The 57671-nt window shown below is 65.8% G+C and carries 41 protein-coding genes (1 of these 41 cut by a window edge); 23 read left to right on the top strand and 18 right to left on the bottom strand.

The genetic code is table 11. The features are described from left to right. Window positions 1-132 precede the first annotated feature (132 nt). The 5 genes from ACXZ1M_RS14145 (at window position 133) to prmC (ending at window position 4718) form a co-directional block, all read left to right on the top strand. Window positions 133-822, top strand: a complete 690-nt coding sequence (locus tag ACXZ1M_RS14145; protein ID WP_373989891.1) for a response regulator transcription factor — start codon at window positions 133-135, stop codon at window positions 820-822. Window positions 823-916: 94 nt separating this feature from the next. After that, entirely contained in the window at window positions 917-2191 is a 1275-nt protein-coding gene (hemA, locus tag ACXZ1M_RS14140; RefSeq protein WP_459053764.1) for a glutamyl-tRNA reductase, read from the top strand. Window positions 2192-2261: 70 nt separating this feature from the next. Then, entirely contained in the window at window positions 2262-3338 is a 1077-nt protein-coding gene (gene prfA / locus ACXZ1M_RS14135; protein ID WP_459053763.1) for a peptide chain release factor 1, read from the top strand. Between the two features lie 67 nt (window positions 3339-3405). Continuing rightward, the gene (locus ACXZ1M_RS14130) at window positions 3406-3879 is read left to right on the top strand and encodes a disulfide bond formation protein B (RefSeq protein WP_459053762.1); all 474 of its coding nucleotides are present in this window, start codon (window positions 3406-3408) and stop codon (window positions 3877-3879) included. Beyond that, entirely contained in the window at window positions 3876-4718 is an 843-nt protein-coding gene (prmC, locus tag ACXZ1M_RS14125) for a peptide chain release factor N(5)-glutamine methyltransferase (protein ID WP_459053761.1), read from the top strand. The genes ACXZ1M_RS14130 and prmC overlap by 4 nt, the downstream gene beginning before the upstream one ends. 1 nt (window position 4719) lies before the next feature. Here the strand turns inward: prmC and ACXZ1M_RS14120 are convergent, their stop codons facing one another. The 3 genes from ACXZ1M_RS14120 to ACXZ1M_RS14110 form a co-directional block, all read right to left on the bottom strand. Next, entirely contained in the window at window positions 4720-5640 is a 921-nt protein-coding gene (locus ACXZ1M_RS14120; RefSeq protein ID WP_459053760.1) for a histidine kinase, read from the bottom strand. After that, complete coding sequence (locus ACXZ1M_RS14115) at window positions 5637-6473, bottom strand: response regulator transcription factor (RefSeq protein WP_459053759.1); 837 nt, start codon at window positions 6471-6473, stop codon at window positions 5637-5639. The genes ACXZ1M_RS14120 and ACXZ1M_RS14115 overlap by 4 nt, the downstream gene beginning before the upstream one ends. Window positions 6474-6564: 91 nt before the next feature. After that, the gene (locus ACXZ1M_RS14110) at window positions 6565-19644 is read right to left on the bottom strand and encodes an Ig-like domain-containing protein (RefSeq protein WP_459053758.1); all 13080 of its coding nucleotides are present in this window, start codon (window positions 19642-19644) and stop codon (window positions 6565-6567) included. 239 nt (window positions 19645-19883) lie between these two features. Here ACXZ1M_RS14110 and gshA point away from each other — a divergent pair, with 239 nt between their 5' ends. Together gshA and ACXZ1M_RS14100 are read left to right on the top strand one after the other, a co-directional pair. After that, window positions 19884-21485 (top strand): glutamate--cysteine ligase, encoded by a 1602-nt coding sequence (gshA, locus tag ACXZ1M_RS14105; protein ID WP_459053757.1) that lies wholly within the window; start codon window positions 19884-19886, stop codon window positions 21483-21485. Window positions 21486-21490: 5 nt separating this feature from the next. Then, a complete protein-coding gene (locus ACXZ1M_RS14100; RefSeq protein ID WP_459053756.1) occupies window positions 21491-22534 on the top strand; it encodes a histone deacetylase family protein in 1044 nt (347 codons plus the stop codon). On the opposite strand, the gene ACXZ1M_RS14095 is transcribed toward ACXZ1M_RS14100, so the two are convergent. Further along, window positions 22531-24906: a PepSY domain-containing protein gene (locus ACXZ1M_RS14095; protein ID WP_459053755.1), complete on the bottom strand. Its 2376-nt coding sequence runs from the start codon at window positions 24904-24906 to the stop codon at window positions 22531-22533. The genes ACXZ1M_RS14100 and ACXZ1M_RS14095 overlap by 4 nt on opposite strands. 245 nt (window positions 24907-25151) lie before the next feature. Here ACXZ1M_RS14095 and ACXZ1M_RS14090 point away from each other — a divergent pair, with 245 nt between their 5' ends. The 3 genes from ACXZ1M_RS14090 to ACXZ1M_RS14080 all read left to right on the top strand — a co-directional run bounded on the left by ACXZ1M_RS14090 (window position 25152) and on the right by ACXZ1M_RS14080 (window position 29134). Continuing rightward, complete coding sequence (locus tag ACXZ1M_RS14090; protein WP_459053754.1) at window positions 25152-28001, top strand: TonB-dependent receptor domain-containing protein; 2850 nt, start codon at window positions 25152-25154, stop codon at window positions 27999-28001. A gap of 213 nt (window positions 28002-28214) precedes the next feature. Continuing rightward, on the top strand, window positions 28215-28640 hold the full coding sequence (locus tag ACXZ1M_RS14085; protein WP_459053753.1) for an organic hydroperoxide resistance protein: 426 nt from the start codon (window positions 28215-28217) through the stop codon (window positions 28638-28640). Between the two features lie 41 nt (window positions 28641-28681). Then, window positions 28682-29134: a GNAT family N-acetyltransferase gene (locus ACXZ1M_RS14080; RefSeq protein WP_459053752.1), complete on the top strand. Its 453-nt coding sequence runs from the start codon at window positions 28682-28684 to the stop codon at window positions 29132-29134. A gap of 9 nt (window positions 29135-29143) precedes the next feature. Here ACXZ1M_RS14080 and ACXZ1M_RS14075 read toward each other — a convergent pair whose 3' ends face one another. Together ACXZ1M_RS14075 and ACXZ1M_RS14070 are read right to left on the bottom strand one after the other, a co-directional pair. Then, window positions 29144-30349, bottom strand: a complete 1206-nt coding sequence (locus tag ACXZ1M_RS14075; RefSeq protein WP_459053751.1) for a sensor histidine kinase — start codon at window positions 30347-30349, stop codon at window positions 29144-29146. Beyond that, window positions 30339-31799, bottom strand: a complete 1461-nt coding sequence (locus ACXZ1M_RS14070; RefSeq protein ID WP_459053750.1) for a sigma-54-dependent transcriptional regulator — start codon at window positions 31797-31799, stop codon at window positions 30339-30341. The genes ACXZ1M_RS14075 and ACXZ1M_RS14070 overlap by 11 nt, the downstream gene beginning before the upstream one ends. Window positions 31800-31962: 163 nt before the next feature. Between ACXZ1M_RS14070 and ACXZ1M_RS14065 the strand changes: the two genes are divergently transcribed. The 3 genes from ACXZ1M_RS14065 to ACXZ1M_RS14055 are packed head-to-tail and all read left to right on the top strand — an operon-like array spanning window position 31963 to window position 36354. Next, complete coding sequence (locus ACXZ1M_RS14065) at window positions 31963-33252, top strand: efflux RND transporter periplasmic adaptor subunit (RefSeq protein ID WP_459053749.1); 1290 nt, start codon at window positions 31963-31965, stop codon at window positions 33250-33252. Between the two features lie 31 nt (window positions 33253-33283). Continuing rightward, entirely contained in the window at window positions 33284-33964 is a 681-nt protein-coding gene (locus ACXZ1M_RS14060) for an ABC transporter ATP-binding protein (RefSeq protein ID WP_459053748.1), read from the top strand. Continuing rightward, entirely contained in the window at window positions 33964-36354 is a 2391-nt protein-coding gene (locus tag ACXZ1M_RS14055) for an ABC transporter permease (RefSeq protein ID WP_459053747.1), read from the top strand. The genes ACXZ1M_RS14060 and ACXZ1M_RS14055 overlap by 1 nt, the downstream gene beginning before the upstream one ends. 42 nt (window positions 36355-36396) lie before the next feature. Here ACXZ1M_RS14055 and ACXZ1M_RS14050 read toward each other — a convergent pair whose 3' ends face one another. Both ACXZ1M_RS14050 and ACXZ1M_RS14045 read right to left on the bottom strand, forming a co-directional pair. Continuing rightward, complete coding sequence (locus tag ACXZ1M_RS14050; protein WP_459053746.1) at window positions 36397-37248, bottom strand: FKBP-type peptidyl-prolyl cis-trans isomerase; 852 nt, start codon at window positions 37246-37248, stop codon at window positions 36397-36399. Window positions 37249-37362: 114 nt separating this feature from the next. Continuing rightward, a complete protein-coding gene (locus tag ACXZ1M_RS14045; protein WP_459053745.1) occupies window positions 37363-39243 on the bottom strand; it encodes a potassium transporter Kup in 1881 nt (626 codons plus the stop codon). 195 nt (window positions 39244-39438) lie between these two features. Here ACXZ1M_RS14045 and rarD point away from each other — a divergent pair, with 195 nt between their 5' ends. Then, entirely contained in the window at window positions 39439-40314 is an 876-nt protein-coding gene (gene rarD, locus ACXZ1M_RS14040) for an EamA family transporter RarD (RefSeq protein WP_459053744.1), read from the top strand. 68 nt (window positions 40315-40382) lie between these two features. Next, window positions 40383-42050, top strand: coding sequence for an energy-dependent translational throttle protein EttA (gene ettA, locus ACXZ1M_RS14035; RefSeq protein WP_459053743.1), 1668 nt, complete (start codon window positions 40383-40385; stop codon window positions 42048-42050). A gap of 58 nt (window positions 42051-42108) precedes the next feature. Here ettA and ACXZ1M_RS14030 read toward each other — a convergent pair whose 3' ends face one another. The 3 genes from ACXZ1M_RS14030 to ACXZ1M_RS14020 form a co-directional block, all read right to left on the bottom strand. Next, window positions 42109-42711 carry an outer membrane beta-barrel protein gene (locus tag ACXZ1M_RS14030; RefSeq protein WP_459053742.1) on the bottom strand — a complete coding sequence of 201 codons (603 nt, stop codon included), beginning with the start codon at window positions 42709-42711 and terminating at the stop codon, window positions 42109-42111. Between the two features lie 186 nt (window positions 42712-42897). Further along, window positions 42898-44583, bottom strand: a complete 1686-nt coding sequence (locus ACXZ1M_RS14025) for a methyl-accepting chemotaxis protein (protein ID WP_459053741.1) — start codon at window positions 44581-44583, stop codon at window positions 42898-42900. Between the two features lie 92 nt (window positions 44584-44675). Continuing rightward, window positions 44676-45272, bottom strand: a complete 597-nt coding sequence (locus tag ACXZ1M_RS14020; protein ID WP_459053740.1) for an alpha-ketoglutarate-dependent dioxygenase AlkB family protein — start codon at window positions 45270-45272, stop codon at window positions 44676-44678. 42 nt (window positions 45273-45314) lie between these two features. Between ACXZ1M_RS14020 and ACXZ1M_RS14015 the strand changes: the two genes are divergently transcribed. Continuing rightward, complete coding sequence (locus tag ACXZ1M_RS14015; RefSeq protein ID WP_459053739.1) at window positions 45315-45899, top strand: putative pterin-binding protein; 585 nt, start codon at window positions 45315-45317, stop codon at window positions 45897-45899. A gap of 9 nt (window positions 45900-45908) precedes the next feature. On the opposite strand, the gene ACXZ1M_RS14010 is transcribed toward ACXZ1M_RS14015, so the two are convergent. From ACXZ1M_RS14010 to ACXZ1M_RS13985, 6 genes are all read right to left on the bottom strand, one after another. Then, entirely contained in the window at window positions 45909-46271 is a 363-nt protein-coding gene (locus tag ACXZ1M_RS14010; RefSeq protein ID WP_373989849.1) for a hypothetical protein, read from the bottom strand. 231 nt (window positions 46272-46502) lie between these two features. Then, the gene (locus ACXZ1M_RS14005; protein ID WP_459053738.1) at window positions 46503-47330 is read right to left on the bottom strand and encodes a Rossmann-like and DUF2520 domain-containing protein; all 828 of its coding nucleotides are present in this window, start codon (window positions 47328-47330) and stop codon (window positions 46503-46505) included. Continuing rightward, a complete protein-coding gene (locus ACXZ1M_RS14000) occupies window positions 47330-47944 on the bottom strand; it encodes a DUF924 family protein (protein WP_459053737.1) in 615 nt (204 codons plus the stop codon). Before ACXZ1M_RS14000 ends, ACXZ1M_RS14005 begins: the two co-directional genes overlap by 1 nt. A gap of 1 nt (window position 47945) precedes the next feature. Further along, window positions 47946-48692, bottom strand: coding sequence for an MgtC/SapB family protein (locus tag ACXZ1M_RS13995; protein WP_459053736.1), 747 nt, complete (start codon window positions 48690-48692; stop codon window positions 47946-47948). Between the two features lie 14 nt (window positions 48693-48706). Continuing rightward, window positions 48707-48958 (bottom strand): hypothetical protein, encoded by a 252-nt coding sequence (locus tag ACXZ1M_RS13990; RefSeq protein ID WP_459053735.1) that lies wholly within the window; start codon window positions 48956-48958, stop codon window positions 48707-48709. Further along, the gene (locus ACXZ1M_RS13985; protein ID WP_459053734.1) at window positions 48955-50769 is read right to left on the bottom strand and encodes an aminopeptidase P family protein; all 1815 of its coding nucleotides are present in this window, start codon (window positions 50767-50769) and stop codon (window positions 48955-48957) included. The genes ACXZ1M_RS13990 and ACXZ1M_RS13985 overlap by 4 nt, the downstream gene beginning before the upstream one ends. Before the next feature lie 26 nt (window positions 50770-50795). Here ACXZ1M_RS13985 and ACXZ1M_RS13980 point away from each other — a divergent pair, with 26 nt between their 5' ends. After that, window positions 50796-51173, top strand: a complete 378-nt coding sequence (locus ACXZ1M_RS13980; RefSeq protein WP_459053733.1) for a type II toxin-antitoxin system RelE/ParE family toxin — start codon at window positions 50796-50798, stop codon at window positions 51171-51173. Then, entirely contained in the window at window positions 51173-51433 is a 261-nt protein-coding gene (locus ACXZ1M_RS13975; protein WP_459053732.1) for a HigA family addiction module antitoxin, read from the top strand. Before ACXZ1M_RS13980 ends, ACXZ1M_RS13975 begins: the two co-directional genes overlap by 1 nt. A gap of 61 nt (window positions 51434-51494) precedes the next feature. Here the strand turns inward: ACXZ1M_RS13975 and ACXZ1M_RS13970 are convergent, their stop codons facing one another. After that, the gene (locus ACXZ1M_RS13970; RefSeq protein ID WP_459053731.1) at window positions 51495-52184 is read right to left on the bottom strand and encodes a Crp/Fnr family transcriptional regulator; all 690 of its coding nucleotides are present in this window, start codon (window positions 52182-52184) and stop codon (window positions 51495-51497) included. 111 nt (window positions 52185-52295) lie between these two features. On the opposite strand from ACXZ1M_RS13970, the gene ACXZ1M_RS13965 reads away from it, so the two are divergent. The 5 genes in view from ACXZ1M_RS13965 to ACXZ1M_RS13945 are tightly spaced (at most 19 nt apart) and all read left to right on the top strand, a layout consistent with a single transcriptional unit that may run on beyond the window. Continuing rightward, the gene (locus tag ACXZ1M_RS13965) at window positions 52296-54239 is read left to right on the top strand and encodes an AMP-binding protein (RefSeq protein ID WP_459053730.1); all 1944 of its coding nucleotides are present in this window, start codon (window positions 52296-52298) and stop codon (window positions 54237-54239) included. A gap of 14 nt (window positions 54240-54253) precedes the next feature. Next, window positions 54254-55087: an ABC transporter ATP-binding protein gene (locus tag ACXZ1M_RS13960; protein ID WP_459054015.1), complete on the top strand. Its 834-nt coding sequence runs from the start codon at window positions 54254-54256 to the stop codon at window positions 55085-55087. Further along, entirely contained in the window at window positions 55084-55986 is a 903-nt protein-coding gene (locus ACXZ1M_RS13955) for a branched-chain amino acid ABC transporter permease (protein WP_459053729.1), read from the top strand. The genes ACXZ1M_RS13960 and ACXZ1M_RS13955 overlap by 4 nt, the downstream gene beginning before the upstream one ends. Window positions 55987-55989: 3 nt before the next feature. Continuing rightward, window positions 55990-57048 (top strand): branched-chain amino acid ABC transporter permease, encoded by a 1059-nt coding sequence (locus ACXZ1M_RS13950; protein WP_459053728.1) that lies wholly within the window; start codon window positions 55990-55992, stop codon window positions 57046-57048. Between the two features lie 19 nt (window positions 57049-57067). After that, window positions 57068-57671, top strand: the 5' end (the start) of a protein-coding gene (locus ACXZ1M_RS13945; protein ID WP_459053727.1) for an ABC transporter substrate-binding protein. The gene runs 701 nt beyond the window's last position; only the first 604 of its 1305 coding nucleotides appear in the window; its start codon is at window positions 57068-57070; the stop codon falls past the right edge of the window.

Raw genomic sequence — 57671 nt, 5'->3', positions numbered from 1 at the left:
GAATTAAAAGCTTGCTACACCTATAACTATAGTGTCCATATAAAAAATAAATTAGCTGTTTTGCTAATGATTTTGTGAATCTCTGTTATATTTGGAGTGACTTCTCCTTAACATTTTCCAGCAGGCAGCAGTATGAGAATCGCCGTACTCGACAACGACCGCAGCCAGGCGGAATTGATCTGCCAGGTCCTGACCTCGGCCGGCCACATCTGTCATAGTTTTCAGACGTCACGGGACGTGCTGGCACAGTTGCGCAAGGACAGCTACGACATGCTGATCCTGGACTGGCAGGTGGTAGACATGAGCGGCACCGAAGTGCTGCGCCGCGCCAAGGAAAAGCTGCCCGACAATGCGCCGGTGCTGTTCCTCACCACCAGCTCCGGCGAGGACGACATCGTCGCCGGCCTGGCCGCCGGCGCCGACGACTACATGATCAAGCCGCTGCGACGCAGCGAGATGGTGGCCCGCGTGCAAGCCCTGCTGCGCCGCGCGTACCCGGCCCAGAACGGCGCCGAACAATTGCAATTCGGACAATACATCTTCGAAACACGCCCAGGCCGCCTGCTGATGGACGGCATTGTCCTGGACGTGACGCACAAAGAGTTCTACCTGGCCCTGTTATTTTTCCGCAACATCGGTCGGCCGCTGTCGCGCGCCTATATTCATGAAGCGGTCTGGATCCGCGAAACCGCCATCCCCTCGCGCACCATGGACACCCACGTCTCCCGCGTGCGCAACAAACTGCAACTCAAACCGGAAAACGGCTTCCGCCTAGTGCCGGTCTACAGCTACGGCTACCGCCTGGAAAAGCTGGGCGCCTGATTACGACGACAACTGCTATAGCTTTAGGCAGTCCGCCGGGCAACACCAGGGTAGTCACGGTATAATGACCGCATAATTATCGTCTGGACCCGAAATGCAGCTGCTCGCCGTCGGCCTCAATCACACCACCGCACCGGTCTCGCTACGCGAGCAGCTGGCGTTCGCCCCTGAGCAGTTGGGTCAGGCGGTGGTGGCGGCGCGCTCGTGGTTCGAGCGGATCGACCATCGCGGCTCCGACGAAGCGGCCATCCTCTCGACCTGCAACCGCACCGAGTTGTACGCCGCCAGCCATGTGCCCGACCCGCTCGACGCCGGCGCCCATTTCCTGGCCGATTTCCACAAGCTCAACTACGCCGAGCTGCGCCCGCACCTGTACATGCTGCCGCAGCACGACGCCGTGCGCCACACCTTCCGCGTCGCCTCCGGGCTCGACTCCATGGTGCTGGGCGAAACCCAGATCCTCGGCCAGATCAAGGACGCGATCCGCACCGCCGATGAAGCGGGCGGCCTCGGCACCTATCTGCACCAGCTGTTCCAGCGCTCGTTCTCGGTGGCCAAGGAAGTGCGCAGCTCGACCGAAATCGGCGCCCACAGCGTGTCCATGGCGGCCGCCGCCGTGCGCCTGTCGCAGCGCATCTTCGACAAGATCGCCGAGCAGAACGTGCTGTTCATCGGTGCCGGCGAAATGATCGAATTGTGCGCCACCCACTTCGCGGCGCAGAATCCCAAGTCCATCACCATCGCCAACCGCACGCTCGATCGCGGCGAGGAATTGGCCCACCGCTTTGGCGGCCGCGCCATCCGCCTGGCCGAGCTGCAAGACCGGCTGCACCAGTACGACATCGTGATTTCCTGCACCGCCTCCTCGCTGCCGCTGATCGGCCTCGGGATGGTGGAGCGCGCCATCAAGGCCCGCCGCCACAAGCCGATGTTCATCGTCGACCTGGCCGTGCCGCGCGATATCGAACCGGAGGTGGCGCGCCTGAACGACATCTTCCTGTACACCGTGGACGACCTCGGCAAGGTGGTGCAGGCCGGCATGGAAAACCGCCAGGCCGCCGTGGCCCAGGCCGAAGCCATCATTGAAACCCGCGTGCAATCCTTCATGCACTGGGTCGACGACCGTGCCGTGGTGCCGGTGATTCAAAGCCTGCAGGAAAACGGCGAAGCGCTGCGCCAGCTGGAGCTCGAACGCGCGCGCAAGATGCTGGCCCGGGGCGATGACATCGACGCCGTGCTGGAAGCCCTGTCCAAGGGCCTGACCGCGAAATTCATGCACGGGCCGCAGCAGGCGCTGCACCGTGCGCAGGGCGAAGAACGCGCCCAACTGGCCGAACTGCTGCCGCAGATGTTCCGCGGCCGCCGTTAGCTCCCCGCCTCCGCTCTACCTTCTTCCGCCGCCACCCGCGCGGCTCCGTTTCACTTTCCAAGAATACGCTATGAAACCATCCATGCTGGCCAAGCTCGATCAACTGGCGAACCGCCTGGTCGAACTCGATGAATTGCTGATGTCCGAGGGCGCCACCGACAACATGGACAGCTACCGCAAGATGACCCGCGAGCACGCCGAGATCGGCCCGCTGGTGGCGGTCTACAAGTCCTACCAGGAAGCGCTGGGCGACATCGCCGCCGCCGAAGAGATGCTGTCCGATCCCGACATGAAGGACTTCGCGCAGGAAGAAATCGAAGCGGCCAAGGGCCGCACCGCGCAACTGGACCTGGAGCTGCAGAAGATGCTGCTGCCGAAGGACGCCAACGACGAGCGCAACATCTTCCTCGAAATCCGCGCCGGCACCGGCGGCGACGAGTCGGCCCTGTTCGCCGGCGACCTGCTGCGCATGTACACCCGCTTCGCCGAACGCAACCGCTGGCAGGTGGAGATGGTGTCGGAATCGTCATCCGACCTGGGCGGCTACCGCGAGGTGATCGTGCGCCTGGTCGGCAACGGCGTCTACTCCAAATTGAAGTTCGAATCGGGCGGCCACCGCGTGCAGCGCGTGCCGGCCACCGAAACCCAGGGCCGCATCCACACCTCGGCATGCACGGTGGCGGTGATGCCGGAGGCGGACGAAGTCGAGGACGTCAACATCAACCCGTCCGAGCTGCGCATCGACACCTACCGCGCCTCGGGCGCCGGCGGCCAGCACATCAACAAGACCGATTCGGCCGTGCGCATCACCCACCTGCCGACCGGCATCGTGGTCGAGTGCCAGGACGACCGCTCGCAGCACAAGAACAAGGCGCAGGCCATGAAGGTACTGGCCACCCGCATCAAGGACGTGCAGCTGCGCGAGGCGCAGGCCAAGGAAGCGGCCACCCGCAAGAGCCTGATCGGCTCGGGCGACCGCAGCGAACGCATCCGCACCTACAACTACCCGCAGGGCCGCATGACCGACCACCGCATCAACCTGACCTTATACAAGCTGGACTTCATCATGGACGGCGACCTGACCGAGATGACCAACGCGCTGATCGCCGAGCACCAGGCCGAACTGCTGGCCGCCCTCGGCGATTAAGAAGGGCCTAAGGCCTGACTGACAACATTGTGCGAGAATTGGCGCTCTCACTCCAACGGATCACCTCATGATACATACCCGCTCCCTGCTGCTGTCCATCGCCCTCGCCGCCTTCGGCCTGATCGGCGTCGCCCTGTACCTGCAGCATGGCCTCGACATGCTGCCCTGCCCGTATTGCGTGATCCAGCGCTACCTGTTCATCGCCATCGGCATCTGCGCGCTGATCGGCGCCTACACCAGCAAGCCCAAGGCGCTGGCCAGCGTCGGCCTGCTGGCGGCGCTGGGCGGCCTGGGCACGGCCGGCAAGCACCTGTGGATCCTCGCGCATCCGGGCCTGTCCTGCGGCATCGACCCGGTCGAGACCTTCCTCAACAAAGTGCCCACCGCCACCTACCTGCCCTTCCTGTTCAAAGCCGACGGCCTGTGCGAAGACGCCACCGCGCCGTGGTTCGGCCTGTCGATTCCGCAGTGGTCGTTCCTGTGGTTCGGCCTGTTCACCTTGTCGCTGGGCTGGCTGCTGATCCGCCGCGCGCGCGCATGATCGCCGACACCAGCGCCATCGTCGCGGGCGTGACCATCGCCGTGCTGCAACGGCAGTCGCTGCTCGACGCGCTGGACTACCGCGTGCTGCTGTGCCACGCGCTGGCCCTGAACCGCATCGCCCTGATCACCCAATCGGAGCGCGTGCTGACGGCAGAAGAAGCGCAGCGCTTCGCCGCGCTGGTGCAGCGCCGCCTCGATGGCGAACCGGTCGCCTACATCGTCGGCCAGCGCGAATTCTTCGGCCTGCCGTTTGAAGTCAGCGGCGCCGTGCTGATCCCGCGTCCCGACACTGAACTGCTGGTCGAGCTGACGCTGGAACGCCTGCCGCCGCAAGGCCGCGTGCTGGACATGGGCACCGGCAGCGGCGCCATCGCCGTCGCGCTGGCGCACACCCGCCAGGACGCCGACGTCACCGCGCTCGACGTCAGCGCCGACGCCCTGGCCGTGGCGCAGCGCAACGCCGCCGCCAACAACGCGCGCGTGCGCTTCCTGCAAAGCGACTGGTACGCCGCGCTGCAAGGCGCTGCGCCGTTCGACGTCATCGCCTCCAATCCGCCCTACATCGCCAGCGGCGACCGCCACCTGTCCGAAGGCGACCTGCGCTACGAACCGGTGGGCGCTTTGACCGACCACGCCGACGGCCTGTCGGCGCTGCGCACCATCATCGCCGGCGCGCCGGCGCACCTCAAGCCGCGGGGCTGGCTGCTGATGGAGCACGGCTACGACCAGTCGGCGCAAGTGCGCGCGCTGCTGTCCGGCGCCGGCTACACCGAGGTGCAAAGCTGGCGCGACCTGGCCGGCATCGAACGCGTCAGCGGCGGCAGAGTCTCAGCCTAAGTCACAGCCTGATCTGCAGCCGCCGCCGCAAGGCCGACAGCAACTGCGCGGCCGGGGCCGGCTTGTACAGCACCTCGACAAAATACTCGGGCCGCAGCGGCGGCGTCAGCGCATGCAGCAGCACCGGCGGCGCCGCGCCGCGCGGCCACATCTCCCACACGCTTTCATCGGCGCACAGGATCAGCGCAGGATCGCGGTCGCCCGGCTCGTAATGAACGTCGAATTCCGCGCTCTCCAGCACCTCGCTCAGGTAGTCCTGCATCGGCTGGTGCGGCTCCAGCAGCAAAATCGCATGGCCGCTGCCGAACGGCTCCGGCCAGTCGAAATGCGGCGTCGGCGGCATGGCGTCCTGCTCCTCGGCCAACGGCGCACGCAGGGTAAAGCGCAGGGCGTCGCCGCTCTGCTCCAACACGCCGCCCATGGCGCGCACCAGATGCGCCGCCAGCATCACGCCCGGCAGGATGTGCGGGTCTGCCAGCGACGCCGTGACCTCGCTCCACCGCCCATCGGGCACGCCGGCCTGGAACGCCAGCTCCACCTCGCCGGGCAGGCGCCGCGAGCGCAGCGCCAGTTGGCCGTCGCTGCGCTCGCGCACCCGCGCCAGCACCTGGATCAGGCGGCGCGCATCGAGCATGGCCAGCGCCGGCAGCTCGGCGGCGTCGTGCGTGACATGCCGCATCATCGCGTGCAGGTAGGCCGGCGCCACGGCCAACTCCGGCGCCTGCAGCGCGCAACGCGCGCATTCCTGCAAATCGGACAGCCATTCCAGCTGACGCCGCGCCTCGGACTCCATCGCCGCCAGGTCGGCCCAGCCGGAAGCGGCGCTGGTGGCGATACGCGCCAGCGGCGCGCGCAGATCGTGGTTGAGCGCCGCCAGCAGGCTGGCGCGGATGCGCTGTGCTTCCCGCTCGTCGCGTTTCACGGCTGCGGCTCTGCGGACCCGCCATGCAAACGCATGGCCTGGCGGTAGGCGGTGGGGGTGGCCTCGACATGCTCGCGGAAGGCGGTGGCGAAGTTGGCGGCGCTGCGAAAGCCGGTCTGCTCGGCGATCTGCTGCACGCTCATGTCGGTGTCGGCCAGCAGCTGCCGCCCGCGCCGCATGCGCGCCTCGCCCAGGTAGGCGAACACCGTCATCCCCGCATGGCGGCGGAAGGCCTGCGACAAACGCTTTTCATAGGTGCCGAGCGCGCGCGCGATGCCGGCCAGGGTCAGCGTCGCCGCCAGGTTGTCGTCGATCAGGCGCACGGCGGCGGCGGCCACCACTTCATCCAGGTCGTGGTGCGCGGCGACCTCGGGCGGGAGGGCCGGCGCCATCAGCACCGGCACGACGGCACTGCGCAGCCCCGCCAGCTCCAGGTGGATGCGCACCCGCATGAACACTTCGGGCGGATGGTAGGGTTTGGCGATGAAGTCGACGCCGCCCATGGCCAGGCCGGCCACGCGCTCCTCCGGATCGTCGAGCGCGCTGAGGAAAATCACCGGGATCGCTTGCGTGGCCGGATTGGCCTTGAGCAGGCGGCAGGCGGCAAAGCCATCCACGCCCGGCATGCGCACGTCCAGCAGTATCAGGTCCGGCGGCGTCGCCAGCGCCGCCTGGTAGCCGGCCATGCCGTCGCTGGCGCCCGCCACGTGGCACAGCTGGCGCCGCAGCAGATCGGTGAGCAAGCGCAACTCCTCCCGGTCGTCATCGACGATCAGGATGTCGGGCCTGGCTTGCTCGCTTGTGGTCAGGGCAAATATGACGCACTCCCGCAAAGAAACTACGCCCGATTATGCATGTGCTTGCTTGCGTTCTGTTGATTTTCTCCTCGTCCAAAACCCGGTTCACACGCATCAGAATTGCATGCTACAAGCCGGCGATCAGGCTCAGGCCGCCGGCGCCGTATTGGCTGCCGACCAGCGTCACATCGGTGGCCAGCAGCGCCACCAGGTCGGCCCGGCTGTGGTGGTCCAGATAGCCGTCCCACTGCGCCAGCGCCCCGGCCGCCGGCGCCTGCCCCAGCGTGTGCTGATACATCAGGGTGATGAAGGCCGCATCGTCCAGCTGGCCGAAGCGCGCGGTGAATTCGGCCGAATCGACAAAACCGGCGGCCAGCGCGCTGCCCTCCAGGCCGGTGCCGAGCCAGTACTTGAAGCCGACGAAATCGCCGGCCCGCCCCAGCGTCAGGTGGTACAGCATGCCGAGTTCCTCCAGCGTGCCGGCGGCGGTTTGGGTAAAGCCCAGATCCAGCGCGACGCCGTTGAATTCGCCGCGCTCGACCTGCACGATGGTGTCGCGCGCGCCGTCCGGCTCGGCGATCATCACCTCGCCGCCGCCGCTCAGCGCCAGGCCGTAGCCGGCCGCCGCGCCGCCGTACACCACGGTGTCGACGCCATCGCCCCCCACCAGCCGGTCGTCGCCGGCGCCGCCCTCCAGGCGGTCGTTGCCGGACGCGGCGATCCAGCCCTGCTCCTCCAGCACCAGCTGGCCGCCCAGCGCATAGCCGTTGGCGCCCAGCCACGCCGCCTGGTGCGCGGCGCTGAGCGCAATGTCGGCCAGCACGCCGGCGCGCGCCCCGGCGATGTCGGTGGTGGCGGCGTCGAGCCGCGCCAGCCAGGGCGCCAGCGCTGCGTCATCGGGCGTGGCGCCCAGCGTGTTCTGCAGCAGGCGCAGCACGAAGTCGTGGTTGTTCAGCGCGGACAGGCCGCCGGTCACGGCTTCCGGCTGGTCGAGGAACTCCCGCGCCAGCCACTGCGTGTCCATGACGCCGTGCTGCGCCCAGAAATTCAGGCCGGGCAGGTCCGGCGCGCGTCCGAACGTGGCGTGGTACAGCAGCGACAGCTTCTGCAGTTGCGCAGCGGCGGCGTCGGTGAAGGCCAGCGTGGCGACCTCGCCGTTCAAGTCGGCCGCCGTCAGCGTTTCCATCGGCGTGGCGCCGGCCAGCGCCATCTGATGCAGGCCGATCACCTTGCCATCCTTCAGGTAGAACTGCCACTGGCCGGTGTCGCTGCGCCCGCCCTGCAGCACGTCGTTGCCGGCGCCGCCTGCGAGCACGTCGCCGCCAGCGCCGCCGGCCAGGTGATCGTGGCCATCGCCGCCGTCCAGGTGGTCGTTGCCGGCCGCCGTGACCAGCACGTCGTCGCCGCCGTTGCCGTACAAGGTGTCGTTGTCGGCGCCGGTGGCGAGCACGATGTGCTGCGCCGCGCCGTCGCCGATGAAGAAGTTCTTGCCGGCGCCACCTTGCACCGTCGCCGCGCCGATGATGGCGGCGAAATCGAGGTCGTCAAGCTGCAACCCTATGCCCTGCGGCAGCGAACGGGCGTCGATCACCAGGCCGATCGCGGTTTGGGCTGCGGCGGCGTCGTGCTGCGCGCCGGGGCCGCCGGTGGCCGCAATCGCCTCGCCGTCGATCATCACCCAGACATCGCTCACAGCACCGGCGCCGGCGGCGGCGGACATCTTCAGCGTGGCGTGCTGCAGCTGTGTGGCGGGGTCGAGGCTGTCGAGGAACATCCGCCCCTGCGCCTCCATGGCCGCGCGCGTGGCCTGCCCAGCCACCGTGTTGTCGTCGATGCGGCCGATCAAATCCATCAACGCCATGTCGCCGCTCAGCAGCGAAGCCGGTCCCGACGCCTCGAAGCCCACGCCCAGCGGCAGGCTGACCACCAGGCTGGTGGCCGGCCCCTGCGCGCTGGCCGCCAGGCCGAGCGGAATGTCGGCCAACGCCGCGTGCGCGGTGCTGCTGTCTTCCGGCCGGTTGGCGGTGATCAGCGGCACCGTCACTGTGCGCGTGGCCAGGCCGGTGCGCGCATCGATGCCGGCTGCGGTGTGGATCTCCACCCCGTCCACCATGGATGGCACGCCTGGGATCACCGGCGCATTGGTGTCCACGTTCACCACCAGCGGCGTGGCTGCCGCGTTGGCGTTGCCGGCCGCATCGCTGAACAAGGCGCCGCCGACGCCAACGGTGATCGGCGTGGTGCTGTTGGCCGGCGGCGTGACGATCACCGTGTAGCTGGTGCCGCTGCCGCTGAAGCCGGTGACGACGCCGCCGGTGACGACCAGGTCGCCCTGGGTCAGCACGGCCGGATCGCTCAGCGTCAACACGATGGTGGCGCTGCCACCCTGGCCCACGGCGCCGCCGGCGTTGCTGATGGCCACCGTCGGCGCGCTGGTGTCGAGCGCATAGTTCGCCGCATAGGCGCTGGTGGCGTTGCCGGCCGCATCGACCACGCGCACCTGCAGGACGCCTGCGCCGGACAAGGTGACGCTGTGGCTCCAGCTGGTATCGCCGACCGAGGTGGCGACGTTCTGCCAGGTGGCGCCGTTGTCCAGCGAGACCTGCACCACGTCGCCGGCCGCCAGCATCGCGCTCAGGTCGCCGTCCAGCTGTTGCGAGGCGACGTTGGTGATCAGGTCGCCGACGATGCCGCTGTCGCTGATGAAGCTCACCCCGCCGGCGGTCGCCGCCGGCGCCACGGTGTCGATCAGCAGCCCCGGCAGCGCGCCGCCGGCGCCCGTATTGCCGGCCGCATCGGCGTACGCGCCGGTGACGGTGATGCTGGCCGAGCCGCTGGCCACGCCCGCCGTCGGTGTGAAGCTGGCGGTGTAGACCTTGGGATCGGCGGTCGCCTGCAGGTCCGCCAAGGTGCCGCCGGTGGCGGTCACCATGCCCAGGTTGAAGCCCACCGGTGCTTCGGTGAAGGTGAAGGTGATCAGCGCCGGCGCCGCGCCGCTGGCCGTGGTGACGTCGCTGCTGACGGTCACGCCCGGCACAGCCTGGTCCAGCACATAGGCCGTCACGCTCTCGGCGCTGTGGTTGCCGGCGGCGTCGGCCACGCGCACGCGCATCACACCGCTGCCGCTCAACACGTGCGCCAGGCTCCAGGTAGTGACCTGGCCGGCCGTGGAGAAGGTGGCCGTGCTCCAGCTGGCCCCGTCGTCGAACGACACCTGCACCGTCTCGCCGGCCGCCGGTGCGGCCGACAGCGTGCCGCTCACCGTCTGCGAAGCCGTGCTGGTCACCAGGTCGGTGGCGCTGCTGCCGGTGTCGAACAGGAAGCGCGGTGCGCCGACCGCCGCCGACAGCGGCGCCAGCGTGTCGAAGCTGAGCGCGGGCGGCGTTCCGCCGGCGCCGCCGTTGCCGGCGGCGTCGCTGTAGACGCTGGGCGCCACGCCGATGACGGCGCTGGCGCCGGCCACGCCCGGCGTGGGCGTGAACACGGCGGTGTAGACCAGCGGATTGGCGCTACCCCCGAAGCTGCCCAGGGTGCCGCCGCTGACGCTGACGTCGCCCAGCGCGAAGCCGGCCGGCGCCTCGCTGAAGGTGAAGGTGATCACCGCCGTCTCGCCCGCCTTCAGCGTGGTCGCGTTGCTGGTGATGACCAGGGTCGGCGCCAATGTGTCGGAAACGATGGCGACGCTGGCGCCCGCCAGGCTGGGGTTGCCGGCGGCATCGGCGAACTGGCCCGCCGCCAGCGTGATGCCGGAGCTGCCGTTGTAGTTGGGCGACGGCGTGAACACCGTGGTGTAGACCAACGGATTGGCGGTGGCCGTCACGCCCGAGATGGTGCCGTTGGCCAGCGTCAGGCTGGCGTCGGTGAAGCCCTGCGGCGCTTCGCTGAAGGTGAAGGTCACGGTGGCGCTCTCGCCGGCCTTCAGGCTGCTGCGGTTGGCGCTCATGCTCACGCCCGGCGCGACGCTGTCGAGCACATACGGCGTGGCGCTGGCGGCGCCATGGTTGCCGGCGGCGTCGGTCACGCGTACCTGCAACACGCCGCTGCCGGTCAGCACCAGCGGCGCCAGCATCCAGCCGGTGGTGCCGACGGCGGCGGCGGCCGGCAGCCAGCTGACGCCGTTGTCGAGCGAGACCTCGACCACTTCACCGGCCTGCAGGTTGGCGCTCAGCGTGCCGCTGATGTCTTGCAGGGCGGCGCTGGTCACCAGGTCGCCGACGGCGCCGGTGTCGTCCGAGAACAGCACGGTGGCGCCGCCGGTGCTGGGCGCCAGCGTGCTGTAGCTGATCGGCGTGACCGCCGCCGCCAGCCCGGCGTTGCCGGCCGCATCGACGAAGCGGCCGCCGGCCACCGTGATGGTGCCGCTGCCCGAGGCCAGGCCCAGCGTGGGCGTGAACAACGCCGTGTACACCAGCGGGTTGGCGGTCAGGCCGAAACCGCTCAGGGTGCCGCCGCCGACCACGATGTCGTCCAGCGCGAAACCCAGCGGCGCTTCGCTGAAGGTGAAGGTGATGGCGGCCGATTCGCCGATCTTCAGGTTGCCGGCGTTGCTGGCGATGGACAGCAGCGGCGGCGCGGTGTCGATGCTGATCAGCGGCGAGCTGGCCGCCGCGCCGGTATTGCCGGCGGCATCCATGTACAGCCCCGGCGCCAGCGTGACGCCGGCGCCGGCCCCGCCCAGCGCGGCCGATGGCGTCAGCAACACCGTGTACACCAGCGGATTGGCGGTGACGGTGAAGCCGCTCAGCGTGCCGTTGACGGGCACCAGGTCGGCCACCGTAAAGTAGCTCGGCGCTTCGCTGAAGGTGAAGGTCAGCAAGGCCGCTTCCCCGGCCTTGAGCGAGGTGGCGTTGCTGGAGACGGTCATGGTCGGCGCCACCAGGTCCAGCACATAGGCGGCCGAGAAGGCCGGGCCGCTGTTGCCGGCGCTGTCGGTCACGCGCACCTGCAAGGTGCCGCTACCGCTCAGCGACTGCGGCGTCAGCGCCCAGCCGCTGGGGCCGGACGCCAGCGCGTTCAGCCAGGTGACGCCATTGTTCAACGACACCTGCACCTGTTCGCCGGCCGCCAGCGGCGCATCGAGCGTGCCGCTGATGATCTGCGTGGCGACGTTGGTGATCAGGTCGCTGCCGCCGGGGCCGTGGTCGGCCGAGAAGCTGACCGAGGCGCCGGCCGTGGTGGGCGCCAGCGTATCGATCGCGATCGGCGCACTGCCGACAGTGACGCCGTTATTGCCGGCGGCATCCGCATACGCGGCGCCGGCCACGCTGATCACCGTGCTGGCGCCGGCGGTGCCGGCGGCCGGCGTGAAGGTGGCGCTGTACACCAGCGGATTGGCGGTGGCGGTCAGCGCGCTCACGGTGCCGTTGGGGGCGCTGATATCGCCCAGCGCAAACGCGCTCGGCGCGTCGCTGAAGGTGAAGGTGATGGTGGCCGTCTCGCCGGCCTTGAGCGCACTGGCGCTGCTCAGGATCGACAAGGTCGGCGCCAAGGTATCGAGGCTGATGGCGGGCATGCCGCCGCCGGCGCCGCTGTTGCCGGCGATGTCGGTGTAGAGGCCATTCCCCAGCGTCACGCCGGCGCTACCGTTCAGGCCCGGCGTCGGCGTCAGCATCACCGTGTACACCAGCGGATTGGCGGTGGCGGTAAAGCCGCTCAGGGTGCCGCCGGTGGCGATCAGGTCGCCCAGCGCGAAGCCGGCCGGCGCCTCGCTGAAGGTAAAGCTGATCAACGCGCTCTGCCCGGCCTTGAGGGCGGCGCTGTCGCTGCTGATGGCCACCGTCGGCGCGGTGGCGTCGAGCACATAGTTGTGGACCACCACGGCGCCGTGGTTGCCGTTGGCGTCGGTCACCCGCACCTGCACCGTGCCGTTCGCGTTCAGGGTCTGGTTGGCCAGCGACCACGAGGCGCCGCCCACGGTGCCGCTGGCGTTCACCCAGCTGACGCCGTTGTTGAGCGAGACCTGCACCACGTCGCCCGTCGCCAGCACGCCGCCACCCAGCACGCCGGCGATGGTTTGCGCGGCGGTGCGCGTGATCAGGTCGGTGCTGCTGGGGCCGGTGTCGGCCGAGAACAGCAGGCTGCCGCTGGCCACCGCCGGCGCCAGCGTGTCGATGACGATAGACGGCCCGACGGCGCCGCCGCCGCCGTTGCCGGCCAGGTCGGCGTAGGCGCCGGCGGCCACCGTGATGCCAACGTTGCCGGCCGCCACGTTGGCCGCCGGCGTCAATACCGCCGTGTACACCAGCGGATTGGCGCTCTGCACCAGCGGGCCCAGCGTGCCGTTGCTGACGATGACGTCGCCCAGGGTGAAGGCGGCCGGCGTTTCGCTGAAGGTGAAGCTGATCACGGCCGTGCCCGCGCTGTTGAGCGTGGAGGCGCTGCTGCTGATGACCAGCGTCGGCGCCAGCGTATCGAGGCTGAGCTCGACCATGGCGCCGCCCACGCCGGCGTTGCCCAGGGTGTCGGTAAAGCTGCCGCTGGCGACGCTGATCGTGCCCAGCCCGTTGGCCACGCCGGCGTTGGCGGTGAACACCCCGGTGTACAGCAGCGGGTCGGCGGTGGCGGTGAAGCCGCTCAGCGCACCGCCGCCGACCGTGATGTCGCCGAAGCCGAAGCCGGTCGGCGCGGTGCTGAACTTGAAGCTGATGTTGGCGGTATCGCCGGCCTTGAGCGCGGCGACGTCGCTGAGGATGGCCACGCCCGGCGCCACCGTCGCGTAGGTGATGGCGGGTGCGGCGGCGGCGGCGCCGGCGTTGCCGGCCAGGTCGGTGTAGGCGCCGGGCGCCACCGAGATCGCCCCCACGCCGGCGGCTTGGCCGGCGGTGGGCGTGAACACCGCCGTGTACACCAGCGGATTGGCGCTGGCGGCGAAACCGCTCAGCGTGCCGCCGCTGACACTGATGCCGCCCGCGTTGAAACCGAGCGGCGCTTCGCTGAAGGTGAAGGTGATCACCGGCGCATCGGCGCTGTTGAGCACCGCCTTGCTGGTGCTGATGGCCAGCGTCGGCGGGCTCTGGTCGAGCGTGTAGGCGGCGCTGTAGGCGGCGCCGTGGTTGCCGGCGGCGTCGCTGACGCGCACCTGCACGCTGTGGCCGGCGCCGGTGGTCAGGGTCTGGCCGGCCAGCGCCCAGCCGGTCGCGCCCACCGTGGCGCTGGCGCTGGTCCAGCTGACGCCGTTGTTGAGCGAGACTTCCACCGTCTCGCCGCTTTGCAGGTTGGCGCTCAGGGTGCCGCTCAGGTTCTGGGCGGCGATGTTGGTCACCAGGTCGGTCGCGCCGCTGTCGGCGGAAAACACCACGCTGGCGCCGCTGGTGGCGGGCGCTGTGGTGTCGATGGTGATGGCGGCCGAGGTGGCGCCGCCGCCGACATTGCCGGCCTTGTCGGTGTAGCCGCCGGCCGTGACCACCACGGCGTCGCCGACCCCGTCCCGGCCCGCCAGCGGTGTGTAAGTGGCGGTGTACACCAGCGGATTGGCGGTGGCGGTCAAGGCGCTGAGCGTGCCGTCGTTGGCGCTGATGTCGCCCAGGTCGAAGCCGTAAGGCGCTTCGCTGAAGGTGAAGGTGATGGTGGCCGTCTCGCCGGCCTTGAGCGCGCCGGCGCTGCTGGCGATGGCGACCGTCGGCGCGGTGGTGTCGAGCACATAGGCGGCAGAATAAGCCACGCCGTGGTTGCCGGCGACGTCGCTGACGCGCACCTTGAGCGTGTCGCTGGCGGTCAGGGTCTGGCCGGCCAGGCTCCAGGCGCCGGCGGTGGTGCTGGCGGTGCTCCAGCTGGCGCCATTGTCCAGCGATACCTCCACATACTCGCCCACGCCCAGTGCGCCGGCCAGCGTGCCGCTGATGGTCTGGCCGCTGACGTTGGTCACCAGGTCGGTGCTGCTGGCGCCGCTATCGACCAGGAACTGCACCGAGCCGGCCGCGATGGTAGCCGCCGGCGCCAGGGTATCGATGCTGATGGACGGCGTCGGCGCGGCGTTGGCCGCATTGCCGGCCGCGTCGGTAAAGGCGCCGCCGGCGATGCTGATGCCGGCATTCACGTTCTGGATGCCGGCGGTCGGCGTGAACAGGGCCGTGTACACCAGCGGATTGCCGTTGCTGACGGCCAGTCCGCTCAGCGCGCCACCGGTGACGGCGACATCGGCAGCGCTGAAGCCGACCGGCGTTTCGCTGAAGGTGAAGGTGACGGTGGCCGTCTCGCCGGCCTTGACGGCGCCGACATTGCTGGTGATGACCACCGACGGCGCCAGCGTGTCGATGCTGATGGCCGGCGCGCTGGCGCCGCCGCCGTTGTTGCCGAAGGCGTCGGTGTATGCGCTGGCGGCGACGCTCACCGCCGCCGCGCCGCTGGCCAGGTTGGCGTCCGGCGTGAACAGCGCGGTATAGACCAGCGGATTGGCGGTGACGCCGAAGCCGCTCAGCGTGCCGTTGCTGTAGTTGATGTCGCCGGCGTCGAAGCCGGTCGGCGGAGTGCTGAAGGTGAAGGTCAGCGTGGCGGTGTCGCCGGCCCGCAGCGCGGTGTCGCTGCTGGTGATGAGCAGCGTCGGCGTTGCCGTGTTGATGGTGATCGGCAGCGCCGCGCTGGCCTGGCCGTTGTTGCCGGCGGCGTCGATGTAGCCGTTCGCCTTCACCTGCACGGAGGCCACCACGCCGGTCTGGCCGGCGGTCGGCAGGAAGCTGGCGGTGTACACCAGCGGATCGGCGGTGGGCGCCAGCGCGCTGACCGTGCCGCCGCTGACGGTGAGCGACGAGGTCGAGAAATTGGACGGCGCTTCGCTGAAGCTGAAGGTCAGGGTGGCCGGCTGGCCGGCGCGCAGCGCCGACAGGTCGCTGCTCAACACCACCGTCGGCGCCGTATTGTCGAAGACGTAGGGCGCGCTGTAGGCCGGGCCGTGGTTGCCGGCGGCGTCGTTGACGCGCACCTGCAGCGTGCCGCTGGCCGTCAGCGTGCGCCCGCTCAGCGACCAGCCGCTGCCGCCCACGCTGGCGCTGGCGTTGACCCAGCTGCCGCCGTTGTCGAGCGACACCTGCACCACCTCGCCGGCCAGCAGCGCCGCGTTCAGCGTGCCGCTGACGGTTTGCGCGGCGGTCTTGGTCACCAGGTCGGTGTTGCTGATGCCGGTGTCGGCCGAGAACACCACGCTGGCTGCGCTGGTGGTCGGCGCCTGCGTGTCGACGCTGATCGACGGCGTCGGCGCGGTCGTGCCGGCGTTGCCGGCCAGGTCGGTGTAGTTGGCGCCGGCCACGCTGATGCTGGCCGTGCCGCCGTTGACGCCGCTGTTGGGCGTGAACAGCGCCGTGTACACCAACGGATTGGCGGTGCCGCCGAAGCCGCTCAGCACGCCGCCGGTGACGCTGACGTCGCCGGCCACAAAGCCCTGCGGCGCTTCGCTGAAGGTGAAGGTGATCACGGCGGTGTCGCCGTCCTTGAGGGCGGCGTCGTTGGTGGTGATGGCCAGCGTCGGCGCCTTGGTGTCGACCAGCACCACCGGCGTGACGCCGCCGCCGCCCTGGTTGCCGAAGCCGTCGGTGTAGCTGCCGCCGGTGACGGTGATCGAGGCCGCCGCGCTGACGTTGGCGCCCGGCGTGAACACGGCGGTGTAGACGCCGCCGCCGGCGTTGCTCAAGCCGCTGATGGCGCCGCCGGTGGCGACGATGTCGGCGGCGGTAAAGCCGCTCGGCGGGCTGCTGAAGGTGAAGGTGATGTTGGCGGTCTCGCCGCTCTTCAGCGCCGCCGCGTCGCTGGTGATCAGCACGCTCGGGCCGAGCGTGTTGATGGTGATGGTGGACGAACTGGCGCCGCCGCCGTTGTTGCCGGCCATGTCGGTGTAGCTGGCGGCGCCCAGCGTCACCCCGCCCAGCAGGCCGAACAGGCCGGCGTTCGGCGTGAACTCCACCGTGTACACGCGCGGATTGGCGGTGGCGCTCAGGTTGGCCAGCGTGCCGCCGCTGGGATTCAGGTCGCCCAGCGTCAGGCCGTCCGGGACTTCGCTGAAGGTCAGCGTGATGACGGCGCTCTCGCCGCTCTTCAAGGCGCTGACGCTGCTGCTCATGGACGCGGTTGGCCCGGTGGTGTCCAGCACGTAGGCGGTGCCGACGGCGGCGCCGGTGTTGCCGGCCGCGTCCACCACCCGCACCTGCAGCGTGTTGCTGCCGGCCAGCGTCTGGCCGGCCAGACTCCACGCCGTGCCGCCGGCGGTGGCCGTGACCCAGGTGCTGCCGTTGTTGAGCGATACCTCGACGTGCTCGTCCGCCTGCAGCGCGGTGTTCAGCGTGCCGCTGATGGTTTGCGCCGCCGTTTTGGTGATCAGGTCGCTGTTGCTGGCGCCGGTGTCGTTCAGGAACGAGGCCGAAGCCGAGGTGGTGGTGGGCGCCGTGGTGTCGAGCGCATAACTGGCGCTGAGCGGCGTGCTGCTGCCGCCGGCGTTGCTCACGCGCACCTGCAAGGTGCCGGCGCCGCTCAAGGTCTGGCCGGCCAGGCTCCAGCTGGTGGCGCCCACGCCGGCGGTGGCGCTGGTCCAGCTGACGCCGTTGTCCAGCGACACCTCCACCGTTTCGCCGCTCGCCAGTCCGGCGCTGAGGGTGCCGCTGAGGGTTTGCGCGGCGGTTTTCGTGATCAGGTCGGTATTGCTGATGCCGGTGTCGGCGGAGAAGGCCACGCTCAGCGCGGTGGTGCCGCTCGGTGTGGCCGCCACCACGGTGGTGGCGCTGTTGCTGACGATGACGCTGCCGTCGTTGATGGCGACGGTGAAGGTGGTGGTGGCGCTCAGCCCGGCCGTGCTCTGGAACACCAGCGACTGCAGCGCGGCCTGCGCCGCCGCCGGCGCCACCGCCGACAAGGTATAGCTGACGCCACCGTCGGTGGTGACGAAGCCCGAGGCGCTCAGCGAGGCCGGCGTGAAGCCGCCCTTGGCCGCGCTGTCCGGCGTGATGGTGACGATCACCGTGGCGCCGACGTCGGGATCGCTCAGGTTGACGCTGGAGAACGGCCGCACGGTGCCGCCGGCCGTCACCGCCTGCGCGGCGGCGGTGCCGCCCAGCACCGGCGCGTCGTTGACCGAGGTGGCGGTGATCACGGTGCTGGTGTTGGGCGTGCCGGCCAGGCCGTTGGCGTCGGTGGCGGTGAGCGTGAAGGCGGTGGCGATGCCGACGCCGACGGCGGCCTGGTTGGCGCTCGGCGTGAAGGTCAGCGCCTTGAGCTGGGTGGTCAGCGCGGCCGGGGTGGCGGCGCTCAGCGTGTAGCTGCCGCTGCCGCCGGACAGGCCGGTCCCGCTCAGCGTGCCGTTGGCGCCGTTGAAGCTGATGGTCATGCTGACGTTGTCACCGTTGACGTCGGCCACCGTGACGCCGCTGAACGGCTTGATGGTGGCGTTGTCGTTGACGCCGGCCGTGGCCGTGCCGCTGATGGTCGGTGCGCTGTTGGCGGTGTTGGTGACGGCCACGCCGACGCCGGTGATGGCGGTGTTGGCGTTGCCGATCACGCTGTTCCAGTCGTCGGCCAGCGACAGCGCGTAGCTGGTGCCGCCGGCCGAGCTGTTGCCGTTCTTGTTCAACAGCGCCTCGACGGCGGCGATGTCGGCGCCGGACAGCGTGACCGAGAAGCCGCTGGCGCCGTTGACCTCGACGTTGCCGGTGGTGCTGAGCGTGCGCGAAACGCTGCCCTCGCCCTTGAGCGTGAGCTTGGCGACCGTGATGTCGTTGGCGGCGCCGGCCACGCCGACCAGGTTGGCCCCGGTCACCGTCAGCACATGGGTGGCGGCGTTGTAGCTGGCCGAACTGACGCTCGGCAGCTGCACGCTGGAGACGGTGATGGCGTTGCCGGTCAGGTCGACGCCGTTGCTGAGATTGCTGTTCCAGTTGGCCGCCGCCGCGATATTGAAGGTGGTGCCGTCGACGCTGGCGCCGCCGTTGTTGTTGAGCAGGCCGTTGATGGCCAGCTTGTCGGCCGCGTTCAGCGTGATCGAGGCCGCCGTGCTGCTGGAGGCGCTCGCCACCGGCGAGGTCAAGGTGTAGCTGGCGCCGTTGGCGCCGGTGATGGTCAGCTTGGACGGATCGATGGCGTCGCCGGCGTGGATGCCCACCGCCGCCAGGTTCAGCACGCCGGTGTTGGCGTTGTAAGCGGCCGAGGTGATGCTGTGCGCCGCGCGCCCGTTGGCGACGGTGATGTCGTCGATGCCGATCTCGAAGCCCAGCGGATTGACGATGCGCACGCCGTAGATGCCCTTGAAGTCCGCCATCGCGGCAAAGTTCAACAGCCCGTACTCGTTGATGACCAAACTCAGCAACGACACGCCGACGCCGGTCGGCTGGTAATTGGCGTCCAGCGCGTACACCGTGTAGACCACGGTGCCCAGCAGGTTGCCGACCAGGTTGCCGCTGCCGAGGTTCATGCTGATCATGTCGAACACGCCGCTGTCGGCGCGCAGGTCGACATAGCTGACCGGCGACAGCAGCGAACCGTTGACGGTCAGGCGGTCATCGTTGAGGGGCACGCCGAGCACGCTGGTGCCATTGGCGTTCACCACCACCACGCCGCCGCCATTGCTGCTGCGCGCATACAGGTCGAGGCCGGTGCCGAGGAGGTTGTTGATCTGGACCACCGCGCCCGCCGCCAGGCCGGTGGCGTTGAGCAGCGTGACATCGGCGCTGGTGTTGAAGGTCAGCGTGCCGTTCACGCCGCCGTTGACCAGCGCCAGCGTATGGTCGTAGGCCTGCTGGTCCTGCACCGCCAGCACGCTGGCGGCTTCGATGGCGCCGGTGCTGCGTTCCAGCGCCCAGTTGGCGCCCGGCCCGCCGCCGGTGAGGTCGGTGGAGGCGGCGACGTCGGCGCCGCTGGCCAGCGCCAGCGCGTCGATGAAGGCCAGCCCGCCGGCGCCCTGCGCCACGTCGCAGCCGTACAGCAGCAGGTCGCCGTTCTCGCCCAGCGCCGCGCCCCACTCCTGCAGCGCCTCCGCGTAGCGCGCCATGCCGGCGGCGTCGAGCACCGTATTGCCCAGCTGCAGGCTGCCCTCGGCGCCGTGCGAGACGATCTGGATGCTGTCGAGATCGGCATACTTGCGCAGCACCGTGGCGATCTGTTCCACGCCGTCGCGCCATGAAACTAGTTTAACCACAAGTACATCATCCGCAACGCCGGCAGTCAATGCGTCGGCGTCAAGGACACCCGCATCGACGAAGAGTACAGAGCGATAGAGAGGGCTTTGCCTATTCATATTTCTTCTCCGCATCACTGTCGGCGATAACCGATTATGAGTAGCTTTAAATCGTTTACAAAATTTTTCCGTTTGCCAAACGATTTGTCCGGTGTGGCAAAAGCCAAGGCTGTCTGGCGCGCAAGGGAGGCGCGGCGATTTTGTTAAAATGCTCTTTTTGCCGCCGTCCGGCGAGTTCGGCCAATTTCGGTTAATCTCAGCACCAATAATTTATTTGCTGCACCAGAAAGGATTTCAAATTGCCAACTCTTTTGACACGACGCCTGGCCTTGCTTGCCGATGAAAAGCACCGCGACGTGCTGGCTGGCGGCTTGCGCGGCATCGAACGGGAGACCTTGCGCGTCGATCGCGCCGGCCATCTGGCGCACACGCCGCATCCGCTGGCGCTGGGATCGGCCCTCACGCATCCGCAGATCACCACCGATTACGCCGAGACCCTACTGGAGTTCATCACCCCGGCCGAAAAAGACATCGCCGACACCGTGGCCAAGCTCGACGGCATTCACCGCTACGCCTACAGCAAGCTCGGCGACGAACTGCTGTGGAGCCAGTCCATGCCGTGCCAGCTGCCGCCGGAAGAAGAGATAGCAATCGCCTACTACGGCAGTTCCAACCTGGGCACGCTCAAACACGTCTACCGGCGCGGCCTGGCGCTGCGCTATGGCAAGGCCATGCAATGCATCGCCGGCATCCACTACAACTACTCGCTGGACGAACGCCTGTGGCGCGTGCTGGCTGAAAATGAAGTGAGCGGCAAGCGCCTGACGCCGCGCTCGTTCCAGTCGGAAGCCTACCTGGCGACGATCCGCAACTTCCGCCGCTACAGCTGGCTGCTGATGTACCTGTTCGGCGCCTCGCCGGTGCTGTCGAGCGGCTTCCTGCGCGGCCGCCAGCACAAGCTCGACACGCTGTCCGACGACACGCTCTACCTGCCCTACGCCACCAGCCTGCGCATGAGCGACCTCGGTTACCAGAACGATGCGCAATCGGGCCTGAGCCCGCACGAGAACTGTCTCGACAGCTACGTGGCCGCGATGACCAAGGCCGTCAACCAGCCCTACGAACCGTATGCGAAACTCGGCACCAAGCGCGACGGCGAATGGATCCAGCTCAGCACCAACGTGCTGCAGATCGAAAACGAGTACTACTCGACCATCCGCCCGAAGCGCGTGATCCAGACCGGCGAACGGCCGATCCAGGCGCTGTGCGCGCGCGGCGTGCAGTACATCGAAGTGCGCTGCATGGACGTCGACCCGTTCGAGCCGGTCGGCATCAGCGTGGCAACCGGCCGTTTCCTCGATGCCTTCCTGCTGTTCTGCGCACTGGAGGAAAGCGCCACCATCACGCCGGAGCAAGGCGCGATCCACACCGAGAACTTCGCGCGCACCGTCAAGGAAGGCCGCCGTCCGGGCCTGACGCTGCACAACGGCGAGGGCGAAGTGCCGCTGCCGGTGTGGGGCGCGGAGCTGCTGGAACGCATCCGCCCGGTGGCCGAACTGCTCGACTCCCTGCGCGGCGACACGGTGCACGTCGATGCATTGAAAGCGCAAGCGGCCAAGCTGGCCGACACCGAACTGACGCCATCGGCCAAGGTGCTGGCGGCGCTGCGCGCCAACGGCAAATCGTTCGGCGCGTTCGCACTGGCGCAAAGCGAAAAGCACGCGGCCTACTTCCGCAGCCATCCGCCGACCGCCGAGGAAGCGGCCTACTTCGACCAACTGGCGGCGGTATCGCTGGCCGAGCAGGCCGAGATGGAAGCGGCGCCGCAAGCCAACTTCGACGACTTCGTGGCGGCCTACCGCGCCAGCAACCTGTGCAAGTCCAGCATGGACTGTGACTGACACAGATGCTCACCTTCTATAACGAACAGCACGCGCAGCACCGCGGCCGCCACGAGATTTTTCGCGGCGAGATCGTGCCCTGCTTTGAAAAGCCGGAGCGTGCCGATTCGGTATTGGCGGAACTGGGTCGGCGCGGCCTGGGCAGGATCGTCACGCCGCACGGCGTGCCCCTGATGTCGCTGGAGCGCATCCACACGCCGCGCTATCTGCACTTTTTGCGCAACGCGTGGAACGAGTGGCTGGCGCTGGACCCAGCCAATGCGCAGAAGGATGCGTTTCCCGCCGTGTGGCCGGTGCGCACGCTGCGCGACGACATCGAGCCGGAAAACTTCTGCGCCAAGCTGGGGCTGTACTCGATGGACAGCGGCACGCCGCTGACGGCCGGCACCTGGGTGGCGGCCAAGACCGGCGCCGACTGCGCGGTGAACGCGGCGCATGCCTTGCGGCTGGGCGAGCGCGGCACGTTTGTGCTGAGCCGTCCGCCGGGCCATCATGCGGGGGCGGATTTTTTCGGCGGCTACTGCTTCCTGAACAACGCGGCGCTGGCCGCGCAGCATTTGCTCGACGACGGCGCGCGCAAGGTGGCGATCATCGATATCGACTACCACCATGGGAATGGCACGCAGAGCATTTTCTACAACCGGGACGATGTGCTGTTCGTTTCGATTCACGCGGACCCGCGCAACGAGTACCCGTTCTATCTGGGCCATGCGGATGAACGTGGCGAAGGCACGGGTGCGGGCTTCAATCTGAACCTGCCGCTGGCGGCGGGCAGCAGTGCGCAGAAGTGGTTCACGGCGCTGGAGACGGCCTGCATCCGCATCGGCAGCTTTGCGCCGGATGCGGTGGTGGTGTCGCTGGGAGTGGATACGTTTGCGGGAGATCCGCTGTCGAAGTTCAACCTGCAAAGCGCCGACTACCTGAAGGTGGGCGAGCGCCTGGCGTGGCTGAACGTGCCGACCGCCTTCATCTTCGAAGGCGGCTATGCGGTGAAAGAACTTGGGGTGAACGTGGTGAACGTCCTCGAAGGTTTCGAGACCGCGCTTTAATAGACATCACGGCGATAGCGGCCGGCATCCGCCAGACGCTCCAACCCGTCGCGCCCCAGCATCTCGGCCAACGCGTCATCCACGCCGCCGGCCATGCCCTGCAAACTTCCGCAGACATAGACCACCGCACCATCATCGATCCACGCGCGCAGCGTGTCGGCGCGTTCGCGCATCGCGTCCTGCACGTAACCACCACCGGTCACATCGCGCGAATACACCAGATCCAGCTCCGGCAGGAATCCCGCTGCGCGCCAGCCCTGGATCTCCTGCGCGCAAACCGCATCATGCGCCTGCTGACGCTCACCGAAGATCAACCAATTGCGCTGCGCTTCTTCCAGCACCCGTGCACGCAGATGCGACCGCAAGCCCGCAATACCCGAACCATTGCCGATATAAATCGCCGGCGCCGGCTCTCGATACGCATCGAACGACGGGTTGGCAATCAGCCGCACGCGTACTTCATCCCCAACCGCCGCCCGCGCGGTCAACCAGCCGGAAGCCAACCCGCCATCGACCTGCCGCACCACCAGCTGCATGACACCATCCTGCACCACCGAGGCTAGCGAATAACGGCGCGGCGCCACGTCCTCGCCGTAGTGTCCCGGCCAGATATCCACCAGCGCACCCGGACGCCAGCCATCGCCCACCACACCGGACAGCGTGATCTCGTACAGCGGCGCACCAATGCTGCCGGGGTTGAGCAGCGTGCGGCTGCTCAAGCGCCGACTGGCGTAATCGCTATCCTCCGCCGCTGCGGTGAGCGGGACGTCCACCGCAGCGCTACCCATCAAGCCGCGCAACGCGCTGCCCCAGCGCGCCAACGCACCACTGTCGCCGTTGTCCACCTCGATCATCGGATGCAGCGGCTGCGCGCCGAGATAACTCAAGCGCTGATCCAGCGTGCGGCCAAAGCCGCAGAACTCCGCGTAATTGCGGTCGCCCAGCGCCAGCACCGCGTACTGCATATGCTTCAATTCCTCCGCAGCGGCGGCCAGCAAACGACTGAAGCGGCGCGCGCTGTCGGGCGGCTCGCCCTCGCCAAAACTACTGGCGACAAACAAGGCGCGACGATACTTGCCCAACTGCGGCGGCGTCAGCTTTTCCAGCGACCGCACATGCACCGCCACGCCGGCTTTCTGCAACGCGGCCGCACTTTGTAACGCCAGCCTCTCGGCCTGGCCGGTCTGGCTGGCGTAGGCCATCAACACCGGGTCATCCTGATCCCCGCCCGGCGCGGCAGCCGCTAACTGTGCGCGCTCGGCACGCGCAATGCGCTTCTGCTTGCGGCGGTTCAGATACAACATCCAGCCGGTGATGCCAAAGCCCGGCAGCGCCAGCGCGGCAATGAACACGATCAGTTGCCCCACCACGCCGAAATACGTACCAATGTGCAGCGGATAAATGGTCGACTGCAAACGCGCGCCCAACGGCTTCTCCGTGTACAGCTCATGCTTCAACAGTGCGCCGGTCTGCTGATTGATGGTCATGCTGCTACGCGCACGTACGTGGGTCGCATCCTTGGCCACCCACAGAATCTGCACCGAGGCGCCGGCGCGTTCCGGCGGCCGCACCAGGGCCATCTCCCAGTCGGGCGCGTTCTTGCGGAAAGTCTCCCAGCTCAAGCTCAGGTCGGGCGCTTCGGCCTTGGACGGCTTGGCGGCCTTCGGCTTGGCGGCGGTGGCTTCGCGCGGCGGACGCAAGGTGCCCATCCAGCCGTCCGCCATGTCGCGGATCGGATCGAAGGCCCAGTACACGCCGGAGGCGGTGAACATCAGGAACACCACCATCACCCACGTACCCGCCACCGAGTGCAAGCCCCACAGGAAGGAACGGCCCTTCATGCGCGGATCGAAGGTGAGCCAGGTGCGCCAGTCCCACACGCGGCGCGGCCAGCGCAGATACAGGCCGCTCAATGCGAGCCCCATCAGGCAGAACGCCAGCGCACCGCTGACCATCTTGCCCGGATCGCGCGGCAGCAGCAGGAAGCGGTGCAGCTGCTCCACCCACTCGAAGAAGTCTTCGCCGGCCAGCTCCGGCATCAGCGCGCCGCTGTAGGGATGGAAGTAAATGATTTCGCCCTTGCGCTGCCCCGGCGCCGGCGCCAGGCCCACGCGCGCGCTGACGCCCGGCGTGGCGTAGAAGGTGAGGCTGAGGATGCGCGCGTCCGGCCGGGCGGCTTTGGCCGCCAGCATGATCTGCGGCGGTCCCAGCACCGGCGCATTCTGCACGGCGACATTGCGCACGCCGGGATTGAGCGCGTCCAACAGCTGCTCGCGGAACGCGAGGGCGGCGCCGGTCAGGCCGATCACCATCAGGACCGTGCCGGCGGTGATACCGACAAACCAATGCAACTGGAACCAGAGCTTTTTCATGGGACAAACATAAGAAGAGATGCCGGTCATTCTATAGACAATGAGAATGATTATCAATTAAGAGTGATTGCCAATACTTTTGGTTACTATCAAAATTTAACGCAATACCGTAAAAATCACGGATGTTCTAGTATTTATTTCATTTGTTGTATATTTACAGTAACCAGAAGTAAACATTGACCGTTATCTCGCCGAAATGGTTTGATGCACTGCCGCATTTCAAATCAATAGGGAGAGCAACACCGATGATGAAGCAAACCGTAATTTCCGCCTCGCTCCGCAGCATCTTTTCCGTCGGCCTGGGTTTGTTGGCCACCGGCGTCATGGCGCAGGACACCACCGCCATCCAGCGCGTCGAAATCACCGGCTCGTCGATCAAACGCATCAATCAGGAAGGCGCACTGCCGGTACAGTCGCTGAGCCGCGCCGATATCGAGCAGACCGGCGTCACCAACGTGGCCGATCTGGTCGCGCTGCTGCCGGCCATGCAGGGCTTCATCACCTCGTCGGCGTCGGTCAACGGCGGCGGCGGCGGCGTGCAGACGGCTTCGGTGCACGCCATCGGCACCGCTTATACCCTGGTGCTGCTGAACGGCCGCCGCATGGCGCCTTACGGCACCGGCAGCGCGGTCAACCTGGCCAGCATTCCCCTGTCCGCCGTGGAACGCGTGGAAATCCTGACCGATGGCGCATCCACCCTGTACGGTTCCGATGCGATTGCCGGCGTGATCAACTTCATCCTGAAGAAAAACCACCAGGACCTGACCATCGACGGCACCTTTACCTCGCCGGAAAAATCGGGCGGCCGCAGCAGCAACTTCTCGATCTCCAAGGGCTTCGGCGACCTGGACAAGGACGGCTACAACCTGATGCTGGCCTACAGCCACGACGAGCAAAAGAGCCTGAACGCCAACCAGCGCGAGTTTTCCAAGTCCGGCATCCGCCGCTTCGAGCGAGACGGCAAGCAGTACGCCATCTCGCAGACCAGCGGCAACTCCAATCCGGCCAACGTGGAAGTGGTCACGGCCAACGCCGACAAGCTGTTCTCGGCCGACTACCTCGCCAACGGCAAGTGCACGGCGGCCAATACTTTCGTCAACGGCAACGCCTGCCGCTACGATTACGCCGCCACCGTGGAACTGATGCCGGAACTGAAACGCGACAGCGTGTTCGCCAACGGTACCTTGCGTCTCAATGCGGACACCACCCTGTTCAGCGAACTGGTCATGTCCAAGTTCACCAACACCGCCCGTTACGCGGCGGCGGCCCAGCCGCTGACGGTGTTCAGCACCGACCCGGAAACCGGCGTGAAGTCCGTCAACGCGGCCTATCTGGGCGCGTATAACAAGAGCGTGGTGCCGCTGCTGTCGAAGGTGGGCATCAACGCGGCCGACGCCACCGACGCCTTCCTGTACTACCGTGGCGCCGATGCCGGCGGCCGCACCGACGAATACCGCACCGACGCCGTTCACTTCGTGGCCGGCACCGACAGCCGCGTGGCCGGCTGGGACGTCAACGCCGCCTACACCCACTCGCAGAATAAGCAGATCGACACCGCCGTCGCCGGCTACCTGAGCGGCAACGCCTTCGAAGAGCTGGTGCGCTCCGGCGCCTACAACCCGTTCGTGGTCAACCCGAACGGCGCCTCGGTGCTGGCGCCGGCCGTGCTGCACCAGGTACTGGGCACCACCCATTCCAAGATCGACGTGGCCAATGTGCGCGGCTCGCGCGAAGTGTTCGCGCTGCCGGGCGGCCCAGCCTCGCTGGGCCTGGGCGCCGACTTCACGCGCCAGTCCTACCAGGATGATCCGTCCGCCATTTCGAAAGGCCCCGGCCCCGGCAATCCTGGCTGGACCGACGTGACCATCGGCGGCGGCACCGGCTCGCAGGCGCTGGACGCCTCGCGCAAGAGCTGGGGCAGCTTTGCCGAACTGCTGATGCCTGTGATGAAGAACCTGGAGCTGACCGGCGCCCTGCGCTACGACAGCTACGACGCGGTGGAGAAGCACAACACCAGCTACGACATCAACGGCGTGCCGAGCAAGCCTGGCACCGTCGGTGAAGATGTGGCCAAGGCCACCTACAAGCTGTCGGCGCGCTACACGCCGGTGCAGTCGGTCATGCTGCGCGGTTCCTACGGCACCGGCTTCAAGGCGCCGACCATGAACGACGTGGCCGATCCGCTCAAGAACGGCGGTTCGTCCGAGTTCTTCGCCTGCCCGATCACCAAGGCCGGCGACCCGCGCCTGATCTACTGCAAGGCGGGCGAGTCGGAGTACGGCTTGCTCACCAGCGGCAACCCTACCAAGGGCAACGGTTCGCTGCAGGCGGAACGTTCCAAGCAGTCCTCGCTCGGCCTGCGCTGGGACGCGACCAATGCGCTGTCGGTCGGCGTCGACCTGTGGGACGTGAAGCTGCGCAACCAGATTCGCACCCTGTCGCAGGAACAGATCTTCACCAATCCGGTGCTGGCCGATAAGTACATCTCGATCTATTACGATCCTATCCAGAAGAGCAAGGTGCTGGTGGCGACCCTGAGCCCGGTCAACCTGGCCAGCTCGCACTATCGCGGCATCGACTTCGACAGCACCTACAAAACCGGCACGCCGATCGGCAAGCTGGCGGTGAACTGGTCCGGCACCTACATGCTGAAGGCCGAGCAGGATGTGCCGGGCAGCGGCATCGAGAAATCGATCGGCCGCTTCGATTCGTACAACGACGTGGTGTTCCGCCTGATCAGCCGGGTGAATTTCTCGCTCAAGAGCTCGGAAAAGCTGAGCAACACGCTGACCGTCAACTACCGCTCCGGCTACCACGACGCTGCCGGTCCGGTGGTTGCGGTCAACGCCGACGGTACCTTGGGCGACGCCGTGAAAATGAAGCGCGACGTCAGCGACTACACCACGGTCGACTACCAGGCCAAGCTGAACTTCATCAAAAACCTGACCCTGACCCTGGGCGTGCGCAACCTGCTGGCCGAGGAGCCACCGCTGTCGATCCGCAACAGCGGCGGCGGCAACCAGGTCGGCTATGACGGCCGCTACACCGATCCGCTTGGCCGCACCTTCTATGTGACGGCCGCCTACAAGTTCTAAACCAGTCCAACGGGGGGCTGGCTGCCCATAGCCGGCCTTTTTGCCGGAGACCTTCATCGGTCTCCGGTTTTTTTATTTTAAAAATAGCTTGCTATTGAATAGTGCACTATGTATTATGTGTTCATTGGCGCTGCAAACAGCGCAAGGTGTAGTAAATTAGATAAGCAAGTCGTCGCCGTACTCACACACTGAAACTCACTGAAAGGAAATATCATGTCGATCGAAAAAGTTCTGTACACCGCACACGCTAAAACCACCGGCGGCCGTGAAGGCCAATCCGCATCGTCGGATGGTCACCTGTCCGTCAAGCTGAGCACCCCGAAAGAACTGGGCGGCGGCGGCGGCGACGGCACCAATCCTGAACAGCTGTTCGCATCGGGCTACGCCGCTTGCTTCATCGGCGCGATGAAATTCGTTGGTGGCCGCGACAAGATCGCCGTGCCTGCCGACCTGTCGGTGGAAACCTCGGTCGGCATCGGCCCGATCCCTACCGGTTTCGGCATCGAAGTCGAGCACAAAATCTCGCTGCCAGGCCTGGACCGCGAAACCGCTGAAAAGCTGGTCGCCGCAGCCCACATCGTGTGCCCTTACTCGAACGCCACCCGTGGCAACATCGACGTCACGCTGACCATCGTTTAATTCACATACAATCATTGCTTTGATCACGACTGAGAGAAGCAATGATTGAGTGGCATTGGCTGGCTTTTGACGATATACCACGCGCCGACTGGTACGAAGTGCTGCGCCAGCGGCAAGCGGTATTCATTCTTGAACAAACCTGTTTGTATCCCGACATCGACGGTTGCGATCCGCTCTGCCATCACCTGATGGGCTGGCGCGAGATCGACGGCCGGCGCACGCTCGTCGCGTATCTGCGCTGCGTGCCGCCGGGCGTGAAGTTCGACGAAATGTCGCTGGGCCGCGTGCTGACCACGCCGGCCGGTCGCGGCACCGGCATCGGCCGCGAACTGCTGGCCAAGGCGATTCCGCTGGCCGAACAGCTGCATCCCGGCTGGGGCATCCGCATCGGCGCGCAGGCGCATCTGGAAAAATTCTACGGCAGCTTCGGTTTCAAGACCGTGACCGATCCTTACGACGAAGACGGCATCATGCACGTCGATATGGTGCGCTAACCTCGTTCGTTAAAACGTCAGGATGAAGCGCGCGCCGGCGCCGACCGGGCGCGCGTAACGTACCGTGCCGCCATTGGCGTGCACCAGGTGGCGCACCATCGCCAGTCCTATGCCCCTGCCCTGCTTCTTGGTCGAGAAGAACGGCGTGAAGATGTGCGCAGCCAGGGCTTCCGGCACGCCGGGGCCATTGTCCGATACTTCGATACGCAGCCTGCCACCCCGGCTCAGGCGCGCGCTCACTTGCGCCTGCGTGCCCGCTTCGGCCGCGTTCTTCAGCAGGTTGATGAGGGCTTGTTCCAGCTGGCCGGGATCGATCATCACTTCCAGCGACGCCGGCTCCACCGAGAACGTCAGCTTGCCCTGCCACTGCGGTTCCAGCAGCGCCGCCAGGCGTTCAAACAATTCTTCCAGCAGCACCCGCTGCGCCTGCGCTTGCGGTACGGTCGACAAGCTACGGTAGCTGCCGACGAAGTCCACCAGGCTGGCGGCGCGGCGGGCGATGGCGTCCAGTGCCGTGTTCAGGTCCGCGTGGATATCTGCCGGCAGCGTGCCGCTGGCTTCTTCCAGCAGCGTGCACGAAGTGCGCGACAGCGAAGCCACCGGCGTCAGGGAATTCATGATTTCGTGGGTAAGCACCTGCACCAGCTCGCGCCAGGCGTTGAGGGCTTCCGCTTCCAGTTCGCTTTCCACCGGCATCAGCGCGGCCAGGCGCTGGGCCGAGCCTTGCATGGTCAGGGCGGAGACGGCGACCAACGCGCGTTCGGCGCCGCGTTCGGTGTCGAAGCTCACCAGCTTGCGCTGGCCGCTGGCTTGCGCCGCCAGCAGTTGATGCAGCTGCTGCGGCGCGCTGGCGCGGCCGGGGGCCAGCAACCGGCGCGCGCTGGCGTTCAGTGGTGCGGCCGCGCCCGCACCGCTGGCGTGTTCGATGCTGAACAACGCGATTGGCGCGTGTTCGAGACGGGCCTCCAGCGCCAGCATGGCGTCGGCCAGTTCGCGTTGCGGGGTGACCGGGTGTGAAGCGCTTTCCATGTAGGGCGCGGGCAGCGACAGCCGGCGCAGGCAGCGCCAAAACAAGGCGGCGGGCGCCAGCGCGAGCAGGCCGCACAGGACGATGCGGCGCGGTTCGGGCGACAGCACATCCGCCGCGACGGCCAATGCGGCTAGTCCGGCGGCGCCGGCAAGCACGCCCCACTTGAGCGCGCGTTCAGATGCCATGCTTGCCCAGCTTGCGGTACAAGGCCGCGCGGCTGATGCCCAGCGTTTTCGCCGCGTGGCTGATATTGCCGTTGAACTGCGCCAGTGTGGCGGCGATGGCCGCGCGCTCGATAGCGTCCAGCGTCAGATCGGCGCCCGCAGCGACCGGCATGGCGATAGCCGGCGCCGAGGCGATGACCGGCGCTTCGGCGCCCACAGCCCCTGCCGGCAATGCAGCCACGTTGCCCGCTGCGGCCACCGCGCCCACCATGCTGCCCGCAGCGCCGGCGCCGGCAGCGGCTGGCGCGACTGCGCTCCCGGCCGAGAGGCCGAAATCGTTGATCGCATACTCCAGGCCTTGACCGAGGATCACGGCGCGCTCACAAGCATGCCTCAGCGCGCGCACATTGCCCGGCCAATCGTAGCGCATCAATGCATCGGCGGCGGAAGCGCTCATATTGCGCAGCGGCCGTTGATACTGTTCCTCATACACGCGCAGGTAATGACGCAGCAGCAGCGGCACATCCTCGCGCCGCTCGCGCAAAGGCGGCACGCGGATCACGATGGTATTCAGCCGGAACAGCAAATCGGCGCGGAACACCGAGGGATCGAACAGCCGCGCCTCATCCAGGTTGGTGGCGCTGATGATGCGCACATCGATGGACTCCGGCTTGTCGGCGCCGATCGCCGTCACCTCGCGTCGCTCCAGCGCTGTCAACAGCTTGGCCTGCGCGGCCAACGGCATGTTGCCGATTTCGTCGAGGAACAACGAACCGCCGCGCGCCGCCTGGAAGCGTCCCGCCCTGTCGGCCTTGGCGTCCGTAAATGAGCCCTTACGATGCCCGAACAACTCGCTCTCGAAAGTCGACTCGGGCAAAGCGCCCATGTCCACCGCCAGCAGCGTGCCCGCCGCGCGGCGCGACGCCGCGTGGATCGCCCGCGCCACCAGCTCCTTGCCGACGCCGTTCTCGCCCAGCACCATCACATTGGCCTCGGTCGGCGCCACGCTGGCGATCAAGCCCTTCAACTCCTGCATGGCGCGCGAGTCGCCCATCAACTCCGGCGAGCCGGCCGCGCCGCCGCGCACCGCCTCGCGCCGCGCCAGCGCCTGGTCCACCGCCGCGATCAGGCGCGCATTGTCCCAAGGCTTGGTGATGAAATCTCCCGCGCCGCGCTTCAGCGCTTCCACCGCCAGCGGCACGTCGGCATACGCCGTCATCGCGATCACCGCCGGAGGCCGTGCCTGCGCGCGTAACTGGTCCAGCAGCGCCAGGCCCTCCGCGCCGTTGATGCGGCCCGGCGTGAAGTTCAGGTCCAGCAGCACCACGTCTGGCACCGCACGCGCCAGCAGCGCGGGCAGGCCTGCGGGATCGCTCAACGTGGCGACCTGGCCATAGCGGCGGCGCAGCAGCAGTTGCGCGGCGGTGGCGACATCGGGGTCGTCGTCGAGGATCAGGATATAGGCGGACATGCGGCCATTCTAGCAGCCGTCTGGACCCTGTAAATGACCACCTGCGGCGCCTGTTCGCTAGTGAACAGCGCCGGGTGTCCGGAAATGAACACTCGGCCGCCCGCAAGGCCTGAAAACCGCATTTTCAGCATGGCACAGCGTTTGCAGTAAGCCCCGTATGCACATGAAAAAAAAATTCGAGACCATCCCACCGCACAATGGCTCCGGCATGGATGCGGTGGTGCCGCGCCGTCACGGCAAGCGTATCGCCATCATTGCGGCGGTGCTGGTGGCGCTGGCCGCCGCCGGCGCCGTACTGTGGTCATGGATGCCGCGCGGCCTGCAGATCGATGGCGCCGACCTGCGCACCGGCCAGGCCGCGCGCGGCGTGTTCGTGGACGAAGTGATTGTGCGCGCCAGGGCCGAACCGCTCAACTCCGTCATCCTCGACGCCGTCGAATCGGGACGCGTGGAAGAAGTCTTCGCCAGCGACGGCGCGCTGGTGAAACAGGGACAGCTGCTGTTCCGCATCTCCAACCCGCAGCGCAACCTGGAACTGCTGGCGCGGCAGTCCGAGCACGCGGTCAGCATCTTCAACCTGTCCAACCTGCGGGTGTCGCAGCAGGCCAGCGCCAGCGAACACCAGCGCCGCCTGGACGACCTGCAGTTCGCGCTCGATCAAACCAGCAAGCAGCACGCGCGCAACGTCAAGCTGGCGGCGCAAGGCTATATATCCAGTGTCGCGCTGGAGGAATCGGCCGACCGCTTGGCGCAGCAGCAGCGCGCCCTCACGCAGGAACAGCAATCGCGCGCCGCCGAGCTGCGTGTGCGCGACGACGCCGAGCAGCAGCTGGAAACCGCCATCCACGGCCTGAACTCCGGCCTGAAGCTGGTGTCGGCCACGGTGGATGCGCTGGCCGTGCGCGCGCCGGTGGCGGGAAGGCTGACCAATTTCCGCCTGCAGGTGGGCGAGTCCATCGCCACCGGCAAGAACATCGGCCGCATCGACGACCCGGAACGCTTCAAGCTCTCCGCCAGCGTGGACGAGTACTACCTGAACCGCATGGCGGTTGGCCGCCACGCCAACGTGCAGCAGGACGGCCGCAGCTACGCCGCCGACATCGGCACCATCTACCCGCAGATCAAGGAAGGCCGCTTTACCGTTGAAATGGTGTTCACGCGGGGGCAGCCGCCGGTGCTCAATCCCGGCCAGAGCCTGGACGCGCGCATCACGCTGGGCGAACCGGCCACCGCGCTGCTGCTGCCGAATGGCGCCTTCATCAACGACAGCGGCGGCGCCTGGGTGTATGTGCTGGACGCGGCCGGCCACAACGCCGAGCGCCGCACGGTGCGCATCGGCCGCCGCAGCAACAGCCAGGTCGAAGTGCTGGCCGGCCTGGCCGCCGGCGAAAAAGTCATCCTGTCCAGCTATGCGGCCTATGGAAATTCACCACGTCTGCAAATTACGCAGTAACCTCTCACTACACTAGCCAAGGTACCCCCACATGCTCAAACTCGTCGGCATCAGCAAAATCCACCAAGCGGGAGAAATCCAGACCACGGCGCTGGACCGTATCGACCTGCACATCGAGGCGGGTGAATACGTCGCCATCACCGGCCCTTCCGGTTGCGGCAAATCGACCATGCTCGGCATCCTCGGTCTGCTGGACGTGCCGACGCGCGGCGAGTACTGGTTCGAAGGCCAGAACGTGGCCGGCTGGAGCGAGGCGCAGCTGAACAAACTGCGGCGCGGACGCATCGGCTTCATCTTCCAGAGCTTCAACCTGATCGAAGAACTGACCGTGTTCGAAAATGTGGAACTGGCGCTTGAATACAATGGCACGCCGGCGCGCGAACGGCGCGAGCGCGTGACGGCGATGCTGAACAAACTGGGCGTGGGCCATCGCGCCAGCCACCGGCCGTCGCAGCTGTCCGGCGGCCAGCAGCAGCGCGTGGCGATCGCGCGCGCACTGGTCTCCGGCCCCGCCGTGCTGCTGGCCGATGAACCGACCGGTAACCTGGACAGCGCCCATGGCGATGAAGTCATGCGCCTGCTGCGCGAGATCAACGCCGACGGCACGACGGTGGTAATGGTCACCCACTCGCCCGACCATGCGGCGCAAGCCTCGCGCACCCTGAATCTGCTGGACGGCCGCGTCATGGTCGACGCCTTGCAAGCGGCATAATGCTGCGCAACCTCCGCCTCGGCTGGCGCCTGCTGCTGCGCCAGCCGCTCAACAGCGCCGTCGAGCTGCTCGGCCTTGCGGCCGCATTCGCCGTGTGCTTCGTGCTGCTGGCGTTCGTGCAGTATTCGTTCAGCTACGACCGCGATGTGCCGCAGCGGGAGCGCGTGTACATCATCAAGCACCGCCTGAATTTCATCCCGCAACCGCAATGGATGGAGTACACGCCGTTCGCACTACGCGGCGTTGCCCTGCAAAGCGGACTGCCGCTGCAAGTGAGCGCCTGGTGGCCGCGCACGGCGACACTGGAACAGAACGGCGCGGCGCGCGAAGTGGACGTCACGGCGGTTGATCCGGCGTTCGAAAGCATCGCCAGCCTGCGCGCCACGCAAGGTAATCTGCAGCAGGCGCTGACCATGCCGGACGGCTTGGCGCTGACGCCGCAGGCGGCGCTGCAGCTGCTCGGCCGGGCCGACGCCATGGGCCGCACCGTCGTCGTCAACGGCCAGACGCTGCAAGTGCGCGCCATGCTGCCGGAACGGCCATCCAACAGCACCATACAATTCGGCGCGCTGGTCGGCGTCGGCAGCGCGCTCTGGCCCGAGAAGGAGAAGCAGGAAGCGCTATCCAACTGGATGGGCATCGCCGGCCGCATTTACGTCAAGACCAACCTTCCGCCGCATCAGCTGCAGGCGGCGCTGCAAAAAGTCATCGATCAGGCCCCGTGGGCCAGCATGGCGACGCCGGAGATGAAGGTGGCGCTGGGCGGACGCAAGATGGTCGACATCGGCCTTGGCGCGCTGGCCGACGCCTATTTCGATCGCAGCGTGGCCAACACCATGGGCGCCGGCCCGCGCGGCGACATGCGCCAGGTGCTGGCGCTCGGCGCGGCCGGTGTATTGGTCCTGCTGCTGGCCGTGGTCAACTACATCAACCTGGCGACGGTACGCACCTTGCGCCGCCAGCGCGAGATCGCCGTGCGCCGCGTAATGGGCGCGTCCACGCGCCAGCTGCTGGCGCAGTTTATGACCGAGGCGGTGCTATTGTCGGTGGCCGCCGCCGCGCTGGGCGTGCTGCTGGCGTGGCTGCTGCTGCCGCTGGCGTCCGGCCTGCTGCAACGGCAACTGGAGGGCGTGCTGACACCGCTCTCGGTGGCGGCCTGCCTGGCCTTCGGCGCGCTGGTGGGCGCGGCGGCCGGCGCGTATCCGGGCTGGCTGGCGCGCGGCGTCGACATGCGCGCCACGCTGGCGCAGCGCAGCGGCGAAACCGCCGGCGGCGCATGGTTGCGGCGCGCGCTGACCGCCGTACAGTTCAGCGTTGCCATCGGCATGGGCAGCGTGGCGCTGGCCATGCTGTGGCAGACGCAGTTTGCCGCCGGCGCATCGCCGGGTTTCGATCCATCGCCGCTGTTGGTGGTGGAGATGCAGCAGGACATCAACCAACCGGCGGCGCGCGCCCTGCGCGACGCCATCGCCCAACTGCCCGGCGTGGCGGGCGTGGCCGATAGCCGCAGCGTGCCGGGCCGCGACGACCATACCGGCACCCGCTCCAGCAGCACGTTCAAACGGATCGACGGCAGCAACGTGGCGATGCCGATGCAAATGGTGGGCAAGGACTTTTTCCAGGTCTACGGCGTAAAGCCGCTGGCGGGCCGCATGTTCCAAACCGACGGCGAAGAGAGCGCGGTGCTGAACCAGGCGGCGGTGCGCGCGCTGGGCTGGTCCTCGGCGCAGGAAGCGCTGGGCCAGCGCATCAACGACAGCAATCTGCGCGTGGTGGGCGTGGCGCCGGAGCTGCGCTGGCACACGCTGCGCGAGCAGGCCGCGCCCTTGATGTATGTGCTGTCGCAGGACAGCCGCCTGCTCACCGTACGGCTCAATGACGTCGGCAGCGCGGGCACCGGCGTGGAGCAGGCGATCGCCAGCGCATGGCAGCGCTACTTCCCCACGCAGGCGCCGGTGATCCGGCACGCCGCCGGCTATTACGCCGAGGCCTATGCGGACGACGTCCTGGTGGCCGGCCTGCTGGCCTGCGCCACGGCGGTGGTGCTGATGCTGGCGGCATTCGGCATCTACGTGCTGGCGGCGCACAGCGTGCAGCGACGCGCGCGCGAGATCGTGCTGCGCAAGCTGCATGGCGCGGGCGGCGCGGCGATTGCGACGCTGGTCGGGCGCGAGTTCCTGCTGCTGACGATGGCGGCGGCCCTGATCGCGCTGCCGCCGGCCTGGCTGGCGATCGCGCACTATCTGGCGCCGTTCGCCGAGCGCACGCCGCTCGGCGCCTGGGCGCCGCCGGCGGCGCTGGGCTTCGCCCTGCTGGTGGCGGCGGCGGCCACCGCGCGCCATACGTGGTCGGCGATGCGCATGGCGCCGGTGCAAGCGCTGCGCACATAAAAAAGGCAGCCCGCAGGCTGCCTTCTTACCGATACCGCTTGCTTAGTTCACGGTCAGCAGTTCGATGTCGAACACCAGCGTGGAGTTGGCCGGGATGCCAGTTTTCACGTCCGCGCCGTAGCCCTGGTCCGGCGGGATGATCACGGTACGCTTGCCGCCCACCTGCATGCCGGTCAAGCCGGTGCTGAAGCCGGCCACCACGCCGGTACCCACGGTGACGGACAATGCGGTTCCGCCGACGTTGCTGTCGAACTGCGTACCCTTGCGGTTGGCGCGGGTGCCGTCATACAGCCAGCCGGTATACCGCACGGTGACGGCTTTGCCGACTGTCGCCGTGGCGCCGGTGCCGATAGCGACTTCGGTGATGGTGGTCACGGTCGGCGGTGGCACGCTAGGAATCGTGACGGCCTTGGTGACATTGACCATCGTGAACTCAACCACCATCGGCGACTTTACAGGGATGGCGGGATCGATGACGCCGTTGGTATTGGTCTTATCGAGCGCGTAGGCGCCGAAGGCCAAACTGGCCGGCAACACCGCAATGCGTTTGCCGCCCGGCTGCATACCCAGCAGCGCCAGATCCCAGCCAGTAGCCACCGGCAGATTGCCGCCCGGCAGAGCACCCACGCCCACGGTGCCGCTCAGCGGCGCGCCGGCGTCCACGCTGCTCTGAACCTTGGTGCCTTTGCCGTCGGTCTTGGTCGAGTCGTATAGATAGCCTACGGAATGGTAGACGACGGTGTCGCCCGCCTCCGCGGTCAGGCCGCTGCCGACTGCGGTGGTGGTGAGCTTGTAGTCCGGTTGCGGCACGATCACCTCGGTCGGAGTCTTGGCGCCGCCGCCGCAGGCGGTCAACACCGCTGCGCAGGCCGCAACGGCGATAAATTGCAACATCGATTTCATTATTTACCTTTGATGAGTATGCGTATTCGGTAGTCCCGGCGCAGAAGTTTAGCAGACGGCGCCACTTCCACTCCGGGCACTACATTCAGTTACATTTATTTGTATTCAAATTTCCACTTGCGTGCCAAGTTCGATCACGCGGTTCGGTGGGATCTGGTAGTAGTCGGCGGCGCCGCGCGCGTTGCGCGACATGGCCACGAACAGGTGCTCGCGCCAGGTCGACATGCCGGAACCCGGCGCCGAGATCACCGTCTGGCGGGCGATGAAGAACGAGGTCTCCATCATCTCGAACGGCAGGCCGAGGCACTCGCACAAGGCCAGCACGCGCGGGATGTCCGGTTCGTCCTTGAAACCGTAGTAGACGTTGAGCTGATAGCACTGGTGGCCCAAATCCGTCACCTTGACCTGCTCGGCCTCCGGCACCCACGGCTCCTCGACCACGTGCACGGTGAAGAACACCACGCGCTCGTGCAGCACCTTGTTGTGCGACAGGTTGTGCAGCAGCGCGTGCGGCACGCCGTCGCTTTCGCCGCGCAGGAACACGGCCGTGCCGTACACCCGGGTCGGCGGCGCCACGAACAGCGAGGACAGGAAGTCTTCCAGCGGAATCGCGTGCTTTTGCAGGTTTTCGAACACCAGCTCGCGGCCGCGCTTCCAGGTCAGCATCACGGTGAACAGCACGGCGCCCAGCAGCAGCGGGAACCAGCCGCCGTGGAACAGCTTTAGGGTGCTGGCCGAGAACAGCAGGATATCGAGCGCCAGGAAGAAGCCGGTGGCGGCGAAGCACAGCACCAGCGGCAGGTGCCAGCGGTAGCGGATCACGAAGAAGGTCAGCACGGTGGTGGCCAGCATGGTGGCGGTGACCGCGATGCCGTAGGCGCCGGCCAGCTTGTCGGAGGAGCCGAAGCCCACCACCGCCAGCAGCACCACGCCCAGTTGCAGCCAGTTGACCGCCGGGATGTAGATCTGGCCGATTTCGGTGGCCGAGGTGTGCATGACGCGCATGCGCGGCAGCAGGCCCAGTGCGATGGCCTGCTTGGTCATCGAGAAGGTGCCGGAGATGGTGGCCTGCGAGGCGATCACCGCCGCCAGCGTGGACAGCACCACCAGCGGATACACGCTCCAGTCGCCCAGTTGATGGAAGAAGGGATTGTCGACCGATTCCGGACGCGTGAGCAGCAGCGCGCCCTGGCCCAGGTAGTTCAGCGCCAGCGCCGGGAACACGACCATGAACCATGCGGCGCGGATCGGCTTCTTGCCGAAGTGGCCCATGTCGGCGTACAGCGCCTCGGCGCCCGTCATCGACAGCACCACCGCGCCCAGCGCGACGAAGGCGATCATGCGGTTTTCGTACATGAAGCGCAGCGCGTGGAAGGGACTGAGCGCGGCCAGGATTTGCGGCGCTTCGATGATGTTGACCACGCCCATGACCGACAACGCGGCGAACCACACCACCATGATCGGGCCGAAGAAGCGACCGATGCCGGCGGTGCCGTGGCGCTGCATGGCGTACAGGGTAATCAGCACGATGATGGTGAGCGGGACGATGTACTGCTCCAGTCCCGGCGCGGCCACTTCCAGGCCCTCGATCGCGCCCAGCACCGAGATGGCGGGCGTGATCACGCTATCGCCGTAGAACATGGTGGCGCCGAACACCCCCAGCAGCATCAGCGGATAGTGCCAGCCTTGCGCGACCTTGCTGACCGAGTTGAGCGCCAAGGCCATCAGCGCCATGATGCCGCCCTCGCCGCGGTTATCGGCGCGCAGCACCAGGCTGACGTATTTGAGCGAGACGATGATGGTCAGGCCCCAGAAAATCAGGGAGACGATGCCCAGCAGATTGCCCTCGCTCAGCGCCAGGCCATGCTCGGGATCGAAGACGGTTTTGAGGGTGTAGAGAGGGCTGGTACCAATGTCGCCATAGACTATGCCGACAGCCGACAGCGTGAGTGCCGCGAGACTGCTTTTCTTGTGTTGCTCGGTCAAGATTGCACCTGTTGTTGTTTTGGTGCATTGCACAATAGGATAAGACTATGCAAAAGGCAAGTAGATTTTGGCATACGCAGGCGTTCCAAATGGTCAATAGTGAGAGTGTACGCCGCCGCGAACGCGAGCGCGAGCGCAGTTCGGGACGATCAGCGATAATGATCGACCTTCCCTTACTTTTCTGCGTTGCGCCCCATGAATTCAGGTATTTTATTTGCGACGCTGGCGTTTCTGTGCTGGGGCCTGTTCCCGCTGTACTTCCACGCCATCAACGAAGTGCCGCCGCAGGAAATCCTGGCGCACCGCATGCTGTGGTCATTGTTGTTCCTGGTGGTGGTGCTGGGGGTGCGCCAGCAGTGGAAATGGCTGCCCAGGGTGCTGCGCCAGCCGCGCGTGCTGGCCAGCTTTATCGCCAGCGCCCTGCTGCTGACGGCCAACTGGGGCGTGTATATTTGGTCGGTGAACAACGGCCACGTGCTCGACGCCAGCCTCGGTTACTTCATCAATCCGCTGGTCAATGTGCTGCTGGGCGTGGTGGTGCTGAAGGAAAGCCTGCGGCGCGGCCAGTGGCTGGCGATCGCGGTGGCGGCCGGCGGTGTGGCCTGGCTGACCTGGCAGGCCGGCCAGCTGCCGTGGATTGCCTTAATTTTAGGCATCACCTTCGGCGGCTACGGCCTGCTGCGCAAGACGGCGGCGCTGGCGGCGCTCGAAGGCCTGTCGCTGGAAACCATGATCCTGTTCCCGCTGGCGCTGGCGTATGTGTTGTGGCTGAGCTATCACGGCCAGAACACCTTCCTCAACACGCCGCACGACCGCACCCGCTGGCTGCTGGCGGCGGCCGGGCCGATCACCGCGATTCCGCTGCTGCTGTTCGCGGCCGGCGCGCGCAAGATTCCGATGGCGGTGCTGGGACTGCTGCAATACCTGTCGCCCACCATGCAGGCGCTGCTGGGCGTGTGGGTGTTCCACGAAGCCTTCCCGGTCGAGCGCCTGACCGGCTTCCTGATCATCTGGGCGGCGCTGCTGCTGTACGTGGCCGAAGGGCTGTGGGCGAGCAAACGCGCTAAATAGTGGGAAGATGACGCGATTTATCGTATCCTGTCGTCCTTCCCTGCATTTCACCTTCACTGAGATTCTCAATGGCAAATTACGTCTATACCATGAACCGCGTGGGCAAAATCGTCCCGCCCAAGCGCCAGATTCTGAAAGATATTTCGCTGTCCTTCTTCCCGGGCGCGAAGATCGGCGTGCTGGGCCTGAACGGCTCCGGTAAGTCGACCTTGCTGAAAATTATGGCAGGCATCGACACCGACATCCAGGGCGAAGCCCGTCCGATGCCGGGCCTGAACATCGGCTACCTGCCGCAGGAACCGCAGCTGGACCCGGAAAAAACCGTGCGCCAGGAAGTCGAATCGGGCCTGGGCGAAGCGTTTGAGGCGCAAGCCAAGCTGGACGCCGTGTACGCCGCCTACGCCGAGGAAGACGCCGACTTCGACGCGCTGGCCGCCGAGCAGGCGCGCCTGGAAGCGATCATTTCGTCGTCCGACGGCGGCAACCTGAACCTGCAACTGGAAATGGCCGCCGACGCGCTGCGCCTGCCGCCATGGGACGCCAAGGTCGGCATCCTGTCCGGCGGTGAAAAGCGCCGCGTGGCGCTGTGCAAGCTGCTGCTGTCCAAGCCGGACATGCTGCTGCTCGACGAACCAACCAATCACCTGGATGCGGAATCGGTCGAATGGCTGGAGCAGTTCCTGCTGCGCTTCCCGGGCACCGTGGTCGGCATCACCCACGATCGCTACTTCCTCGACAACGCCGCCGAATGGATCCTGGAACTGGACCGCGGCCATGGCATTCCATGGAAAGGCAACTACTCGTCGTGGCTGGACCAGAAGCAGGACCGCCTGAAGCAGGAAGAAGCCACCGAATCGGCCCGCCAGCGCGCGCTGCAAAAAGAACTGGAATGGTCGCGTCAGAATCCGAAGGCGCGCCAGGCCAAGTCCAAGGCCCGCCTGGCCCGCTTCAACGAGCTGAGCGAGTACGAATACCAGAAGCGCAACGAGACCCAGGAGATCTTCATTCCTGTGGCCGAGCGTCTGGGTAACGAAGTCATCGAATTCAAGAACGTGTCCAAGGGCTTCGGCGACCGCCTGCTGCTCGACAACGTCTCGTTCACGATTCCGCCGGGCGCCATCGTCGGCATCATCGGCCCGAACGGCGCCGGTAAATCGACGCTGTTCAAGATGATCGCCGGCATCGACAAACCGGACAGCGGCGAAGTGCTGATCGGCCAGACCGCGCGCGTGTCGCTGGTCGACCAGAACCGCGACAAGCTGCAGGATGCCAAGACCGTGTTTGAAGACGTGTCGGGCGGCGCCGACATCCTGAGCGTGGGCCGCTTCGAAATGCCATCGCGCGCCTACCTGGGCCGTTTCAACTTCAAGGGCGGCGACCAGCAGAAGATCGTCGGCAACCTGTCCGGTGGTGAACGTGGCCGCCTGCACCTGGCGAAGACGCTGCTCAAGGGCGGCAACGTCCTGCTGCTCGATGAACCGTCGAACGATCTGGACATCGAAACCCTGCGCGCGCTGGAAGATGCGCTGCTGGAGTTCGCCGGTTCCGTGATGGTGATCTCGCACGATCGCTGGTTCCTGGACCGCATCGCCACCCACATCCTGGCGTTCGAAGGCAACTCCCAAGTCACCTTCTTCGACGGCAACTACCAGGAGTACGAAGCCGACAAGAAGAAACGCCTGGGCGAAGAAGGCGCCAAGCCGAAGCGTATTCGCTACAAGCCGCTGACCAACTAATCAGCTTCGCGAATGAGAAGGGCCTGCATAAGCAGGCCCTTTTTTTTATGCCAGGCGCTTAGAAGTTATAGCGCAGGCCGGCGGTGATGGCGCCGGCTTTGCGGCCGGTGTCGATGTCGTTCTTGCCGTAGTTTTCATACTCCAGCGAGACCTTCACGTTTTTGTTGATGGCGTACTCGCCGCCCACCGAGGCGTACAGCGCGGTTTTGTTGTCGCTGCCGCTCACCGAGGCGATGCCCGAGGTGGTCACTTCGTTGTGGTTGCGCGCCACGCCCAGCTTGCCGAACACGGCGAAGTCCTGCGCTACCGGCCAGGTGCCTTTGCCGGCCACGTAGTACGAGTGGGCGTCGGTGTTGATGCCGCCGGCCGCGCCGCTACGGGTGTAGTTGTAGCTGCGCTTGCCGAAGTCGGTGTAACCGGCTTCCACCGCCCAGGTGCTGTCGATGTTGTAGCCACCGTAAACTTTGCCACCGGCCTTGTTGCCGCTTTGCTTGTCGCCGCTCACGGCGCCAGCGCCGGCGCTGTCGAAGTCATACCGGCTGCCGACCACGCCCGCACCGATGTAGGCGGTGCCGGCGGCGTCCTGCGTGTTTTGAGCATAAGCGGCAGTACCACCCAGGGCGGCTGCGGAAGCAACTAAAGCGTACAGAATTTTCTTCATGATTTTGATCTTTCAGCAAAAGGTTGAAACGAGACTTGCTTGGGATCGCAGTTACTAGTGAATTGCGATGGATCCAAGATAGCACTCTGAACAACCCTCGTCACTTCCGAATTAGTAAGAAGTGTGACGAGATGTAAGCCAAACGATCATTGGAAAATTTCAAGATCCGCCAAACTTAAAGTACGCTTAAAATTCCTCCCAATCCGTTGCCGATTCTTTAACAGCAGCCTTGGGCGCGGCTGGACGCGGCAATTTCACCATCGGTTTGGGCGCCACCCGCGACGCCGGACGCGGCCTGGCCGGCGGTGCCAGCGCCCCAGGCGCCTGCTCCACCCGGAACACGCTGACCAGTTCGGCCAACTTGCGCGCCTGGTCCTGCATCGCTTCCGACGCCGCCGCCGATTCCTCCACCAGCGCGGCATTCTGCTGGGTCACCTGGTCCATCTGCACGATGGCCTGGTTGATCTGCTCAATGCCGGTGGTCTGTTCGCTGCTGGCGGCCTGGATGTCGGCCATGATGTCGGTCACGCGCTGGATGCTGGAGACGATCTCGCGCATGGTCACGCCGGCCTCGTCCACCTGGCGCGCGCCGGCGCCGACCTTGCTAACCGACTCATCAATGAGTTGCTTGATTTCCTTGGCGGCCGAGGCCGAACGCTGGGCCAAGGTGCGCACTTCCGACGCCACCACCGCAAAGCCGCGCCCCTGCTCGCCGGCGCGCGCCGCTTCCACCGCCGCATTCAAGGCCAGGATATTGGTCTGGAAAGCGATGCCGTCGATGACGCCGATGATGTCGGCGATCTTGCCGGACGATTCGTTGATGGCGCCCATGGTGCCGATCACTTCGTCCACCACGGCGCCGCCCTTCTGCGCCACGCTGGAGGCCGAGCGCGCCAGTTCGTTGGCGTGCCGCGCGTGGTCGGCGTTGGCCTTGACGGTGGAGGTCAGCTCTTCCATGGAGGACGCGGTTTCCTCCAGCGCGCCGGCCTGCTCCTCGGTGCGCGCCGACAAGTCCTGCGTGCCGCTGGCGATCTGTGCCGACGCCGTGGCGATGGTGTCGGTGCCGCTGCGCACCTGGCCGACGATGCCGCCCAGGCTGTCGCGCATGGATTTCATGGCGAACAGCACGCTGCGGTTATCGTTGCGCCGCAGGTCGACATTCACGGTCAGGTCGCCATCGGCGATCTTGCCGGCCAGCCTGGCGACGTCGCCCGGCTCGCCGCCGAGCTGACGCATCAGCGCACGGGTAATCAGTACACCCAGCGCCAGGCCCGCGCCCAAGGAGGCCAACACGAGGCCGATCATCAGCGTGAAGCTGAAGCGGTACAGCTCGCCGGTGGACTTGGCCTTCTCGGCGGCGCGCCTTTCCTTCAGATCGGTCATCACGTCCAGCAGCTTGTCGAGACGGTCGGCCTGGGTGCGCGCGGCAAGTTGTGCGCGGTTGGCCTCGTCGCTGCGCTGCGCCAGCGGCTCGCCCTGCGCGCTGTCGAGCGCCGCCGTGATCAGGCGCTCATAATCCTTGGCGGGCTGGACATATTCATCGAGCAGTTTCTGGCCCTCGGCCGAAACGAACAGCGGCCGCGCCTTGGCCAGGTAATCGTTCATGGCGACCAGATAGCCTTGCACGTCGCCACGGATCTTGCTGCGCTCTTCCGCCGTCTGCGCCGCCAGGAAGGTGGTGCGCGAGCGGCCCGCGTAGATCAGGTTGATGTTGGCTTCCTTGATGTAGGAGAGTCCAACCAGGTCTTCGCGGTACATGGCGTCCGCCGCGCTGTTGAGCTGGCTCATGCTGACGATGCCGATGCAGGCGACGATCGCGCCCATCACCGAAATGCTGCTGAAGCCAGCGATAAGTTTGGTACCGACTTTCATGTTGCTAAACATATGTCCTCCCATGGTGAGGGGAATACGATAGCAGTCCGCACCGCGCCTTGCTCTGATTGTTGAACCGTGCGCGGCCCTGTCTAGAGAATTTGGCGGAACGTCAGGTTGATGCGCGGCCCGCGCGGCGTGCGTTCCTTGTTGATGCCGTGCAGCCAGTGCTGCTGCAGCGCACCCGCCATCAGCAGCAGGCAGCCGTCGCCCAGCGCCAGCTTGACGGTCTTCGGCAGCCGCCGGTGCTTGAGGATGAAGGTGCGCGGCGCGCCGAAGCTGACCGAGGCGACCGCCGGTTCCGGCCCCAGCTCGCGCTCGTCGTCGGCATGGAAGCCCATGCTGTCGCGCTCGTCGCGGTAGTAGTTGAGCAGCACGCTGTTGAAGCGCCGCCCGGTGGCCGCCTCGACGGCCTGCTTGATGTGCAGATGCAGCGCCGTGAACGGCTGCGGATGGAAGGTCTTGCCCGAGTATCGATAGCTGGCCTCGCCATGCCATGCCGACAGACGCGGCTGCATGTGCAATTTGCCCCACACCTGGATCTGTTCTGCGCGCCAGTCGGTCTCCGACAGCAGGCGCTGCATGACGACGTCCGGCGCCAGATCGAGCGCCAGCCGCTGCTGGAACCACAGCTCGCCATCTTCGATGGGGATGGGCGCAAGGCGGGTATCGTCGGCAAATAAGTCCATGCGCGGTATGATACCGGCAACACGCAAACGAGGAGTCACCGCATGAAAAAACGCCAGTTCCTGGGCACGGCCGCGCTGGCCGGTTTTTCCGCCGCCATCAGCCTGCCGGCGCGCGCCGCCGCTGGTGCCGCCGGCCCGACCCTGCTGACCATCACCGGCGCTATCGGCGCCGGCAATCGCGGCAAGCTCGATCCGGTGCGCGATCAGTTGATGTTCAAGCAGAAGCTGAGTTTCGACAAGGCGCACGCCTTCGACTACGCCGCGCTGACGGCGCTGCCGGCGATCACCATCAAGCCGACGCTGGAGTACGACGGCAAGCAGCACACACTGCGCGGTCCCTTGCTGTTGGATGTGGTGAAAGCGGCGGGCGCCAAAGCGGGCGACAACACCAGGCTGGTGCTGCGCGCGATCGACGGCTTTGCCGCCACCGTGACGGTGGCGCAGGCGCAAGCCCAGCGGTTTATCGTGGCGACCCACCTGGATGGCGCACCGATGGCGCTGGGCGGCCTGGGGCCGCTATGGGCGGTGTACGACGCCGACAAGATCCCCGACATGGCGGCTAAACCGGTCGCGGACCGGTTTGGCCAGTGCCCCTGGGGCCTGTATCACATCGAGGTGCAGGCGTAACGTTTAGACCTAAGCGTAAGCTTCCGCCAGGCTCATCACGCGCGGCGCGACGGTGATGCCGATGCCGTTGAATAGCGCGTTGATGGCGGCCATATTGGCTTCCAGCTCTTCCGCTTTCCAACCCTGGAACAGGTCGGTGCCGTCTTTCTGGAAGTGCAGATCGAGCACCTTGCCGCGATCCTTGTGGGTGTAGCCGCCGCTGTAGGTTTGCTTGAAGCCCAGTGCGGCCAGTTGCGCCAGCACTTCGCTAGGCGGATGGTCCGGATCGGTGGCGATGAACACACCGAAGGTCTTGCCCGGTGGTTTGGCGGCGATATCGACGTCGTAAATGCCAGGCGCTTTGGTGACGGTCGTACTCTTCAGAAATAACATGTTCTTACCCCTACTATCAATTTGGCGCCGGTTTAGCTTGCAGCTTAAGTTCTTGTAGAAAACATTCTAAGAATCAAGCTTATTGCTAATTCAGAGGTTTGTCGACTGATCCCGTACTTATTTTGTGAATTCGTACCATTACAACTGCAAAGCAATGTCCGGGACAAAGCCGGCGTCACCTTAAAATATAGTTGTTAAGTAGTAATTTGCAAGGAGTTACGCACCAATGCGCTACTTCTGATGCTTTCTGCGCGCCAGCTCCACGGTCGGCGCGACGAGCGCCCGATACAACGCTCCAGTCTCCTCGTCCCATGCGTCGACCGCCTGCTGCTGGCGCGCCACGGTCGCCATGTCGCCGCGCGCGATGGGACCGCTCAGCGCGGCGGCCGCGCCTAGGCGAAACACATTGGCCATCGACTCGCTCGCCAAGGGCTGGGCCAGTTCGCGCGCCACCGCCTCCGGAATGCCGGCGGCCTGATAGGCGCGCAGGGCGGCGTCCAGCACGGTCACCAGATAATTACTGGCGAACACGGCGGCCGAGTGGTACACGGTTTTGGCGGCGGCCTCGATCCGCACCGGCCGCGCGCCGATGGCTTCCAGCGCCGGCGTGAGCACGGCCAGCGCCGCTGCATCGCCCTCGATGCCGCAGAAGGTGCCTGAAAATTGTGCAGCCACGGCGGCCGGATCGGCAAAACTGCGGATCGGATGCACGCTGGCCACCAGCGCCCCGGCATCACGCGCCGCCTGCAGGCGGTCGGACGCCAGCGCGCCGCTGCAATGAAACACGATGCTGCCCTGCAGCGCCACGGCCCGCGCCAGCGCCTCGCAGGCGGACACAATCTGGTCGTCGCCCACCGCCAGCAGGTGCACGGCGGCCGGCTGAAGCTGCTCGTAGGCGGTCGCCACCATGCCGGCCCCCATGAAATCGACGGCCTGCTGCGCAGAGGCGGCCGAACGCGTCAGCACCTGGCGCAGCTCAAACCCGCCCTGCCCGGCCAGCAAACGTCCGAGCACGCGGCCGACATGGCCCGCGCCGATCAGGTTCAAGGTCGCCGGCATCAAAAACCTGATCCCGGCTGCTTGAGGAACTCCAGCTCGGCCGGGGTCGATGCCCGTTCCAGAATGGCGTTGCGGTGCGGGAAGCGGCCGAAGCGGCGGATCACCTCGCGATGGCGCTTGGCGTAGTCGAACATGCCGTCCAGGCCTTCGATGGTGGCGGGAGCGGCTCCGCTGGCGTGCGCTTCGTCGGCCATGCGGCTGAACAGCGCCACGGATTGCTCCTGCATCGCCATGTCTTCCGCGTGTTCCAGCGGCAGGTAGATGAAGGCGCGCTGCAACGGCGGCAGTTGCTGGTCTTCGCCGGCCTCGATCATGTCCAGCGCGGCCTGCAAGGCGAGATGGTCGCCGGCGAACGACAGCGGCGTGCCGCGATACACATTGCGGCAAAACTGGTCCAGCAGCAGGATGTTCGCCAAAGCCGCCGCCGGCCCTTCCGCCGCCCAGCGCTGCAGGCCGCCTTCCAGCGCCTGCGCGATCTCCTCGCCGAAACGCCGCTCGATCTCGCGGTCGAAGGCCGCGTCTTTTTGAAACCATACACGGCGCGGCGCATCGGCCGCCTGGCCTTGGGCTGGCTGGAACCAGAAATCGAATACGGCCTGGGCTTGTGCATTCATATCAGTTGCGTGCGTGGGTAAGTTGGAAACTGTGGATGCCCTCAAATTCGGCTAACTCCGCCGATAACACCGCCATCGGTGCGCCACTGCGCTTGCTCAGGGCGATGGCGACGAAGCGCCATTCCTGCATGCCGCCGTCGCTGCCTATCATCAGCGAGCCGCCGGCGATTTCATAACCGCGCTGCAACGCCATGGCCCTGAGCGCGGGCTCCTGCGGCTTGTAGCCGGCCTTGAAGCGCATGGTAATGGCGATGGCGTGCCGCGACGGCAGCCAAGCTTCCACCCGGGTCAGGAAGATCATCGAGCCGGCGCACAACATGGCCAGGCCGATCGCGCCCAGGTAGAAGCCGACGCCGACCATCACACCGATCACCGACGAGGCCCAGATCGAGGCCGCCGTGGTCAGGCCGCTGATATTGAAGCCCTCGCGCATGATGACACCGGCGCCGAGAAAGCCGATGCCCGTGACGATGCCTTGGACGATGCGGGTGGGATCCGAATTGACCAGGTATTGCGACACGTGGCCGCCAAACCAGTGCGCCGGGTAGCCGCCGATCACGGTCAGCGCGGCCGAGGCCATGCACACCAGGCCGTAGGTGCGCATGCCGGCGGCGCGGCCGTGATAGGAGCGCTCGTAGCCCACCAGCAGCCCCAGCCCCAGCGCGCCCAGCAAGTTCAACAAAATCACCGCGTTGGTGGCGATTTCGGCATGGGACCAATACGCTTGCAGGAATTCCAGTGCGGGCATGGTGAGCCTCTTTCTTATTTTTTGACGAGTTGCTTTTCGAAGGCGATATCGAGTTTGCTCACGCGTTTCGGCGCCTCCGGTGCGATGGTTTTGACGAAGGCGACAAAGTCATCCAGCTCCAGCGGTGGGCACAAGGGTGGATTGCCGGCGCCTTCGGACAGGAAAAAGTGGCCGCTGCCGGTAACCGACATCGAATACTTCTCGTTGCCGGTGCGGCGTTTCAGGCGATCTACCGCCGTGGTGGCTCGGGTTGCACGTCCGCTCATACATTCTCCGTTCGGTTTTCCAGCCAGGCCAGCGCGGCGCCGGACACTAGCGGCGACAGGCGCTTGCGCACCGTGGCGTGGTAATCATTGAGCCAGCGCTTCTCATCGTCGCGCAACAGCAGTGGGTCGATGCAGCGCGTGTCGATCGGGCACAGCGTCAGCGTTTCGAAGGTGAGGAATTCGCCGAATTCGGTCTGGCCGGCGGCGCGGTTCAACACCAGGTTTTCGATGCGGATGCCCCAGCGGCCCAGCCGGTACAGGCCCGGCTCGATCGAGGTAATCATGCCTGGCTCCATGGCCGTGTGCGGCTCCGGCATGGTGGACGGCGAGATCGATTGCGGGCCTTCATGCACATTCAGGAAATAGCCGACGCCGTGGCCGGTGCCGTGACCGAAGTCCAGCCCCTCGGCCCACAGCGGCGCACGGGCGATGGCGTCCAGCATCGGCGACTTGGTGCCGCGCGGGAAGCGGGCCGCCGACAAGGCGATCATGCCCTTCAGCACCAGCGTGAAGTCGCGGCGCTGTTCGTCGTTGATGCCGCCGACCGCCACCACGCGGGTGATGTCGGTGGTGCCGCCCAGATATTGGCCGCCGGAATCAATCAACAGCAGGCCCTCGCCCTCGATGATGGCGTGGCGTGCCTCGGTGGCGCGGTAATGCATGATCGCGCCGTTGGCGCCGAAACCGGCAATGGTGGCAAAACTCGGGCTGACGAAACCGGGGCGGCGGGCGCGGGCGGCGGTGATCTGGCGGTCGATCTCGACTTCGGTCAGCGGGGCGCGTACCGGGTTGGCCAGGGTCTGTTCCAGCCAGGCGAAGAATTCGCACAGGGCGGCGCCGTCCTGCTCCATGGCGGCGCGCACGTGGATGGCGTCCGGCTCGCTCTTGCGCGACTTGGCCAGGGTGGTCGGATTGATCGCTTCGACCACCTTGAGCTTGGCCGGCAGCCATTGGCGGGTGCCGTAGGTGACGCGGCGCGGGTCGAGCAACACGGTGGCGTCGGCCGGCAAGGCGCCCAGGGCGGCGGCGGCCGAGGCGTAGGGCGCGACGTCGATGCCTTCCTCGGCCAGGGCGGCGCGCAGTTCCGGGGTGATCTTGCCGTCGGCCACATACAAAGTGGCACGCGTAGGGGTGACCAGGGCATGCGCCAGGAAAATCGGGTTGAAATTGACGTCGGCGCCGCGCAGGTTGAACAGGTAGGCGATGTCGTCCAGCGTGGAAATCAGGTGGCGGCTGGCGCCGGCCTGCTGCATGGCGCCGCGCAGCTCGGCCAGCTTGCCGCTGCGGCTTTTCGAGGCGTAGGGCGGCAGATGTTCGTAGACCGGCGCGGCCGGCAGCGGCGGACGGTCTGGCCAGACTTGCTCCAGCAGATCGAGATCGGTGCGCAGCGTGACGTTTTTGGCGTCCAAGGCGGTTTGCAGCAGGCGGGCGATCGCCAGGCCGAGCACGGCGCCGTCCACCGACAGCGCCTGGCCTGCTTTCAGATGGCTTGCCAACCAGTCAACATATTGCACGCTGGCGCCGGAGGTCAGCTTCATCAGCTGGATGCCGGTGCCGGCCAGTTGCTGTTCGGCCTGGGTCCAGTAGCGGGCGTCGGTCCAGACGCCGGCGAATTCCTGCGTGACGATCAGGGTACCGACCGAGCCGGTGAAACCCGAGGCCCATTCGCGGCCCTGCCAGCGTTCGGGCAAATATTCGGACAGGTGCGGATCGGCTGACGGAATCATCAGCGCATCGATCTGCTGCTGTCGCATTGCCGCCCGCAACAAGGCGATGCGTTCGGCGACTTGGGTGGAGTCTGGAGTATTCATGGAAAAGTTCAAAATAGCTTGTTGCCATGATACCGCGATTAGCTGATCTACCGCTAAACACGTGTGGAATCACAATGATTAAATGGCCCAGCTTGTTGTGCAATCAGCGCGGGACTATATTGATCATGATCGTCTCATTTCGACACAAAGGACTACGCAAGTTTTTCGAATCTGGCGACCGCGCTGGAATCCAGCCTCATCATGCGACACGGCTACGATATTTGCTCACAGTATTGGATGCTGCGGAAACAATTGAGGGTATGAATCGACCAGGATTCCGTTTGCATCCGCTGAGAGCAGTGAAGACACAACGCTGGTCAGTACACGTTGACGGAAATTGGCGAATCACTTTCGAGTTTATCGATGGAAATGCTCATATTATTGACTATGAGGATTATCACTAATGGAAATGTACGATCCCATGCCTCCGGGCGAGGTTATCGCCGAAATGTATTTGCGACCCAATAAGATCAGCGCCCGGCAATTTGCAGCGCAATTGGGTGTGTCGGCTTCAACCATAAATCGTCTGTTGAATGGCCAAACGAGAATAACTCCCGCCATGGCGGAGCGGCTTTCTAAAGTCGTCGGCATGTCGGTGGGCTCGTGGATCCGATTGCAGGAAATGCAGGACCGCTGGCGGGAGAGGCTGCGCAACGCCGCTTAGCGCGCCGGATTTTGGCGAGTTCGCGCCAATAATTGGCATAAATTGGGCAAAAAAATTGGCGCTAAGCCTGATAATGCCGTAATCCGTCCAAGTCGAGTATGCGGATACCGCCGTAATCGAGACTCAACAGCCCCTCCTTCTCCAACAGCTGCAAAGCCTGGTTCGCGCGCTGGCGCGATGCACCCGATAACAATCCCAATTCCTCCTGCGAAATATGCACGATGCGCTCCAGCCCTGGATATAAATGCGCATGGAATAAAGACGCCAGACAACGCGCCACACGCGTATCCGGATTTAATAAACGGTCGTTTTCCACCATGCCGATAAACTGTCCCAAGCGCTCGTTCAATTGCATCAGCAAGAACCGCGTAAAAGGCAGACTATTATCGAGCAGCCACATGAAAGTAGCGGCCGGCATGCGCGCAATCCGGCTATCGCGCAACGCCATGGCGTCATATTTCAATACCTCGTTTTTTAATACCGTGCCTTCGCCGAACCAGCCACCGGGTGGCACACCGGTAAATGTCACGCTTTTACCGTCGGCGGAGAAATTATTCATTTTCACCATGCCATCGATAATACCCAGCCAGTTCTCCACCATGTCGCCCTTGCGGCAGACATAACCCCCTTTGGGAACAAAGGTTTCAAAGGTATCGGCCTCGACACGCGCCATTTGTTCGGGCGTCAGCTCCTTGGCCCAGATCGCTGTGCGCAAAGCCTGCTTCAAACTAACTTGGTTTCGATCAGACATATTTTGCAATGCACCATAGAAAAGTCGCTCAATTGTCGTCGAAAAGACAACCTTCCCTCTCGCGGCAAGCTAATATCATTACACAAAAAGAATCAGCAACAGGAGACACTGGTGCAAACAGAATTCGAAACTTTTCCTCGCCGCTTGCTTGCTCATGGCCAAGTCAGGCCGGGAAAACCTGCGTTCCGCGAAAAGTATCTGGGCATCTGGCAAAGCTGGACCTGGGCCCAGGTCAACGAGGAAGTGCGTGCGCTGGCCTGCGGCCTGGCGGCGCTCGGCTTCGAACGTGGCATGAACCTCGCCATCATCGGCGACAACCGGCCGCGCCTGTACTGGTCCATGCTGGCCGCCCAATGCCTCGGTGGCGTGCCGGTGCCGCTGTACCAGGACGCCCCCGCCGCCGACATGGCCTACGTGCTGGAAAACGCCGAAATCCACTACGCCATCGTCGAAGACCAGGAACAGGTCGACAAGTTGCTCGAATTGCAATCGCTGTACCCGCACGTGCGCCACATCGCCTACGACGACGAACGCGGCATGCGCCACTATCGCCAGCAAGGCTTGCTGTCGTTCGCACAACTTCAGGAAATGGGACGCGCCTGGGACCAGGCGCATCCCGGCTTCTTCGACGCCGCCATCGCCGCCGGCAAAGGCAGCGACAACGCCATCATTTTGTATACCTCCGGTACCACCGGCAAGCCCAAGGGCGTGTGCCAGACCCACACCGCATTGCTGGCGGCCGGCGACGGCGGCGTCGGCTTTGAACGGTTGACCGACGCCGAAGACATCCTGTCCTACCTGCCCATGGCCTGGGTCGGCGACTGCCTGTTTTCTTTTGCGCAGGCCATGAGCGCCGGTTTCACCGTCAACTGCCCGGAATCCGGCGAAACCGTGATGACCGACATGCGCGAAATCGGCCCGACTTATTACTTCGCCCCGCCACGCGTGTTCGAGAACATGCTGACCACGGTGATGATCCGGATGGAGGATGCCGGCGCCATCAAGCGCCGCATGTTCCACTACTTCATGGGCGTGGCGCGCCGCTGCGGTGCTCAAATATTGGACAACAAGCCGGTGCCGGCAGCCGACCGGCTGGCCTATGCCGTCGGCAAGGTGCTGGTCTACGGCCCGCTGAAAAACGTGCTGGGCATGTCGCGCATCCGCGTCGCCTACACGGCCGGTGCGGCGATCGGCCCCGATCTGTTCCGCTTCTACCGCTCAATTGGCGTCAACTTGAAGCAATTTTACGGATCGACCGAAACCTGCGCCTACATCTGCCTGCAGCCGGACGGCCAGATCAAGTTCGACAGCGTCGGCCTGCCGGCGCCCGGCGTCGAGGTCAAGCTGGCCGCCAACGGCGAAGTGCTGGTGAAATCGCCCACCTTGATGGACTGCTACTACAAGCGCCCCGATGCCACCGCCGAGGCGATCGATGCGCAAGGCTACTTCCACACCGGCGACGCCGGCCTGTTCGACCACGAAGGCCACCTGAAAATCATCGACCGCGCGGCCGACGTCGGCCGCATGAACAGCGGCGCCATCTTTGCCCCCAACTATGTGGAGAACAAGCTCAAGTTCTTCCCGTTTATAAAAGAGGCGGTGGTGTTCGGCCATGAACGCGACCAGGTGTGCGCTTTCATCAATATTGACATCGAGGCGGTCGGCAATTGGGCCGAGCGCCGCAGCATTGCCTATTCGGGCTACACTGACCTGGCCGCGCATCCGGCCGTGTATGGCCTGGTGCGCGACTGCATCGAACAGGTCAACGCCGACCTGGCGGCCGAACCGGCGATGAGCGACACGCAGATCCACCGCTACCTGGTGCTGCACAAGGAACTTGATCCCGACGACGACGAACTGACGCGCACCCGCAAAGTACGCCGCAAGTTCATCGGCGAAAAGTACGCGGTGCTGATCGACGCGCTCTACAGCGGCAAAAGTTCGCAATACATTGAAACGCAAGTCAAGTTCGAAGATGGCCGCTGCGGCGTGGTCGCGGCGGACCTGAAGATCGAGTCGTGCAAGACCTACCCTGCCGTACAGGCAGCGGCATGACGGAGCGGACCACCATGCAAATGAACGAGCCGGAAACGCACTTCAGCGCGGACCAAGGCCCGGTGCGCCGCGCCGCCGGGCCGGTGATCCTCGACCTGAAGAACATTTCCCTGTCCTTCGGCGGCGTGAAGGCGCTAACCGATATCTCGTTCGACGTGCGCCAGCACGAAATCCGCGCCATCATCGGCCCCAACGGCGCCGGCAAGAGCTCGATGCTCAACGTGATCAATGGCGTGTACCGCCCGCAGCAGGGGCAGATCGTCTATCGCGGCGAGGTGCGCAAGAATATGGACTGCCACGCCGCCGCCAAATCCGGCATCGCCCGCACCTTCCAGAACATTGCGCTGTTCAAGGGCATGACGGTGCTCGACAACATCATGACCGGCCGTAACCTCAAGATGAAATCGAACTTCCTGATGCAGGCCCTGTACTGGGGCCCGGCGCGGCGCGAGGAAATCGCCCACCGCATCAAGGCCGAGGAGATCATCGACTTCCTGGAAATCCAGGCCATCCGCAAGACGCCGGTGGGCCGCCTGCCCTACGGCCTGCAAAAGCGCGTGGAGCTGGGCCGGGCGCTGGCCGCCGAGCCGGAAATCCTGCTGCTCGATGAACCCATGGCCGGCATGAACGTCGAAGAAAAACAGGACATGTGCCGCTTCATCCTCGACGTCAACGACCAATTCGGCACCACCATCGTGCTGATCGAGCATGACATGGGCGTGGTGATGGATATCTCCGACCGCGTGGTGGTGCTGGACTATGGCCGCAAAATCGGCGACGGCACGCCGGACGAAGTCCGCAACAACAAGGATGTGATCAATGCTTACCTGGGAGTGAGCTGCGAATGAACGTCAATTTCTTCTTCGAGGTGCTGATCGGCGGCCTGTTGTCCGGCGTGATGTACGCGCTGGTGGCGATCGGCTTTGTGCTGATTTACAAAGCCTCCGGCGTATTCAATTTTGCCCAGGGCGCGATGGTGTACTTCGCCGCGCTCACCTGCGTGGGCGTGATGGACAAGCTGGGCGTGTCGCTGTGGATCGCGCTGCCCATCACGGTGGCGGTGATGATCGTGCTGGGCCTGGCGATCGAGCGCGTGGTGCTGCGGCCACTGGTGAACCAGCCGGAGATCACGCTGTTCATGGCCACCATCGGGCTGGCCTTCTTTATCGAGGGCCTGGCGCAGCTGATGTTCGGTGCGCAGGTGCGCAGGCTGGAGCTGCCGATAGAAGACGTGCCATCCCAGTACCTGATGGACCACTACAACATCCTGGTGTCGCAGTTCGACATCATGGCGGCGCTGGTGTGCGGCCTGCTGGTCACCACACTGGCCCTGCTGTTCTCGAAGACCAAAGTGGGCCGCGCCCTGCGCGCTGTGGCGGACGACCATCAGGCCGCGCTGGCGGTCGGCATTCCGCTGCAGCGCATCTGGGCCGTGCTGTGGGCGGTGGCCGGGCTGGTGGCGCTGGTGGCGGGGCTGCTGTGGGGCGCGCGCAATGGCGTGCAGTTCGCGCTAACCTTCGTCGCGCTGAAGGCGCTGCCGGTGCTGATCCTGGGCGGCTTCACCTCCATGCCGGGCGCCATCGTCGGCGGCCTGATTATCGGAGCCTCGGAAAAACTGGCGGAGGTCTACATCGGCCCCATCGTCGGCGGCGGCATCGAGGGCTGGTTCCCTTACGTGCTGGCGTTGCTGTTCCTGCTGGTGCGGCCCGAAGGGCTGTTCGGCGAAAAAATCATCCGGAGAATTTGAGCCATGCTATATCGCGAAGCCGGACAATTCAAAACCAGCTATCAGGCCGACGGCCAGATCTTCCCCATCCTGCAGGATCGCCTTGCGCTGCTGGCATTGCTGGTGATTGCGGTGGTGGTGGTGCCGCTGGCCGCATCGCCGTATGCGCTGTCGGCGATCCTGATTCCCTTCCTGATTTTTTCGCTGGCGGCGCTCGGCCTGAACATCCTCACCGGCTACGCGGGCCAGCTGTCGCTCGGTACCGCCGCCTTCATGGCGGTGGGCGCGTTCGCATCCTATAACTTCATCCTGCGCATCCCCGGCCTGCCGGTGCTGCTGGCGTTCGTGCTGGGAGGCTTGAGCGCGGCGCTGGTCGGCATCGCCTTCGGCCTGCCGTCGCTGCGCATACGCGGCTTCTACCTCGCCGCCGCCACGCTGGCCACGCAGTTCTTCGTGGTCTGGTGCCTGACCAAGATTCCCTACCTGACCAACTACAGCAGCTCAGGCGTGATCACGGCGCAGCCCATCGTCATCCTCGGCTACGCCTTCGACACGCCGGACCGCAAATACCTGCTGGTGCTGGCCGTGGTGGCGGTGATGGCGCTGCTGGCCAAGAATATGGTGCGCTCCAACGTCGGCCGCTCCTGGATGGCGGTGCGCGACATGGACGTGGCGGCCGAAGTGATCGGCTTCCGCCTGATGCGCACCAAGCTGCTGGCGTTCGCGGTCAGCTCGTTCTACTGCGGCGTGGCCGGCGCGCTGTATGCGTACGCCTACCTCGGCACGGTGGAGCCGGAAGCGTACAACCTCGATCTGTCATTCCGCATCCTGTTCATGATTATTATCGGCGGCGTCGGTTCCATCCTCGGCTCCTTCCTCGGCGCGGCCTTTATTGTGCTGCTGCCGGTACTGCTGAATGTGATCGCGCACAGCCTCGCCCTGCCGACCAGCGTCGCCTCCAATCTGGAGCTGATGGTGTTCGGTGCACTGATTATTTTTTTCCTGATCGTTGAGCCTCACGGCCTGGCGCGCTTGTGGCAAATAGGTAAAGAGAAGTTGCGTCTGTGGCCGTTCCCCCATTAAAAAATCAGAGGAGACACATATGAACCGCTTTGCATCCGTCGTCGTCGCCATCACACTCGCGGCCAGCGGCGCCGCCATCGCCCAGCCTGCGGAGCAGTACATCGCCCTGCCCTCTTACCGCGTAGGCCCTTATGCGGCCGGCGGTTCCGGCTTTTATGGCGGCATCATCGACTACTTCAATCTCGTCAACCTTGCCGGCGGCGTGAACGGCGTGAAGATCGCGTGGGAAGAGTGCGAGACTGAGTACAACCCATCGCGCGGCGTCGAATGCTACGAGCGCCTGAAGACCCGCAACGGCGGCGCCACCCTGGTCGAGCCGCTGTCGACCGGCGTGGCTTACGGCATCCTGGACCGCCTGGCCGTCGACAAGATCCCGATGACGATGATCGGCTACGGCCGCTCGGACGCCGCCAACGGCAAAGTCTTCCCCTACGTCTTCCCGCTGATTACCAGCTACTGGAACCAGGCCGCCGCCATGATCAAGTACCTCGGCGACAAGGAAGGCGGCATCGACAAACTGAAAGGCAAGAAGATCGTCCACCTGTACCACGATTCCGCGTTCGGCAAGGAACCCTTGCCGGTGCTGGAGGCGCTCGCCAAGCAGCATGGCTTTGAGCTGATCA

The sequence above is a fragment of the Duganella paludis genome, from assembly GCF_054461335.1.
This window is presented reverse-complemented; position numbering and strand designations above follow the sequence as displayed.

Coding starts and splice junctions, on each gene's coding strand:
- ACXZ1M_RS14145 (WP_373989891.1), top strand. CDS start 133: ATGAGAATCGCCGTACTCGACAACGACCGCAGCCAGGCGGAATTGATC.
- hemA (WP_459053764.1), top strand. CDS start 917: ATGCAGCTGCTCGCCGTCGGCCTCAATCACACCACCGCACCGGTCTCG.
- prfA (WP_459053763.1), top strand. CDS start 2,262: ATGAAACCATCCATGCTGGCCAAGCTCGATCAACTGGCGAACCGCCTG.
- ACXZ1M_RS14130 (WP_459053762.1), top strand. CDS start 3,406: ATGATACATACCCGCTCCCTGCTGCTGTCCATCGCCCTCGCCGCCTTC.
- prmC (WP_459053761.1), top strand. CDS start 3,876: ATGATCGCCGACACCAGCGCCATCGTCGCGGGCGTGACCATCGCCGTG.
- ACXZ1M_RS14110 (WP_459053758.1), bottom strand. CDS start 19,644: ATGAATAGGCAAAGCCCTCTCTATCGCTCTGTACTCTTCGTCGATGCG.
- ACXZ1M_RS14100 (WP_459053756.1), top strand. CDS start 21,491: ATGCTCACCTTCTATAACGAACAGCACGCGCAGCACCGCGGCCGCCAC.
- ACXZ1M_RS14095 (WP_459053755.1), bottom strand. CDS start 24,906: ATGAAAAAGCTCTGGTTCCAGTTGCATTGGTTTGTCGGTATCACCGCC.
- ACXZ1M_RS14090 (WP_459053754.1), top strand. CDS start 25,152: ATGATGAAGCAAACCGTAATTTCCGCCTCGCTCCGCAGCATCTTTTCC.
- ACXZ1M_RS14085 (WP_459053753.1), top strand. CDS start 28,215: ATGTCGATCGAAAAAGTTCTGTACACCGCACACGCTAAAACCACCGGC.
- ACXZ1M_RS14080 (WP_459053752.1), top strand. CDS start 28,682: ATGATTGAGTGGCATTGGCTGGCTTTTGACGATATACCACGCGCCGAC.
- ACXZ1M_RS14075 (WP_459053751.1), bottom strand. CDS start 30,349: ATGGCATCTGAACGCGCGCTCAAGTGGGGCGTGCTTGCCGGCGCCGCC.
- ACXZ1M_RS14070 (WP_459053750.1), bottom strand. CDS start 31,799: ATGTCCGCCTATATCCTGATCCTCGACGACGACCCCGATGTCGCCACC.
- ACXZ1M_RS14065 (WP_459053749.1), top strand. CDS start 31,963: ATGAAAAAAAAATTCGAGACCATCCCACCGCACAATGGCTCCGGCATG.
- ACXZ1M_RS14060 (WP_459053748.1), top strand. CDS start 33,284: ATGCTCAAACTCGTCGGCATCAGCAAAATCCACCAAGCGGGAGAAATC.
- ACXZ1M_RS14055 (WP_459053747.1), top strand. CDS start 33,964: ATGCTGCGCAACCTCCGCCTCGGCTGGCGCCTGCTGCTGCGCCAGCCG.
- ACXZ1M_RS14050 (WP_459053746.1), bottom strand. CDS start 37,248: ATGTTGCAATTTATCGCCGTTGCGGCCTGCGCAGCGGTGTTGACCGCC.
- rarD (WP_459053744.1), top strand. CDS start 39,439: ATGAATTCAGGTATTTTATTTGCGACGCTGGCGTTTCTGTGCTGGGGC.
- ettA (WP_459053743.1), top strand. CDS start 40,383: ATGGCAAATTACGTCTATACCATGAACCGCGTGGGCAAAATCGTCCCG.
- ACXZ1M_RS14030 (WP_459053742.1), bottom strand. CDS start 42,711: ATGAAGAAAATTCTGTACGCTTTAGTTGCTTCCGCAGCCGCCCTGGGT.
- ACXZ1M_RS14025 (WP_459053741.1), bottom strand. CDS start 44,583: ATGAAAGTCGGTACCAAACTTATCGCTGGCTTCAGCAGCATTTCGGTG.
- ACXZ1M_RS14020 (WP_459053740.1), bottom strand. CDS start 45,272: ATGGACTTATTTGCCGACGATACCCGCCTTGCGCCCATCCCCATCGAA.
- ACXZ1M_RS14015 (WP_459053739.1), top strand. CDS start 45,315: ATGAAAAAACGCCAGTTCCTGGGCACGGCCGCGCTGGCCGGTTTTTCC.
- ACXZ1M_RS14010 (WP_373989849.1), bottom strand. CDS start 46,271: ATGTTATTTCTGAAGAGTACGACCGTCACCAAAGCGCCTGGCATTTAC.
- ACXZ1M_RS14005 (WP_459053738.1), bottom strand. CDS start 47,330: ATGCCGGCGACCTTGAACCTGATCGGCGCGGGCCATGTCGGCCGCGTG.
- ACXZ1M_RS14000 (WP_459053737.1), bottom strand. CDS start 47,944: ATGAATGCACAAGCCCAGGCCGTATTCGATTTCTGGTTCCAGCCAGCC.
- ACXZ1M_RS13995 (WP_459053736.1), bottom strand. CDS start 48,692: ATGCCCGCACTGGAATTCCTGCAAGCGTATTGGTCCCATGCCGAAATC.
- ACXZ1M_RS13990 (WP_459053735.1), bottom strand. CDS start 48,958: ATGAGCGGACGTGCAACCCGAGCCACCACGGCGGTAGATCGCCTGAAA.
- ACXZ1M_RS13985 (WP_459053734.1), bottom strand. CDS start 50,769: ATGAATACTCCAGACTCCACCCAAGTCGCCGAACGCATCGCCTTGTTG.
- ACXZ1M_RS13980 (WP_459053733.1), top strand. CDS start 50,796: ATGATACCGCGATTAGCTGATCTACCGCTAAACACGTGTGGAATCACA.
- ACXZ1M_RS13975 (WP_459053732.1), top strand. CDS start 51,173: ATGGAAATGTACGATCCCATGCCTCCGGGCGAGGTTATCGCCGAAATG.
- ACXZ1M_RS13970 (WP_459053731.1), bottom strand. CDS start 52,184: ATGTCTGATCGAAACCAAGTTAGTTTGAAGCAGGCTTTGCGCACAGCG.
- ACXZ1M_RS13960 (WP_459054015.1), top strand. CDS start 54,254: ATGCAAATGAACGAGCCGGAAACGCACTTCAGCGCGGACCAAGGCCCG.
- ACXZ1M_RS13955 (WP_459053729.1), top strand. CDS start 55,084: ATGAACGTCAATTTCTTCTTCGAGGTGCTGATCGGCGGCCTGTTGTCC.
- ACXZ1M_RS13950 (WP_459053728.1), top strand. CDS start 55,990: ATGCTATATCGCGAAGCCGGACAATTCAAAACCAGCTATCAGGCCGAC.